General features: G+C 56.1%; 63 protein-coding genes and 4 pseudogenes (1 of these 67 running past the window's edge). 6 read left to right on the top strand and 61 right to left on the bottom strand.

Features of this window, described 5'->3' with window-relative positions; all coding sequences use genetic code 11:
- Positions 1 to 39: 39 nt before the first annotated feature.
- The 5 genes from C6A40_RS21910 to tap form a co-directional block, all read right to left on the bottom strand.
- The gene (locus C6A40_RS21910) at positions 40 to 1,131 is read right to left on the bottom strand and encodes a DUF262 domain-containing protein (protein ID WP_239006528.1); all 1,092 of its coding nucleotides are present in this window, start codon (positions 1,129 to 1,131) and stop codon (positions 40 to 42) included.
- A gap of 14 nt (positions 1,132 to 1,145) precedes the next feature.
- Positions 1,146 to 2,054, bottom strand: a complete 909-nt coding sequence (locus tag C6A40_RS21915) for a transcriptional regulator (protein WP_032676764.1) — start codon at positions 2,052 to 2,054, stop codon at positions 1,146 to 1,148.
- Between the two features lie 163 nt (positions 2,055 to 2,217).
- A complete protein-coding gene (locus C6A40_RS21920) occupies positions 2,218 to 2,541 on the bottom strand; it encodes a Tn7-like element transposition protein TnsE (protein ID WP_157843664.1) in 324 nt (107 codons plus the stop codon).
- Positions 2,542 to 3,738: 1,197 nt separating this feature from the next.
- Positions 3,739 to 4,614: an incFII family plasmid replication initiator RepA gene (gene repA / locus C6A40_RS21935; RefSeq protein WP_085952537.1), complete on the bottom strand. Its 876-nt coding sequence runs from the start codon at positions 4,612 to 4,614 to the stop codon at positions 3,739 to 3,741.
- Positions 4,595 to 4,672: a RepA leader peptide Tap gene (gene tap / locus C6A40_RS25640; RefSeq protein WP_011201829.1), complete on the bottom strand. Its 78-nt coding sequence runs from the start codon at positions 4,670 to 4,672 to the stop codon at positions 4,595 to 4,597. The genes repA and tap overlap by 20 nt, the downstream gene beginning before the upstream one ends.
- A gap of 79 nt (positions 4,673 to 4,751) precedes the next feature.
- Between tap and C6A40_RS25645 the strand changes: the two are divergent.
- Positions 4,752 to 4,855 (top strand): annotated as a pseudogene (locus C6A40_RS25645) (replication protein RepA).
- 35 nt (positions 4,856 to 4,890) lie between these two features.
- Here the strand turns inward: C6A40_RS25645 and C6A40_RS21950 are convergent.
- From C6A40_RS21950 to traM, 35 genes are all read right to left on the bottom strand, one after another.
- Positions 4,891 to 5,169, bottom strand: a complete 279-nt coding sequence (locus C6A40_RS21950) for a replication regulatory protein RepA (RefSeq protein WP_008324932.1) — start codon at positions 5,167 to 5,169, stop codon at positions 4,891 to 4,893.
- A gap of 151 nt (positions 5,170 to 5,320) precedes the next feature.
- Positions 5,321 to 5,866, bottom strand: a complete 546-nt coding sequence (locus C6A40_RS21955; RefSeq protein WP_008324931.1) for a phospholipase D family nuclease — start codon at positions 5,864 to 5,866, stop codon at positions 5,321 to 5,323.
- Between the two features lie 147 nt (positions 5,867 to 6,013).
- Entirely contained in the window at positions 6,014 to 6,805 is a 792-nt protein-coding gene (locus C6A40_RS21960; RefSeq protein WP_008324924.1) for a DsbA family protein, read from the bottom strand.
- The gene (finO, locus tag C6A40_RS21965; RefSeq protein ID WP_008324922.1) at positions 6,798 to 7,517 is read right to left on the bottom strand and encodes a fertility inhibition protein FinO; all 720 of its coding nucleotides are present in this window, start codon (positions 7,515 to 7,517) and stop codon (positions 6,798 to 6,800) included. The genes C6A40_RS21960 and finO overlap by 8 nt, the downstream gene beginning before the upstream one ends.
- 66 nt (positions 7,518 to 7,583) lie before the next feature.
- Complete coding sequence (gene traX / locus C6A40_RS21970; RefSeq protein WP_008324912.1) at positions 7,584 to 8,321, bottom strand: type-F conjugative transfer system pilin acetylase TraX; 738 nt, start codon at positions 8,319 to 8,321, stop codon at positions 7,584 to 7,586.
- Position 8,322: 1 nt separating this feature from the next.
- A complete protein-coding gene (gene traI / locus C6A40_RS21975; protein WP_023307204.1) occupies positions 8,323 to 13,563 on the bottom strand; it encodes a conjugative transfer relaxase/helicase TraI in 5,241 nt (1,746 codons plus the stop codon).
- Entirely contained in the window at positions 13,563 to 15,755 is a 2,193-nt protein-coding gene (gene traD / locus C6A40_RS21980; protein ID WP_008324910.1) for a type IV conjugative transfer system coupling protein TraD, read from the bottom strand. The genes traI and traD overlap by 1 nt, the downstream gene beginning before the upstream one ends.
- Positions 15,756 to 15,888: 133 nt before the next feature.
- On the bottom strand, positions 15,889 to 16,563 hold the full coding sequence (locus C6A40_RS21985; protein WP_008324909.1) for a tetratricopeptide repeat protein: 675 nt from the start codon (positions 16,561 to 16,563) through the stop codon (positions 15,889 to 15,891).
- Between the two features lie 74 nt (positions 16,564 to 16,637).
- Positions 16,638 to 17,069 (bottom strand): entry exclusion protein, encoded by a 432-nt coding sequence (locus C6A40_RS21990; RefSeq protein ID WP_114191414.1) that lies wholly within the window; start codon positions 17,067 to 17,069, stop codon positions 16,638 to 16,640.
- 21 nt (positions 17,070 to 17,090) lie between these two features.
- The gene (traG, locus tag C6A40_RS21995) at positions 17,091 to 19,913 is read right to left on the bottom strand and encodes a conjugal transfer mating-pair stabilization protein TraG (protein ID WP_008324119.1); all 2,823 of its coding nucleotides are present in this window, start codon (positions 19,911 to 19,913) and stop codon (positions 17,091 to 17,093) included.
- Positions 19,913 to 21,283 (bottom strand): conjugal transfer pilus assembly protein TraH, encoded by a 1,371-nt coding sequence (traH, locus tag C6A40_RS22000; protein ID WP_016247527.1) that lies wholly within the window; start codon positions 21,281 to 21,283, stop codon positions 19,913 to 19,915. Before traH ends, traG begins: the two co-directional genes overlap by 1 nt.
- Positions 21,270 to 21,698: a hypothetical protein gene (locus tag C6A40_RS22005; RefSeq protein WP_008324122.1), complete on the bottom strand. Its 429-nt coding sequence runs from the start codon at positions 21,696 to 21,698 to the stop codon at positions 21,270 to 21,272. Before C6A40_RS22005 ends, traH begins: the two co-directional genes overlap by 14 nt.
- Complete coding sequence (gene trbB, locus C6A40_RS22010; protein ID WP_008324125.1) at positions 21,691 to 22,245, bottom strand: type-F conjugative transfer system pilin assembly thiol-disulfide isomerase TrbB; 555 nt, start codon at positions 22,243 to 22,245, stop codon at positions 21,691 to 21,693. Before trbB ends, C6A40_RS22005 begins: the two co-directional genes overlap by 8 nt.
- Complete coding sequence (gene traQ / locus C6A40_RS22015) at positions 22,235 to 22,483, bottom strand: type-F conjugative transfer system pilin chaperone TraQ (protein WP_008324126.1); 249 nt, start codon at positions 22,481 to 22,483, stop codon at positions 22,235 to 22,237. Before traQ ends, trbB begins: the two co-directional genes overlap by 11 nt.
- A 16-nt stretch (positions 22,484 to 22,499) precedes the next feature.
- Positions 22,500 to 23,249 (bottom strand): type-F conjugative transfer system pilin assembly protein TraF, encoded by a 750-nt coding sequence (traF, locus tag C6A40_RS22020; protein WP_008324127.1) that lies wholly within the window; start codon positions 23,247 to 23,249, stop codon positions 22,500 to 22,502.
- A 30-nt stretch (positions 23,250 to 23,279) separates the two neighbouring features.
- A complete protein-coding gene (trbE, locus tag C6A40_RS22025; RefSeq protein WP_008324128.1) occupies positions 23,280 to 23,468 on the bottom strand; it encodes a conjugal transfer protein TrbE in 189 nt (62 codons plus the stop codon).
- Between the two features lie 31 nt (positions 23,469 to 23,499).
- A complete protein-coding gene (gene traN, locus C6A40_RS22030; protein WP_022652255.1) occupies positions 23,500 to 25,353 on the bottom strand; it encodes a type-F conjugative transfer system mating-pair stabilization protein TraN in 1,854 nt (617 codons plus the stop codon).
- Positions 25,350 to 25,979, bottom strand: a complete 630-nt coding sequence (gene trbC / locus C6A40_RS22035; protein ID WP_008324130.1) for a type-F conjugative transfer system pilin assembly protein TrbC — start codon at positions 25,977 to 25,979, stop codon at positions 25,350 to 25,352. The genes traN and trbC overlap by 4 nt, the downstream gene beginning before the upstream one ends.
- Before the next feature lie 16 nt (positions 25,980 to 25,995).
- Positions 25,996 to 26,982: a conjugal transfer pilus assembly protein TraU gene (traU, locus tag C6A40_RS22040; RefSeq protein WP_032160671.1), complete on the bottom strand. Its 987-nt coding sequence runs from the start codon at positions 26,980 to 26,982 to the stop codon at positions 25,996 to 25,998.
- 2 nt (positions 26,983 to 26,984) lie between these two features.
- Positions 26,985 to 27,632: a type-F conjugative transfer system protein TraW gene (gene traW, locus C6A40_RS22045; RefSeq protein ID WP_008324132.1), complete on the bottom strand. Its 648-nt coding sequence runs from the start codon at positions 27,630 to 27,632 to the stop codon at positions 26,985 to 26,987.
- Complete coding sequence (gene trbI, locus C6A40_RS22050) at positions 27,632 to 27,979, bottom strand: type-F conjugative transfer system protein TrbI (RefSeq protein WP_008324133.1); 348 nt, start codon at positions 27,977 to 27,979, stop codon at positions 27,632 to 27,634. The genes traW and trbI overlap by 1 nt, the downstream gene beginning before the upstream one ends.
- Positions 27,976 to 30,606 carry a type IV secretion system protein TraC gene (gene traC, locus C6A40_RS22055; RefSeq protein ID WP_008324134.1) on the bottom strand — a complete coding sequence of 877 codons (2,631 nt, stop codon included), beginning with the start codon at positions 30,604 to 30,606 and terminating at the stop codon, positions 27,976 to 27,978. Before traC ends, trbI begins: the two co-directional genes overlap by 4 nt.
- Complete coding sequence (traP, locus tag C6A40_RS22060; protein ID WP_008324135.1) at positions 30,599 to 31,165, bottom strand: conjugal transfer pilus-stabilizing protein TraP; 567 nt, start codon at positions 31,163 to 31,165, stop codon at positions 30,599 to 30,601. The genes traC and traP overlap by 8 nt, the downstream gene beginning before the upstream one ends.
- A complete protein-coding gene (locus tag C6A40_RS22065) occupies positions 31,155 to 31,556 on the bottom strand; it encodes a hypothetical protein (RefSeq protein ID WP_008324137.1) in 402 nt (133 codons plus the stop codon). Before C6A40_RS22065 ends, traP begins: the two co-directional genes overlap by 11 nt.
- Complete coding sequence (locus C6A40_RS22070; RefSeq protein ID WP_008324139.1) at positions 31,540 to 31,725, bottom strand: hypothetical protein; 186 nt, start codon at positions 31,723 to 31,725, stop codon at positions 31,540 to 31,542. Before C6A40_RS22070 ends, C6A40_RS22065 begins: the two co-directional genes overlap by 17 nt.
- Positions 31,726 to 31,728: 3 nt before the next feature.
- Complete coding sequence (locus C6A40_RS22075; RefSeq protein WP_008324141.1) at positions 31,729 to 31,953, bottom strand: TraR/DksA C4-type zinc finger protein; 225 nt, start codon at positions 31,951 to 31,953, stop codon at positions 31,729 to 31,731.
- Between the two features lie 119 nt (positions 31,954 to 32,072).
- Positions 32,073 to 32,612: a type IV conjugative transfer system lipoprotein TraV gene (gene traV / locus C6A40_RS22080; protein ID WP_008324154.1), complete on the bottom strand. Its 540-nt coding sequence runs from the start codon at positions 32,610 to 32,612 to the stop codon at positions 32,073 to 32,075.
- Between the two features lie 21 nt (positions 32,613 to 32,633).
- Positions 32,634 to 34,028, bottom strand: coding sequence for an F-type conjugal transfer pilus assembly protein TraB (gene traB, locus C6A40_RS22085; protein ID WP_008324156.1), 1,395 nt, complete (start codon positions 34,026 to 34,028; stop codon positions 32,634 to 32,636).
- Entirely contained in the window at positions 34,015 to 34,758 is a 744-nt protein-coding gene (gene traK / locus C6A40_RS22090) for a type-F conjugative transfer system secretin TraK (RefSeq protein WP_008324157.1), read from the bottom strand. Before traK ends, traB begins: the two co-directional genes overlap by 14 nt.
- Positions 34,745 to 35,311, bottom strand: a complete 567-nt coding sequence (traE, locus tag C6A40_RS22095; protein ID WP_008324158.1) for a type IV conjugative transfer system protein TraE — start codon at positions 35,309 to 35,311, stop codon at positions 34,745 to 34,747. The genes traK and traE overlap by 14 nt, the downstream gene beginning before the upstream one ends.
- A gap of 14 nt (positions 35,312 to 35,325) precedes the next feature.
- Entirely contained in the window at positions 35,326 to 35,631 is a 306-nt protein-coding gene (gene traL, locus C6A40_RS22100) for a type IV conjugative transfer system protein TraL (protein ID WP_008324160.1), read from the bottom strand.
- 150 nt (positions 35,632 to 35,781) lie between these two features.
- Positions 35,782 to 36,132, bottom strand: coding sequence for a type IV conjugative transfer system pilin TraA (gene traA / locus C6A40_RS22105; RefSeq protein ID WP_008324162.1), 351 nt, complete (start codon positions 36,130 to 36,132; stop codon positions 35,782 to 35,784).
- A gap of 57 nt (positions 36,133 to 36,189) precedes the next feature.
- Positions 36,190 to 36,414 (bottom strand): TraY domain-containing protein, encoded by a 225-nt coding sequence (locus C6A40_RS22110; RefSeq protein WP_008324165.1) that lies wholly within the window; start codon positions 36,412 to 36,414, stop codon positions 36,190 to 36,192.
- Between the two features lie 86 nt (positions 36,415 to 36,500).
- Positions 36,501 to 37,190 (bottom strand): hypothetical protein, encoded by a 690-nt coding sequence (locus C6A40_RS22115; protein WP_008324166.1) that lies wholly within the window; start codon positions 37,188 to 37,190, stop codon positions 36,501 to 36,503.
- A gap of 188 nt (positions 37,191 to 37,378) precedes the next feature.
- Positions 37,379 to 37,771, bottom strand: coding sequence for a conjugal transfer relaxosome DNA-binding protein TraM (gene traM / locus C6A40_RS22120; RefSeq protein ID WP_008324167.1), 393 nt, complete (start codon positions 37,769 to 37,771; stop codon positions 37,379 to 37,381).
- 431 nt (positions 37,772 to 38,202) lie between these two features.
- Between traM and C6A40_RS22125 the strand changes: the two genes are divergently transcribed.
- Positions 38,203 to 38,679, top strand: coding sequence for a transglycosylase SLT domain-containing protein (locus tag C6A40_RS22125; protein WP_008324168.1), 477 nt, complete (start codon positions 38,203 to 38,205; stop codon positions 38,677 to 38,679).
- 46 nt (positions 38,680 to 38,725) lie between these two features.
- Here the strand turns inward: C6A40_RS22125 and C6A40_RS22130 are convergent, their stop codons facing one another.
- The 12 genes from C6A40_RS22130 to C6A40_RS22185 form a co-directional block, all read right to left on the bottom strand.
- The gene (locus C6A40_RS22130; RefSeq protein WP_008324170.1) at positions 38,726 to 39,256 is read right to left on the bottom strand and encodes an antirestriction protein; all 531 of its coding nucleotides are present in this window, start codon (positions 39,254 to 39,256) and stop codon (positions 38,726 to 38,728) included.
- A 626-nt stretch (positions 39,257 to 39,882) separates the two neighbouring features.
- On the bottom strand, positions 39,883 to 40,713 hold the full coding sequence (locus C6A40_RS22135) for an N-6 DNA methylase (protein WP_008324171.1): 831 nt from the start codon (positions 40,711 to 40,713) through the stop codon (positions 39,883 to 39,885).
- A gap of 42 nt (positions 40,714 to 40,755) precedes the next feature.
- A complete protein-coding gene (locus tag C6A40_RS22140) occupies positions 40,756 to 41,019 on the bottom strand; it encodes a hypothetical protein (protein ID WP_008324174.1) in 264 nt (87 codons plus the stop codon).
- A gap of 85 nt (positions 41,020 to 41,104) precedes the next feature.
- Positions 41,105 to 41,449 (bottom strand): hypothetical protein, encoded by a 345-nt coding sequence (locus C6A40_RS22145; RefSeq protein ID WP_008324177.1) that lies wholly within the window; start codon positions 41,447 to 41,449, stop codon positions 41,105 to 41,107.
- Between the two features lie 46 nt (positions 41,450 to 41,495).
- The gene (locus C6A40_RS22150) at positions 41,496 to 41,783 is read right to left on the bottom strand and encodes a hypothetical protein (RefSeq protein ID WP_008324178.1); all 288 of its coding nucleotides are present in this window, start codon (positions 41,781 to 41,783) and stop codon (positions 41,496 to 41,498) included.
- A 53-nt stretch (positions 41,784 to 41,836) separates the two neighbouring features.
- Positions 41,837 to 42,211: a hypothetical protein gene (locus tag C6A40_RS22155; RefSeq protein ID WP_008324180.1), complete on the bottom strand. Its 375-nt coding sequence runs from the start codon at positions 42,209 to 42,211 to the stop codon at positions 41,837 to 41,839.
- Between the two features lie 626 nt (positions 42,212 to 42,837).
- Positions 42,838 to 43,197 carry a hypothetical protein gene (locus C6A40_RS22160; RefSeq protein ID WP_008324181.1) on the bottom strand — a complete coding sequence of 120 codons (360 nt, stop codon included), beginning with the start codon at positions 43,195 to 43,197 and terminating at the stop codon, positions 42,838 to 42,840.
- A 61-nt stretch (positions 43,198 to 43,258) separates the two neighbouring features.
- On the bottom strand, positions 43,259 to 43,582 hold the full coding sequence (locus C6A40_RS22165; protein ID WP_008324183.1) for a hypothetical protein: 324 nt from the start codon (positions 43,580 to 43,582) through the stop codon (positions 43,259 to 43,261).
- Complete coding sequence (locus C6A40_RS22170; RefSeq protein WP_008324185.1) at positions 43,579 to 44,307, bottom strand: plasmid SOS inhibition protein A; 729 nt, start codon at positions 44,305 to 44,307, stop codon at positions 43,579 to 43,581. Before C6A40_RS22170 ends, C6A40_RS22165 begins: the two co-directional genes overlap by 4 nt.
- Complete coding sequence (gene psiB, locus C6A40_RS22175) at positions 44,304 to 44,735, bottom strand: conjugation system SOS inhibitor PsiB (protein ID WP_008324186.1); 432 nt, start codon at positions 44,733 to 44,735, stop codon at positions 44,304 to 44,306. The genes C6A40_RS22170 and psiB overlap by 4 nt, the downstream gene beginning before the upstream one ends.
- Before the next feature lie 42 nt (positions 44,736 to 44,777).
- The gene (locus C6A40_RS22180; RefSeq protein WP_008324188.1) at positions 44,778 to 46,787 is read right to left on the bottom strand and encodes a ParB/RepB/Spo0J family partition protein; all 2,010 of its coding nucleotides are present in this window, start codon (positions 46,785 to 46,787) and stop codon (positions 44,778 to 44,780) included.
- Positions 46,788 to 46,857: 70 nt separating this feature from the next.
- Positions 46,858 to 47,088: a DUF905 domain-containing protein gene (locus C6A40_RS22185; protein ID WP_008324190.1), complete on the bottom strand. Its 231-nt coding sequence runs from the start codon at positions 47,086 to 47,088 to the stop codon at positions 46,858 to 46,860.
- Between the two features lie 284 nt (positions 47,089 to 47,372).
- On the opposite strand from C6A40_RS22185, the pseudogene C6A40_RS25650 reads away from it, so the two are divergent.
- Positions 47,373 to 47,596, top strand: a pseudogene (locus tag C6A40_RS25650) (hypothetical protein); the annotation flags it as partial.
- 117 nt (positions 47,597 to 47,713) lie between these two features.
- On the opposite strand, the pseudogene C6A40_RS22195 reads toward C6A40_RS25650, so the two are convergent.
- The 8 genes and pseudogenes from C6A40_RS22195 to C6A40_RS22230 all read right to left on the bottom strand — a co-directional run bounded on the left by C6A40_RS22195 (position 47,714) and on the right by C6A40_RS22230 (position 51,812).
- Positions 47,714 to 48,030: pseudogene (locus C6A40_RS22195) on the bottom strand (hypothetical protein).
- Between the two features lie 34 nt (positions 48,031 to 48,064).
- A complete protein-coding gene (locus C6A40_RS22200) occupies positions 48,065 to 48,319 on the bottom strand; it encodes a DNA polymerase III subunit theta (protein ID WP_008324193.1) in 255 nt (84 codons plus the stop codon).
- A gap of 192 nt (positions 48,320 to 48,511) precedes the next feature.
- The gene (locus C6A40_RS22205; RefSeq protein ID WP_008324194.1) at positions 48,512 to 48,703 is read right to left on the bottom strand and encodes a hypothetical protein; all 192 of its coding nucleotides are present in this window, start codon (positions 48,701 to 48,703) and stop codon (positions 48,512 to 48,514) included.
- Between the two features lie 42 nt (positions 48,704 to 48,745).
- On the bottom strand, positions 48,746 to 49,252 hold the full coding sequence (locus C6A40_RS22210) for an antirestriction protein ArdA (RefSeq protein WP_114191415.1): 507 nt from the start codon (positions 49,250 to 49,252) through the stop codon (positions 48,746 to 48,748).
- Between the two features lie 398 nt (positions 49,253 to 49,650).
- Positions 49,651 to 50,430, bottom strand: coding sequence for a hypothetical protein (locus C6A40_RS22215; RefSeq protein WP_008324198.1), 780 nt, complete (start codon positions 50,428 to 50,430; stop codon positions 49,651 to 49,653).
- 53 nt (positions 50,431 to 50,483) lie between these two features.
- Positions 50,484 to 50,903: a DUF1380 family protein gene (locus C6A40_RS22220; RefSeq protein WP_008324200.1), complete on the bottom strand. Its 420-nt coding sequence runs from the start codon at positions 50,901 to 50,903 to the stop codon at positions 50,484 to 50,486.
- Positions 50,887 to 51,135, bottom strand: coding sequence for a hypothetical protein (locus C6A40_RS22225; RefSeq protein WP_008324202.1), 249 nt, complete (start codon positions 51,133 to 51,135; stop codon positions 50,887 to 50,889). The genes C6A40_RS22220 and C6A40_RS22225 overlap by 17 nt, the downstream gene beginning before the upstream one ends.
- Positions 51,135 to 51,812: a DNA methylase gene (locus C6A40_RS22230; RefSeq protein WP_008324204.1), complete on the bottom strand. Its 678-nt coding sequence runs from the start codon at positions 51,810 to 51,812 to the stop codon at positions 51,135 to 51,137. Before C6A40_RS22230 ends, C6A40_RS22225 begins: the two co-directional genes overlap by 1 nt.
- Positions 51,813 to 52,171: 359 nt before the next feature.
- Here C6A40_RS22230 and C6A40_RS22235 point away from each other — a divergent pair, with 359 nt between their 5' ends.
- The 3 genes and pseudogenes from C6A40_RS22235 to C6A40_RS22245 all read left to right on the top strand — a co-directional run.
- Positions 52,172 to 52,843 carry an SOS response-associated peptidase family protein gene (locus C6A40_RS22235; RefSeq protein WP_008324206.1) on the top strand — a complete coding sequence of 224 codons (672 nt, stop codon included), beginning with the start codon at positions 52,172 to 52,174 and terminating at the stop codon, positions 52,841 to 52,843.
- Positions 52,844 to 53,022: 179 nt separating this feature from the next.
- Complete coding sequence (gene umuD, locus C6A40_RS22240; protein ID WP_008324207.1) at positions 53,023 to 53,445, top strand: translesion error-prone DNA polymerase V autoproteolytic subunit; 423 nt, start codon at positions 53,023 to 53,025, stop codon at positions 53,443 to 53,445.
- A pseudogene (locus C6A40_RS22245) lies at positions 53,445 to 53,597 on the top strand (Y-family DNA polymerase); the annotation flags it as partial. The gene umuD and the pseudogene C6A40_RS22245, both read left to right, overlap by 1 nt.
- Before the next feature lie 20 nt (positions 53,598 to 53,617).
- Here C6A40_RS22245 and C6A40_RS22250 read toward each other — a convergent pair.
- Positions 53,618 to 54,401, bottom strand: the final stretch of a protein-coding gene (locus C6A40_RS22250) for a Mov34/MPN/PAD-1 family protein (protein WP_239006527.1). The gene runs 881 nt beyond the window's last position; 784 of the gene's 1,665 nt are visible here — the last part of the coding sequence; its start codon lies off the right edge, out of view; the stop codon is at positions 53,618 to 53,620.

The following is a 54,401-nucleotide window of genomic DNA, read 5'->3' on the forward strand; positions in this document are numbered from 1 at the left end:
AAGAATGAATAATATCAATTATAACAATTGGTTATTTCCTTAGCGTACGTTTTCGTTCCATTGGCCCTCAGACCCCAAATACACCAGTGCCGGGGGTACCCAGTCCTTAAAGTCCACGCGGTTGAGCCAGAACAGGTGCTCGTTGATCGTCTCGGCGTGCTCGGTCGCCTCAAAGTCAGCGTCGCGCACGAAGTCCCATACTTCTGCATAAGGTTTGATGACGGAGTCGATCAGGGCGATAGGGTTATTGTACTCGGTGACGTGCTCTTGGAATTCCTTGACCAAAATGTACTTCTGCTTCTTCTTCGCATAGATGCTACGGATGTGACCGAACAGATCACCAAAGGCGTCACGGCCCAGTGAGGTTTCGATGCGACTCCACTCCTTGGCATAGACCCGACTCTTAATGTCGCCTGCCGTGGTGCGGATTAGGCCCAGAACCTGCGCCTTGATGATGTCGATAGGCGCGAGGTCAAGCCCCCGATTATTGAGCACGGAAAAGATGCGGTAGGCAGCTTCAAGATCGGGCGTGGAGATAACAACCAGCGAGCAGTTGTTGGCCAGGAACTGCCACAGTGCGATCAGATCGGCGGGCGGTAGCGCCTTGGCTTTGGCAAGCAGCAGCATGGCGTTTTCGCGGTATCGAAGTCGGCTGTCTTCCAGCTTGTCGGTGCTAGTGACCAACTGTGCGATGCCGCCCGGCTCTTGAATGTTGGTGCGAAAGAAGTCGACATCCTCCTCGCGGGCGGTCAGGCGGTATTCATTTTTCTCGCCGAGGCTGACCTTGCCCTTCTTGTAGAGGAAATCGGTGATGTCGTCGGCTGCGTGCGGCATGGCCTCGCGCAGCACTGCAAACAGCATCGTCAGCGTCGACAGGCGCTGCTGGCCATCGACCACCGACGATTTGGGCTCTCGGTCGTTCTTGATCAGAACGATACTGCCGAGGAAGTATTGGCTGGTTGCACCGGAGACACGCGCATCCAGCATCGCCGAGTGCAGATCATCGAACAGCTCTGTGGCCTGCTCGGTTGTCCAGGCATAGGGACGCTGGTAGTCCGGAATCTCGAACTGGTAGCTGCCTTCGAAGATCTCGCGGATCAGTTTGTCGTGGGCTTCAAGTGTCTTGGCCATTGTTTTCCTCTTTCCTATGATCCCTTGGAACTGCTCAGGGCTTGGTATCCTGGAGCCAGCTTGGCGCTCTCGACTCCGTACAGCACCAGCGGATCGCTAAGCCATAGGCGATACTGTTCTTCTTTGAGGCGATGGTCAGGCGAGCAGTCCACGCTCCAGTGCAGCAGCATGTAGCCCGCAACAGCAGCCCGCACGCGCATCTTGATCGACCCGTTGGTCATCCCGTAGTCCATCTTGATGACCTCGGGACGCGCAAAGCGCGGATGAGGCACTAAGTCCAACTCCACGATCCGAGTCCACTGAATGTCGTTGTCCGAACGCTCGTTAGCCTTGGGTTCTTCATCAAGCAGGATAGGCGCTTCAATGCGGGTGACAACGAAGTCGCGGAACTCGCCACTCTTGCGATCAAAAGCTCGGACGTGCCAGCGCAGGCCGGTATCGACCAGCGCAAAGGGCACAATGATCCGCTCGGTCTCACCGCTGCTCATTGAGTGGTAGCGGATGGCTACTGGCCGCTTGGCGTGGATAGCCCGGCAGATTGGGGCCAGCACATCCATCCGTGGGCAGCTCAAAGCCACTGGAGACTCGCATGGCAGCAGCGGCCGCGAGTCGACGTTCACACCATCTCCAAACCCAAGCGCGAGTGTCGACAAAACACGTTGCGTCGAGTGCTCGAAAATTGGAACAAACGCCTTGCCTATGCGGTAGATCTTGTTGCTACCATCGAATTCAATGTTCTGCGGTGCGATTTCCCGGTAAAGAGCCAGATCGCGAGTTGCCCCTGCCGGCGCCACACCGAAGCGCTCAATCAGGTCTGGGCGCCCAATATCACCGAAGAAGTAGAGCTGGAAGTCGATGTAGGCCAGCCGCTCGCGCTGGGCAAGGCTCAAATCCTCGACCCGTTTAGAGGGAGAACTAATCATGTGCCGCAGCTATGAAATGAAAGGAGAATGTAGTGATGTGATCCATATAGCGCTATTGTTATCATCAAATTGATTACAATCATGCACCATCTTTACTATAACAACAAGATATAAAGCCTCAAACGTAGACATAGTTCGTCTTGTATTAAATCTCTTCAATACGTTAGATTGATGTCATCCAACTGTGAAATCTTGCCGCCCAGTGCTCTATCGACTCCTCATGCAACTTGCCCTTATCCACGGATTTGGTCTGCGGGTGAGGAATGCCGGAATAGCCATCCTTGCCGCAGAGCATTTTTAACCGCTGATTTGGCCAGTGCAGTGATTTCTGGGTTAACTCTTCTGCCAACAGCGTAAGCTGCTTGGGCCAATCCAGAGGCGACTTCAGCCGTAATAGCAAAGTTGATAGAGAACAAACACCGTCAGATGTATCGACTTCTAGGATATAGAAGGTGCGGCCCTGCAACTCCACCTCAACAACGGCCAGGCACCTTTAACCTGCTCCCCGTATTTTCACACAGACTGCTGTTAGTTACTTCCGCTTTTGGCACAAAGCAGACGTTAAGACTTACAGCATCGGGAAACTTCTGGATGCCGCGTCAGCGGCATGGAGGCGCCAGATGAGGTTACATGTGTCTGTGGAGTCAAATGGCGCCGAAAGCCCGGCGTAGCCGGTTGCCGGGCTATAAATTCTGCCACCCTACCCCCTGCCCTGATTAGCCTTAACCCGCTAACAGCAATGAAGAAGTCAAAGTAATCCCTTTTAACCCCGGTGAGCGGGCTTTACGGCGTTTACGACGTAAAGGGCGTGATTTCCGGGGCCTTAGCGGCGGCAGCTTGCTGCTGACGCTTAGGGGGATGTTCATCAACTATCTCAGCGACACCAGGGAACTTAACACGGTAGCTGCAAAGCTATACCCGCTAAAAACGTCTCAGATGCCTCTGTACGCGGTCGGAGTGGTCCCGGCAAGGCGTAAGCCGTAGCCGTGGCGTATCTCCGCGTTAGCGGGCCGTCAGGGCCGCTTACGAGCGTGTACTCAGAAACTCACCGCAGCTCCACCTAAAGCGATGAAGAAGGTTAGTTACAACACCCATCATTAAAAGCGACGTTGTTCCGGGCCTTCGGCCCGGGGCGGCCTCGCTTTTCAGTGGTGGGGAGGGGCTGTGAGGGTTCAGGCAGGCACTGTTCCTGCTTTTGAGTGAGTATTTTGAATGTTGTAACTATATGTGCCGTGCCGGGGCCCGTCGCGTAGCGATGGGAGCTACTTTAGGCAGTTGCCGAACCGGCGCGGACGTGAGTCCGCTGCAAGGGCGGGCATTTTCAGGAGCCTGTCCACAGGTCAGGCGACGAACAGGTTATATATTTATATGAATGAAATAAAAGATATTTAAAAGAAGTACAGAGCAGGTTTTTAAAGGAAACCACGCACTTTGAAATCAGGTCGGCTGGCGCTCTGTAAGCATAACGGTTGTAACCTTATGGAAAGGTCCCTTGCAGTTATTTGTGGGTAACTGAATCTGGCGACGAGATGTGGCCACTCTGATGCAATTTCTGGCCATTCTGATGGCGGAATGGGGTGAATGTCAGGAAGGACGGCCGTCATTTCGTGCAGAAAACCGTCAACGATGGACTGCAGACGTGCGAAACCCTCCGGCGCCAGCCGGATTTTTCACACAGGAAGGGTTATATGGGGACGGTGGCCAGCCGCGTGTAGTTGTTACCACGCGACATCAGCATGCGCTCTTTCACGCGCCGCTCCAGCTCACGCTGGAGAGCATCCCTGTCGCCGACGAAACGCCCTTTGGCGTAGTCACGCGTCAGCTGCTGTTTCACCAGCGTCACAATGTCCTTACGGGCTCTGTCCGCGTCACGTCGGGCGCGGGCGCGCTTCAGGCCATGCTGTTTACGTTCGGACTGGTAGCTGCGGAACCGTTCGCGCACAAACCGCCAGGCCTTCGCTATCAGCTCGTCCATCTCCAGCGGCTTCAGGTTCTGCTTCTTACGCTGCTGATTCTCCCATTCCACACGGCTGCGCCTCGCGGCCACAACGGCCACGTCAGAGACGTCGAGCGCGGAGAACAGTGCCGGCGTGAAGGTGGTATCGGTCGGGATATTGCAGCCAATCTGCGGGTCATACTCGGTCTGATAGGTAATCAGCCCCAGCTCCGCCATAAACGTCAGCGCCCGCGTGGCGCGGGTGATGGACAGATTACCGCTTTTCGACTCGGTGGCGAGACCGCACTCGATGGCCAGATTGGTGATGGAGCGCTGAACGCGGTTGGCCAGCGGGTCATAGTGGAAACACAGCCCCTGGAGCAGGGCATCGATGGCCCGGCGGCGCAACAGTGGCGGCATCCGGTGACGTTTACCCAGCGAGCGTAAGAACGCCACATGGATGGAAAAGTCAAAACGGGACGTGAAGCCTTCGGCTTTCGCCATCAGCTTACGACAGAACGGCAGTGTCTTTTTGCCTTCACGCGGCGTGAATGCCGGGTTCGGGTTTTTGACCTGACGGTAATGGGAGAACAGGGTCTGGGCGTCAGTCACACCTTCCCGCACTTATGTTGCACGGAAGGAGTAAATGGCACAGAAACGGGTATTGCAGTTTTCTGAGCATAAAACTATACTCCCTGCATAGAGCAACAGCTTCTATACAGTTTAAGTAGGCCCCGTTAATCTTCTCTTAGTCGCCAAACCTGGTGAAGATTATCGGGGTTTTTGCTTTTCTGGTCCCGGGTAGACACCTCATCAGAACCAGTTCCCTGCCACCTTATGGCGTGGCCAACCAAGAATTCACTAAAACGATCAGTAATCTAGCATCCAATGAGAAAACGTTCAAGAATGTGAAGTCTTTACATCGAGAACGCCGCGTTCAGAAAGTTCACGTTCGAGTAAGGTCTCAATAAACTGAGCTTGAGTGAGCCCTTCCTCTTCACAGATCGTAATCATCCAATCTTTAAGAGGATTTTTAACAAAAACCTTCACTTCTTTATGTGTTTCACGTTTACGCGCAATCGCGGCAAGCTGTCTTTCACTCGCCGACATCGGCTTACCTTTTCGGTAAGAACGCTTTTCTTTCGATGAGGAAGTTACTGCATTTTCGATCTGCGACATCTCTGCCTCCTCAAGGATCAAACTTGGATCGTTTGCAGAGAATACTACAGATATCTGAAATCAGCGACTTAACTTTACGCGAAGGTGTGAGCCATGTTGGCGCATGGTTCACCAGGATAGATGTAGATTGCGGATCAAATGACGATGCGACTTAGTATGAAGAATGCCAGTCCGTTCCTCCGTCCCAGCGCGACTGCCAGTGCTGAAGGTAGGTTTGTGCCACTTCCGGCACCTCATTAATAACCAGCACATTCTCGCTATTCCGCGATGCAGCAGAGCGAGTGTAGTTAAAGCTACCAGCCTCAACTGTATGATTATCAACAATAATGACTTTGTCATGCATGATGGCGTAGCGACCGTTGGTGCGCAGCGGAATTCCCGCGTTCACCACGATGTTCATCGCCGCCTGGCTGGCTTTGCTCCGGTTGCCCTTTTCATCAAGCACTATCTTCACATCCACACCACGACGTTTTGCCCTGACAAGCGCACTAACCACCTCCGGAGACGTAAATGAGTAGCCCATCAGCCGAATTTCCTGCTGTGCTGACTCAATCGTCTTAAGGACCAGCTGCAACGCGCTGCCTTCAGGTGAAAAGCCGACCTGAACGGAGGATGCCGCTGCTGCGGGCTGAATACAGCTCAGCGAAAGACATACCAGACCGGACACGGCCAGCTGGCGAAAGGTGAACTTACGCATTAAATAACCTCAGAAATACTGTTCGGATGTGTTAACCAGAAACGCCGGAGACGGGGAAAACTTGCTTTTACCCTTCTCCGGGGTTGGACAACTGAGCACGGCGAAGGCGTCAGTCTCTTTTAGCGGTATCAGTTGGCGGACGCCTGATTATTTTTTGGTATCACCGGCAGCATGACTGATGGCCTGCTGCAGGGCCTCCGCGCTGGTGTATCCCGGAATAACCGTCACGTTATCAGCACTGGCGCCGGCTGACGGGAGAACCACCAGGGCCGGGGTACCGCTGAAGCCCAGCTGCTGCGCAAGTGTGTTTATGCCATCCAGGGTCCCCTGAACATCTGGGGCTGTTTTCGCATCGAACTTCACGGCTTTTGCGGCCGCGCTGATATCAGCATCGGTCAGCTTACCCTCGTTGTGGGCGGTAGCGTAAATCGCGTTGTGATAGTTAAGGTAAGCATCGGCCCCCTTCTGCTTCCAGATCTGAAGCCCGGTTTTCGCCGCACTGAGCGACGCCGGCCAGCGCTGGCCAAATATCGGGAATTCCTTGAACACAAAGCGCACGTCCGGGTTAGCTTTTATTACCTTCTCCAGTTCCGGCGCCAGGCGGGCACAGTAGATGCACTGGTAATCAAAGAATTCAACGACCGTCACTTTCGCATCAGCAGGACCATATGATGGTGTGCCTTTATCGTTCAGCAGCGCTGCCTGATTCTGAACCACGGCGGCCGTCATCGCCTGCTGCTGCTTCTCCTGCTGTTGGGCCTGCAGCTTCTGGCTGACCTCAACCAGCACTTCCGGATGAGCCAGCAGGTAGTCTTTCGCGATTTCACCAATGCGGGCTTCCTGTTCCGGGGTAAAGGCAACGGCAGGTTTCTCTGCTGCCCCCGCCACGCCGGAGACCAGAAGGCCTGCGGCAAGCATGACTGAAAGGGTTTTATTCATGTTCATCCTGTGTTTTTCTCTTCTCGGTTGTTATCAGTTCGTTCCGTGCACGGGTGGCGACGCTTCTAACCGCCCTGCGCTGTCGTTTAGCGTGCTCCTGAGCCCTGCGCTCCACGGCATACGCCGCCTCCTCCGCACTCACCGCTGCGACCGGTTCACCGGCAAGGTTTTTACGCCACGCGCCCACCGTCATGGCGCCCAGATACGCATCCGAGCGGGTGACGGCGGCAAGGCAGCGTTTCAGCGTCTTCACGGAAATCTCCAGCCCGCGCCGGCGAATGTCATTGACCATTGCCTCCCGGATGTTGACCGCCAGGAGCTGCGGCTGGCCGTCCGTCACCAGGGCTGGCCAGCAACGCTTCAGGAGCGCGAGCGCGTCCGCAAGCGGCATGACCTTCCGGTACACCGGTTCCGGGGCAGGTTTGCGCCTGGCCGCCCGCATGGCCTCCCTCTCCTGGGCCTGTCGCTCAGCCCACTGCCGGGCTTTCTCTGCTTTTCTGGCGGCCTTCTCGTCCGCCTGCGCCTTTTTCGCGCTCTCATCCACCGCCTGCTTCCTGACCTTCCAGGCAGGCGTCGTGTTCACCACCACGGTCTTTTTACGCGTGACCCGGCCCGGACCCGCACCGTCCGGTTCACTGTTGCTTACGGCACGCTGACCTTCTGGCTCCGCTTTGCGGCGCAGCGTCAGCGTGGGGCGCCCCTGCTCTGTCATCCTGCCTCCGGATAAATCTGTTTCACGTATACTCCCCTGACTGACCCTATTCTGACACGGCAGATATCACATCACCATCAGTCCGATGACGGCAAGGTGCACCGCGTAGAACAGCGGGAAAAATTCGCGCGGCCAGAACCTCGGCACGCGGCAACAGGTCCGGCTCAGCACCGTCAGGGTAACGCCGGGTATTACCAGACCCGCGATGGCAAAGGCGGGGCTGTCCGCGGCATTCAGCGCGAGTATCGCCAGTGCCAGACACAGCGCCAGCCCCGTGCGCGTGGTGCGCCGGCCCGTCATACATACGCCGCAGGCCAGCATCAGCATCACTACCCCCGCCAGCCCGTAGCTTCCCGCCGAAAACGGCAGCCAGGCCAGAACCAGCATCAGGGAGAGCGGCCACGTGCGCGGCCCGTGCCGCTGCATCATCGCCAGTGCCTGTCCGCTGACCGCAAAGGCAAACAGAATATTGCCCAGGTCCGGGCGCAGCCCGGCCAGTATCCAGCCGCCCTGCGCCACCCCGGCCCATATCCAGAGCCGGTTCAGGGCGCGCTGCTGAATCTGCGGATGGCGGGCGAGGTTCATGGCCCAGACCAGGCCAAAGAGCGGAAACGCTCCCCGACCGGCAAGACGCAGCCAGTCATTATCCAGTCCGCACAGCATGCTGATGTGGTCGGCCACCATCAGCAGCAGCGCCACGGTTTTGATAAGGTCGGTCTGGCCCGGCGTCCACACAAGCAGACGCTGCAGCCAGCAGTCGGCCACCACCACAAGGGGGAAGAGCGGATGGTTTTCAGCGCGCATATCAGTCGCCTCCCAGGGTCTTTTCACGCTCAAGGTCTCGCACCGTTTCGCGCTCCATCTGCTGCAGGCGGTCCCGCTGCACGCTCTCGCGCACCACCTGAGACACCGCCTCATCCCGGCGGCGTTCTTCCGGCGCATCCGGCAGCGTGAGGGGAGATGCCGGCGTTTCTTTTATCCGATCCATATCCCGCACCACATCCCGGACGGCGACGTCAGCCCCTCCGGCCGGCCTGTCGCCGCTGCGGGCCATCTCGCGGACCGCCTCTTCGGCACGCTTATCCAGCTCCCGCTGCACCTCAGCCTCCCGGGCCTGCTGTGCCAGCACCTCCGGCGGCACCGTTTCTGCGGGCTGCGTACCAGTGGCATCGGGCAGGCCGTCGGCCCAGACCCGACCGCCGGTAATGGCGCCGGGGTTCCACGGTCGCGCCTCGCCTTCGAGCCGCACCACCACGCCGCTCTGCGGATTCTCCCTCGCGAGCCGCACGCCCTCTTCCATATCCCGCGCCAGCAGCGACTCGCCGTTACGGCTGGCCTGCAGACCCGCAAACGCCGCGTCCCCGCTGCCCATCACCCGGCCTTCACCAGCGAGCCCCTTAAGCTGCCCGTCTCCGGACGTCAGGGCGCTCAGCCAGACGCCCGCCTTCCTGCCGTTGCGGTCGAAGGCCGGGAGCGCCACGTGCGGCTGCGGGTATTTACGCCCCGGCGAGATATATTTCGCCATCGAGCCCTCGGGCTGCAGCCCGGCCTGGCGCAGCGCGGCGCGACCGGCAGGCACCTCACCCAGCGCTTTTGCCGTCGCCGTCAGGCGGGCGGCATTCGCGACGGCGCGGTCGCCGCGCGGCTCCAGAATGTCATGCGCCGTACTTTTCGCCTGCGATTTTTCCATCGCGGCCACCCACTTATCCCGGTTGTCGGTATAGACCTGCGCGTGCTGCTTCATGCGGCTCAGCGCCACGTAGGCTGACTCGAAGCTCACCATCCGCTTACGTCCGCCGTCCGTACCCTGCAGGGAGATGGAGAAGGGCTCGCTCGCACCCTGTGAGCCTTCAACGGTGACGGCATAGGCCAGGTCGATGTGCTGCTCTGCCTGCTCGGCTGACGGCGTGAGCGTACGGGTCTGTTTCCCGTCCGACAGCGTGACGCTGTCACCTTTTATCTCACTGACCGACCAGACGCTGTTGGCCACGAAGCCCCGCTCGTTGTCGCTTTTCGAAAAGCGCATCCGGTCGCCTTCCGACACGGTAATGGTGTCCTGACGGTAGAGCGTGACGCCCTCTGTCGCCGCCTGCGCGGGCGACAGGCTGCGGGTGTTGCCCTGCGCATCCTTCAGCATCACCAGGTGCGCCTCCCCGTCCAGCGCCTCAATGCTGTAATAGGTGCTGTCCAGCAGAACCAGGCTGTCGCGGGATGCCTCCCACGTTGCCATGCGCCGCAGCTCCCCGTCGCGGATATTGGCAGGCGTGAGAACCGGCAGCGTGACCTCTTTTTCGCCCACCTCGCCGGCACCCTGACGGGCGTCATGAATCATGGCGTTCACCTGGCGGCGGTCGGCGTTCAGGGCGGTGATAACGATGGTCTGCGCCTGCGCCTCTGACGTGCGCCCCGTGTAGTCCTTCACGATGGCCTCCAGCAGCGTCGCGGGCTGCCCGCCGGGCATCAGGTCGCCGGCCGCCACGGCTTTCGCAATGGCCTCCTCCCGTTCGCGGCTGAACTCCATGACGGAGCTGTCCGGCTGCCAGGCATCCGCCCTGCGCGGCACCTGTGCCGGCGCCACGCTCTCAATGGTCGTCAGGGCGCTGCCGATATCGCGGCTAATCAGGCTGTAGACGGCAGGTTTTAGTTCCGGCGTCTGGCGGACGATCTCCTGCATCACCGCCACGTCAATGGCGCTGCGCTTCTGCAGCAGGCGGAAGGGCTGGCCCGGGGCAATGGACTGCAGCTGGTCGGTATCCCCGCTGGAGACCGCGCGCCCCCCGCCCCCGGCAATCAGGCTGTACGCCTTCGCCATGTCGGCGTTACCGACCATTGAGCTTTCATCCACGAGAAACAGCACGTTGCTGAAGTCCGTTCGTTCGCCGCCGCGCAGCTGCTGCTGCGTGTCGTGAATAAAGGCCGCCAGCGTCTGCGTTTCAGGCACGCCCGCATCGCGCATCTCGCTCACCGCCCGGTGGGTGGGGGCCACGCCGATAACGCGCGGCTGCTCCCGTTCCGGCAGCGTGCCGATGGCCGACATGACTGCCCGGAACTGGGTGGTTTTACCCACCCCGGCGTAGCCCTGCACCAGGGTAAAGCGGTCGGGGGATTCAAGTATCATGCGCGTGGCGTTCCGCTGCCCGTCGGTCAGGCCCGCCAGCTGCGCGTCCGGAACCTTATCCATCAGCGGGGTGACGGCCTCCTTTCCCTCAAGGACGTGGCGGATAATGCTTTTTTCAGCGTTGTACGACTGGCGTGAGACCAGCAGCTGCAGGCCGTTTCCCGGCGATACCGGCACCGACAGCAGGTCGCCGCTGCGCACCTGACGGTCCGCTTCCTTTTCGATGGCCTGCAGGCTGAGGCTGTCCTGCTCAAATTCTTTCGCGGCGGCCATCAGTTGCGGCTTCGTGAACGCCAGGCCGTTCCCCTCCAGCACCGGAATGGCCAGATGGATAGCCTGCTGCTCCGGCGTGTGCAGACCGGCCTTCTGGTGCGCCAGGGCATCATCGAGCCTGTCATGCCCCGCCGCATCCTTAATCTGTTCGGACACGACGCTCCAGGCAGACTGACGCGACAGCTTCTCCGTCGTTTTCTGCGCCGTCTGCGCGGAATAGAGCCGCACCGCCCGGCCGCTGAGCGCCAGTTTGTTCAGCGTGGTGTTATCCAGCTCGCGCTGCGACAGCGAGGCAAAAACCGTGGCGCTGTCGCTCACCGAGCGGCCCGGCGACTCCACCCAGCCTTGAACCACCTTCGCGGCGGTAAACGGGCTGTCGCCGGCGGGCAGGACCACGTCCGCCTTACGCCCCGGCAGGCTGACGACGAGCCCCGCCTCCCCGAGCGCCTTAACGGTCACCGTATCGCCTCCCCTGAGCCGCGTCCCCTGCGCCTGACCCAGCACTGCCAGACGGTCGCCTTCGGCCACCTGCAGCGTGCCGGTGCGGTACAGCGACCAGCTGCTGTTGAGTTCAGACAGGCGGGTCACCCGCGTCTCACCCTGGGCGTTGCGCAGCGTCAGGCTGTTGTTGCGGCCCGTCACGCGGTCAATGACAAAGCGTTCCCGGCTGCGCTCTTCGGCATTCCAGCGCTCCATGACCATCCCCTCCCGGTAGTGGTCGCGCACCTGCTGATGGCGGCTGTCGAGCCAGACCGGCTCCAGCGTGGTGATACTGACCTCCCGCTCGCCCAGCACCTTTTCCGCCTTAAGCGCCTCGCGGACTACGCCTGCGAGCACCGCCTGCTCGCGCGGACCGGTGACCTGCGCCACGCTGTGTTCACCTGCGCGGACGCTTCGGGCAAAGTCAGCGGCCAGGCGGTCATACCGCTGCCGCCGGTCAGGCTCGCTGATAACCGAGACCTGCGTCTTCTCACCGCCCTGCCACGCGAGCGTGCTCACTCCCGCTTCCTTCATGACGGTGAGGGCGCTGCCGGTCCCGGTGCGCTGGCCGCTGTCGGCAATCAGCAGCTGGACGTTATGGCGCAGCGCACCGTCGAGCAGCGTGAGCGTTTCTTTCAGGGTCAGCTTCTCCCCCTGGTCCACAATCAGCGTGCTGCCGGGCGTAAAGGCCATGCCCTCCGTCAGCCCCCGCCTGTCGGTGATATGCTCGCCGCTGAGGCGCTCATCCTGCATAAGGGCGCTGCGCGAACGCCTGTCGGCGGCGATAATCTGCACGTCACGCCCCTGTTCGCGCGCCATCATCGTCAGCTCCGCCACGCGCTCACGCTGGCCGGCCGCCCCGCCCTGACCCGAAATGATCGCCACCGGCGGACGGTCCTGGGCCAGGACACTCACGGCATCGCTGTATGACCGGCTGCGGGGCACGCTTTTATCCGGAAAAATGTCGGCCTGCCCCGTCCGCTGTAAATCGCGGGTCATCGCCGACACCGACAGCTCATCCAGCACGTGGATGTTCGAGGTAAACAGCCCCTTCTCTTTATCCAGCGGGATGAGCTGCTCATTTTTTATCGCCGCATCGATGCCGTCACGCGCCATCTCCACCATGCCCGACCGCGCGGGCAGCTGCCCGAGGGTGGTGGCCAGCAGTTCGGAATACGTGAACCGCGCCCGCCGGTCGCTCAGCATCGCGATGGCCTGCCCGACGCTGCTGTTAATATCAATGGCTTCAGGCGTCGTTGCGGGAATATTCCCCTGCACAACCCGCAGGTCTGCCGCCTCACGGTAGGCTTTAATGTCAAACCCCGTCTCTTTCAGGGTATGCATCCACTCGGCCATGCGCTGTTCGGGGTCAACCTTCTGCTTCGACTGGCGGGTATCGAGCGCCGCCACGTCGCGGGACTTCAGGGACGCGTCATCCCCGACCGCCTCGCTGATGGTCCTGCTGCGGCTGGAATACGGCTCCGTCGGTACGCCCTTCAGCTCCCACATGCCGTGTTTGCCGACCGTCTCAGTCTCATAGCCCATCGCCGCGACGTCATCCTTCAGCGCGGCACGATACAGGCGGCCAAAGGCAATCTGGTTGGCGTAGATATTCTCAATAAACCCGGTTTTACCCACTTTGTCGCTGCTGAGCGTTCGCCACTCATCGCCATGCTGAGTGGCATTGGCCACCACCGCGTGGGTGTGCAGCTGCGGCTCCTGGTCGCGGCTGGTATCGTGGTTAAACAGCGCCATCACCAGGTTGCCGGTCAGCTGCGTCTCGCTCCTGCCCTCCGTCATAACCCGCGTGGAGGCCATTGCCTCTATCTGCTTAATGGCGGTCTCCACCGCGCGGTTGTGTGCCTCAATAAGACGCTTGTCGCCTCCCAGCATGGCCATCACGGAGACACTTTTGGGCGCAGAGAAGGTGAAGTCGTAGCCCGGACGGTGTTTGTTCGCCCCGTCCTGAGTCCGGCTGAGGTCGCTGCCGTCCGGCAGGCGTCCCTCCAGAACCTTCGTAAAGACCTTCTGGTCCACCCCGCCGCTGAGCCCCAGCGCTTCAGCCCCTTTTCCGGCCCAGCGCTCGCCCATACTACCGATAACGTAGTAGTTGTCCTTGTCGGTGTAATAATTGCCCGCGCTGCCGGCGGATTTTACCGATCCGATGCTCATCATCAGATGTATCCTCCCGGCTCAAGATCCTTTTCAGGCGCCCGGTGAACGTTGATGTTCACTTCTTCACGACGCTGCCTCTCCTGAGGAGACAGTTCGTCCTGCTCCGCCTGCCACGCCTCCCATGCCGCCATATCCACTACTTCACCGCTTTCACTGATGCCGGGCGGCAGCTGCTCTGCCTCTTCCGCCTTTGTCTTCAGCTCAGGCTCCACACCGCCGGCGCCTGCCGCACCTGCTACGGATGCCGCGTCTGCAGCGCGGGGCGCGGGCGTCAGTTGCTGTGGCTGCTGTGGCTGCTGTGGCTGCTGTGGCTGCTGTGGCTGCTGTGGCTGACCAACATTCTCCGCACCGCCCTCTGGCGCGACAACATCGGCATCCGGTTCAAAGAGCATGGCGATGCTGCGGGATTCATGTTCACGTGCAGCCAGCGCGGCATTCAGGCGTTCCTCCGCTTTCCCGTCGATGGTGCGCGGAATGAATTCCGGTGCCACCTTTGGACGCTGCTGATACTTCAGCGCCATTTTCACGGCAGGATAAGGTCCGGGAAGCGTGACGTAGCAGGAGAGATCCGGCAACGTCTGGACGTCGGAGTAACTCACCAGGGTGACGCGCTCCATGTCCTTGCCGACCGAGGTACCGTCGCGTACCGGGTCCACACCGTAGGAATACTGCTCGGACGCCTTGAGGATTTCTTTTTCACCGATTTCGCCAGCGGCGAACTCGGCGATATTGCGCGACGGCGAGCGGAAGAAGGCACGGGTGTTCAGCACGTCGAACAGCGTTTCCGCCGGCTTCTGCCCGTAAATATCTTCCAGCTGGGCGTAGGACTGAATGCCAATGACGTAGCAGCCGCCAAACTTACGCGCCTCCGGCAGGATCTCAACCAGGTCCGGCAGCTTGTGCAGGGTAGGCAGCTCGTCGGCGAAGATCCACACGCGGCGGTTACGGTTTTCCCCCATCGCCAGCAGCCCGCGAATGGCGATGGACAACCACATGGAGATAACCGGCTTGAGGGAAGCGTGGGTGTCAGCATTGGAGGAGATAAACAGCCAGCCGTTTTTACCATCCTCACGAACGCCGCGCATCCAGTCGCGTATGGTGAATGACTCGCCGTTATTTTCGATGCCCTGCAGGTAGCGGATAGCCTTGACGTAGTTGGTCAGCACGGCGCGGATGGAGATGGCCGTTTTCTCGATTTTCTCTTCCACCAGGTTCGCCGCCGGGGAGTTTTTCAGGTACGAGCGCAGCTTCTCAATCTTGATGGAAAGCAGCGTGTCGACCAGCTTGCTGTAGCTGCGGTCCTTGTCGTTGCGCATCAGATATGCGGCTTCGGCAAAGATGGTACGTCCCGACCCCTGCCAGAAGGGGTCTTCCTTCGTGCCCATAGGAATAAGCGTGTTGGAAACGTTGTCGAAGTCAGGCTGCGTCAGGCACTCCCGCCACAGGTCCCATGCAGCGCAGCGCGCATCCAGCGGGTTAAGGATTTTATCTGTGGCCGGATCATAGTAGCTTTTGACGAACTCACAGGAGCGGTCATACACGATGACCATATCGCCACGCTGGCGGGCGTAGTTCATCAGACGGCGGATAACTTCTGATTTACCGGCCCCGACGGTACCGTGCAGACAGAAGTTCTGGATCTCCGAGTCCTTAATAAGCGGCAGCTCACCGATTTTGATGTCGGATGCGAGACCGTCGCGCCTGAGCATTTTCGCCACCGCTTTCGGGTCGTCAGTCAGCTGGCGCCCTCCCGTTATCTCGTCCTCACTCTGCTGCTTACCCTGATGGCCCAGAATCCAGGTGGTGACAAAGAAGGTAATAACGCACACCACGGCCGCGATGATGGCAGCAAGAATAAAGGCCGTCCAGACCTGGTCGGCGCACCACTGGATATATTTGTCCTGCAGTATTTGCTGCGCGTTGTACTTCAGCTCATGGCCGTAATAACGGATGGTATAGACAGGCTGGGATTTAAAAATATCGCGCATGGGGGCCAGCGTCTGACACCAGTAATAAACCATGCCGTTCACGAACGTCTGCCAGGTCAGTTTAACCGACAGCGTAATCGCGACAATGATGCCGAAGAGAATGACGAGACAGTACACGATGATATTGGCAATTTGACTGAACATACGGATACGCATGCTCGCGATCTGACCGCCCTGGGTCATATCCTTAGCATTAAAACTCATATTAGCCTCATAGAGGTTGGTCTATATGTATAGCGACCATGATTTCAGAAAGCAATTGATTTAATGTCATCCGTTACAAAACACTAGGATGACATCATTTAACTAAAGGCGGGGAGATTATTAATAATGAATGTTATTTTTTAAGTAAATCACACGCTCCTGCATATCCATGTGAGCATGATTTTTTCAAATAGATATCTGCCATTCCAGAACCTGGAAATACACCATCACCTCTCATATAAGCCCCTGCCAAATTAAACTCAGCCTGTCCGTTATTTTTAATGGATGCTTTCTCCCACCAGATCACCGCCTCGTGCATATCCCTATTAACACACTCACCTGTAGAATACAGGTTTCCAATATTCAAATATGCCAACTCAAAATCTTTTTGAGCTGAGGAGTTAAGCAAATCCATTATTTTATCACAACGGGCATCTTTCAATAATCCATTTTTATAAAGCATTGCCAAGTCATTCTGAGCAGATGCATTCCCTGCATCTGCTGCCTTCCCCCACCAATAGCCTGCTTTTTTTATATTTTTATCAACACCTTGCCCATAATAATAGAGCAGACCTAGGTTATTTTGGGCATCTGAATTACCCTGAATCGCCGACTTATTAGTCCAATAAAAAGCTTTTTTATAATCACCAGATACGACCAAATACATTGCACCTAGCTTATATTGAGCTAATGCGTTTCCAGAATTCGCATCTTTTTTTAAGTTAGTGTAGTAGTCGTCGCTAGCCCTTACACTCAAGGTACACGACAGGAAAACAAAAACTCCCAACATCCCATAGAACACTCGCATTGTTTACCTCCATAAAACTAAATATTATATCCATACACAACCATGAAACTGACTATGAAATCCTACAACTCAATCTAACGCTTCCAACCCATTGGATAATTACTTTCCGGATTATAATTAACATTATCAAAGTCCACGGATTCAAAGTCATTATTTATAGAGTGGGCGCCATCTACCTTGTTTTTTTCAAGCCACTCTTTGATGCTTATACACCCGCTAACCTTATATAAATCCATCAATGTACCCACAATGAATACAAAAAAAGTAACAAGAGGAGGAGCCAGTGAACATATAGGCATTATCACATAGCAAACTACCCTGTTGTATGTGTAGGGTTCAACACTGCCTTTATTCTTAGATATTTTATAAAACAAATAGATGAACAATCCTTGCCATAAGAGCACAGTTGCACCAATGAATACCACCTCCGTAACTAACCATCCAGCCAGATAACAAGCAATAGACTGAAACAACACTACCATGAATATCTGAAGCAGATTTCTCATCGCACCCTCTCTGGCATCCTGTTACTGCTTATGTTTATCTTGATATTTTTTTGCCTTCTTCATCAGTTCTTCAGGACTGTCAGCCCCCGGCACTCGTTCTTGAGACTCCTTTTCCTTATTATACGTATTCATTTGCGAAGATTGCTCTGAATTATGATGTTTTTGCAGATCAGAATACTGTTTATTTATGCTGCCTTCTTCATCGCGTATTCCTCCTTTAGTATCGGCTATATTCTCTCTCGATGTTGTGAGCATATTATCAACTTGGTCTTTTACATTATTCTGAATTCCGCTGTCCTGTGTACGTTGTTCGATAGTAGCCTGATGAGACTGGTGATCGGCACTAACATCGCTATTTCCACCGCCACCAGAAATGGCCCCCATACCATGGCCAACATTTCCTTTAGCTGCTGAATATGATGCATCAACGCTCGGTTGTACCTGCTCCTGAACAAATCCCCAAGCCAGTTCCCGACGTTTTCCTGCGATTTCTGCTGAGCTGGTATTAGTAAGCAATGTATCTGCATCTTGAGGTGCATGTTTACGGACATACTGGGCAAACTGCTGATTTAGATCCTCGCTCATTTGACCACTCATACTTTCTGTACGAGACGCCATTTCAGCATATTCATGGCTACGAGCCTGACTTGTGGTGTACTGATCATAGCTCTGTTTTGCTGAGTTCAACGATGCCGAAAGTTGATCTGCTCGGGAAGCCGCATTATTGTCCGTATGGCTCCCAGATTCACTGACTTTACGGCTAGTAAAGTAATCACTCGCCTCCTTAAAGTCCTGGGTTGCTTTAGCATCCATATCATGTCGAGCATCATGGCTAGCTCGAGAGCTATTTGTTGCTTGGTGCATATCGTCATCGGAAAAATCAACTCCCGCCTTAACTCCTGCCTGAAACCCTACCCCTCCTCCGGTACCCAGCACATTCAGCCCCATACTTCCTTTAGCATGTGCATCACCATACAATCCGAGTGACGCTCTGGTGCTCCTTGACGCTAACTCTTGAGTGGCCTGTTCATTACTAATATTATGCCCTTTCGCATAGCTTTCTACTGCGCTGCGCATCCTGCTGGCCATCATAGAATCCTGAGCACTCATAGTGCTGTCTGCGCCACTGGTCATTGAATTACTGCTACCACGGTTTGAGCCAAACTGACTAAGCGTATTCCATGCGCTACTCAAACTACTGTTATATCCATGCAATGCACTCTCTGACTGGGTTTGTGCCTCGCGGGCCATTGCCTGCTGTGCGGTTGCAATCTGACGAGTCATGTTGATACTCATAGGAATACGTGACGTAGCACCACTGGAATCTGTCACTACACTACCATCACGCATTTGCGTCGAACTGGCTCCGTTAGCCAACTGTTGGCTCATTTGTCCAAATACTGTTGAGCTATTGGTATTCCAGTTAAAACCACTCACATTTTCTGTCTGCATGTTAGCGTAAGAGTAGTTACCATCAACAGCACCAGAGGCAGCAGTGGCTGCAGGGCTGATAGCGGAAGAGGCCAGATGGCTGTAGAGATTTGAGAACCCCGCCCCCAGTCCCTTCAGCATTCCCCATGCCAGTGGCGGGATAAGCATCGACAGATAGCCTGCCGTGGTAGCGAGGTCTGAGTATTTTATCTGCACCTGTGACAACTCCGAGAGAACCACTGGTGAACCGTTGGCCTTCGCATAGAAGGTCATGCAGCTGTTGAGGATGGCGTAAAGCAGTGGCCAGCTCTGCACCCACATGATAGCCAGCACGTACCCCTTCAGCACATTAAGGGTGACGGCGTTAAACATCCCGCCCAGCACCATCAGGGGGAATATTCCGATGGTCAGACCGACAATCAACGTCTGAGACATAGGTAGTGAGCGTAATGCCACCTGACCGACCGTCGCATGCGCCAGCCGCTGCTTCTCCATCGATGACGTAGTGGCGATATTCAGCAGGCTTGAGGTGTCACCGTTGCGGGCTGCATAGCTCATGATGCCATTTCGCAAAGCGTTCATCGTCACATTCTGACGGACAATCGACGCGGCGCTCTGACCAGCACCATAGAAATAGTTATAGCTGTCCCCGATCATCTGGCTGAACAAAATGTCAGGATTCGGACGTCCGCCAAAAAGCTGACGCACGTAGTAACTCCATGTTTTTCCTCCGGTCTGAGTATCCAGGGCAAGCTTTGGCTTAATTACCGCAGCGGCTTCTTCACAGGTTAAAAACTGATTATTGTTGTTGAATACCCCCCTCAGCGGACTCGGCTTTGAGAAAATCAGCGTATACGGGTCTGCACTGTTCATTAGATCTTCCATGGTATATTTTCCGTTCAGGAAAATATCGCCCATCACGCAGTTCTGCACATAGTCCGTGAATATCGTAGTTATCTCTGGGTTCTGTGATAAAAAGTCCGTACTGCGTGAAACCAGATTCGCCCCAAATATCATGCCGGTTTTGCTGTAGGTGATGCTGTCGGGCTGTGAAAAGACCATTTCATACCCCTGAACAAGGGCATATCCGATTTTGGTGGTCAGCGATGCAGGCAGTGCCAGCCCGACGGGCACGTTATCGACTTTATAGACCTTTGTCTGATTACTGATATCGATTATTTGTACGGAGGTGCGAACACTGACCAGCAGCGACATCAGCACAATGACGCCTGCCCAGCCCAGCATATCCATGATGTTGTGCCGTCGTATCCACGAAATGGCTACAACCAGCACAGAGAAAGCCGTCGCAATACGCCGAATAACAACCCAGTTCTCCGTCGACATGAACGTGACGATGGCATTCAGCGTCTGCGTCAGCCAGTCGCCGCCCGCGATGACATAGATTTCCTGCATCAGCGCGCCCCCCCGAAGTGATAGTTGTTCTGGTAGCGCTGCAGCATGCGTGCCGAGACCTGCTGGCGCATGTAGCTCATCTGGCGGTCAACAACCAAAAGCGCATCCTGCTGTACCTGCACCTGTGCCTGGAAGGAGGCTATCTGCCGCGTGGCTTCGTTGAGGTTATTATTGATGCTGTCGATAACCGCCTGGTCATAGTTTCCCGTTGCCACCATTGCACGGGCCTGCTGGACCAGCTCCTGGATGTACTGGAGAAGAATGTCGTAGCCGATGTAATCGGTTAGCTGATAAACGAGGCTGTTAGAAACCCCCAGCATCTGTGGATCAACCAGGTACTTGAAGACCGGGATGGTAGTACTTGTGATAAATCCCTTCTCTTTCTCGGTTAACTTTAGATCGGCAACGGCTTTATTCTGAATGCTGGAAAGGATGTCTTTTATCTGATTTTTCAGTGCATTTTTCTGGCTGATCGTGACATTAGCATCGGCAACCACCTTCAGACATTTATCGCTGTCATTACAGTGATACACCCGTGCAGTCCCCCCCTCCATCATGGCCCGAATAAGGTCGCGATCGGTCGTTCTTGCCGGAAGCGGGGTTATATTACCCTTCTCATCAAAGACCATTGTTCCGGTCAGGGTCATGATGAACTCCTTAAGCTCTTTATTCCCGTCAAACATGCGGTTCTTTCCGAGCGCATTCCAGATGACATTGATATTCTTCGTTATGCGCTCTTTATCCTTATCACTGGCCTTATCACGGACCTTATCCATGCTTCCCCCCACCGTGCAGCCCTGGCGGGATGCCGCCCAGTCGGCAAACATGTTGCTCTCACCGGCAATGTCCTGGCAGACCTTCTGCTGGGAGACCTGAGTGCGCGGAAACAGACCGCCGACAATCCCCTGCGCCGCCTGGCAGGAGCTGAGGTTCATGCTGTTAATGTCGCTGGCCATCTTCTGCAGGAAGTCTTTAGCGGTCTTGATTTCCGGTACCGTGGTCTGCAGCGCCAGATCGAAGAAGTATCCGGCCGCATTGGACATAATCTGCTTGGCGAAACGCTGCAACTGATCGCTGTTAATAAAGCTGAAGGAGCCCAGATAGGCATCGATGCCGCCGCAGCCGGCGTTGATGTCGGGCAGCGTCATGGAGATAAGCTGGACGGTTTTCACCTGCGTGCGCGCGTAGAGTGAGCCGCCCGTGGCGTAGCCCGCGGCCTGGCCCTGCCAGACCTGTGGCTGGCTGGTGTTGGACGCAAAGCCCAGCTTATTAAAGAAGGTGTTCATGTCACTGTTCACGTCGGCACTCACGCTCGCTGAACACGCAAGAAGGAGGCCACACAGTATGGAGAGAGGTTTACGGACGAACATCGGCACCCTCCCGACTCGCCTGCAGGGCGAGTTTTCCCATTTTTCGTTTTAGTATGAACATTTGCCCTTTCGTATAAAGCGAGTTCAGGATTGCATAAACGCCACCTGCAACGGCAAGCCCGCCGCTCAGCGCGATAAATATCAGTGGAATGGCGTACATCAACACGTTCCACAAATCTTTCAGCTGCAGGTGACCGTCCCTGAGCCAGTCGCCGACGCAGGCATTGAAAACGTATGTCATAAAGACGCGCGACAGCACGCCGGCAATGAGCAAAATGCCCGCCCACTCAGCATAAACGCCGAACCGTGCGTCCTCTTTCCGTGCCCTGAGCGCGATTAACTCTGGCGTCGTAGCTCTCTGAAGCATTCCGGAGGTCATCATGTCGTGTTCCTCTGCATTGTTCTGATCAGCCATTGTTACCCACTCCACGCATCTGAAGGACCGTATCCATGCGGGCCATAAAGCCCTGTTCGTCGGTCGCGCCCTGCAGCAGGGGCAGGGCTTCAAGGGTGTTTACGTTGACGAGAAAGGTGGTTGGCGTGGCCACGGGCAGGTTAGGGAAAAAGGTTTTCATCACCTCCGGCGGCGCGGGCAACGCATCGGGAAAGGACGCATCCCCCTGACCGTCGATGGTGTAGGCCATCACCCCAAACCCCACCCGTGCCGACAGCGACTTCAGGACCGGATCAAACTGGTGGCAGTACGGGCAGTGTCCCTGCATAAACAGCACGACCTTCCAGTCGGCCAGATTGATCTGGCGGCCGTTGCTGAGGCGGTACCAGACCGGCGGCTTCGCCGGAAGTGGCTTAACTTCAGGGTCTTCCGGGGATGTTGGCAGAGATCCCGACGTTCGCGCCCCCTGTGGATGCCATAACGATTTGATCTCGTCCATTGTGGAAGCCTGTGTGGCCAGGCAGAGGGACATGAGCGCCACGGTAAACACGGTATGTCTAAGGTTCATGTCGGCATCCTCCGGCATCACGGGCCTTTTCGGCCTCACGGGCGGCATCAATCCAGCGGTTGATGATGCGGTAGCCCCCCCAGAGCGCCATCGATACGCCGATTATCTGCGCCAGAAGAATGGCCATCTCCGGCTCGCGCCGGACCAGGCGGGAAACAATGTGAAACCATATCCCGAGGCTCAGCACCCATAATCCGGGCACGTCGAACTCAGGCAGGCGAAAACGGAATTTGCGCATGCGAACTCTTCCTGTATTAAAAGTTGGGGGCAAAATCTGTGGAAACGTTGAGGAACTGCTTCGCCAGGTCATCCTGGCTGATAAAGCCATACGAGACGGGTTTGACCGCCCCGCTTTTAGGGTCGGCCAGCATCAGCGCCGGGAAGTAACGAATACCCAGCCGGCTGGCCTGTCCACCGTCCATTCGGGTATCCGGCAGGAGTGGATTCACGATACCGTCCACGGAAACCGGAATGACGCTGAGGTGATACGTTTCGCGGAAGTTTTTAATGACCTGAACCAGCTGGCCGTCGATCGGGTCCTGTCCGCGGTAGAAGAACATCACGCCATAGTGCTGAGCCAGCGTTTCAATGGCGCGGCGCTGGTCGGCAAAGTCCGCCGCCAGCTGGTTGCGCACGGTACCGTTGTAGTGGCTGTGCTGCAGGTTGTAGTCCAGTTCGGGGTGCTCGAGCATGGCTTTTTTGGCGCTCATCGAGAACAGCCCGGCCTGCTGCGTCCAGTAGTTCTGCAGGCGGAAGTAGCGGGTAAAGTTCTCCACGCCCGGATACAGAATGGCCTCGTACATGGCGCGCTTCGTGGCCTGCTGAAGCGTGGCAAGCTTCTCCATGATGTCCGGCGAGGCCTGCTGAGGCTGTGTTGAAGAGGATTTGTCGTCCTCCGGCGTTCTGCGCGTTTCGTTGTACCACTGCCAGCCGGCATCTTTTCCTGTGGCGGTAAAAACGCTGCCAAGAAGCAGCAGCGCTAACGCTGTCTTTCTCTTTTTCACTGGAACCTTCCTTATCCCGAAGCAGGTCGGTTATCGTTTGAAAAGCGGGTTTAACAGCCACGCCAGCAGAACTCCCGCCACGAAAAGCACAACCATCAGCGCCATAAAAAACACATCGATGCGGGTTGTTTCATCAACGATATTCCCGCGCCAGTAAAGCACCGGTGAGGCGACAATCAGGCTGATGATAAGGCGTCCAGTAAATCCTTTAATTTTCATGATGGAGAGTCCTGAGTGAGTGATGAGTGGCTTACTGTTTGTTCTTCAGTTGCGCGGCGATTTCCTCGCGGACGCGCTTCGTCAGGGTGTCGTTATCCGGGATTTTCTTGTTCTTTTGCAGATCGTCGAAAAAGTTTGAGAAGTCGAGTTTGTCGAACTTGATTTGTTGCAACTCAGTCTGGGTGATGCCGCGACAGTCCGGGCTGCTGGCCTTGCCAAAGCCGATGTGAAGCTGACCGTTACGTCCCTGCTGCTGCACAATCTGGGCAAGCTTTGAGTCAAACTGACAGTAGCTGCGCTTCTTCTCGAGACAGACGCCGAGCACTTTTTTTGAACAGAACTCACCGATACTGACCGTGAGCTTATTCTCTTTGGCCTTGCCCAGCGCTTTCTCCTCGCTGCTGCACCTGGCAAGCCCGACGTCCTGGCCCCAGCCGCCGTCCTTACAGCAGCTGCTGAAGCCTGCCGCAAACTTCTTGCAGAACTTCGCGCTGCCGGTAAAGGCGCGTACGTTAACGCTGTTAATGGCTGCCACGTCCTTGCCCGCAGCGGCCAGCGCGGCGAGTGCCGAAACGACAGGTGCAAAATCGTTGTTTTTACCGTTCTGCGCCCGCTCACAGTCACCATCGAGACAGAAGGTGTCGCCGCCACATATCATCACCTGGCCGGAAGTACGTGTTTCACAGGAGTACGTCGCGTATTCATGCAGGCAGCCGCTGCCGTCTTCTGCCGTGAAGGCGCAGGTGCGTGAGGCAAGCGTACAGGCCGGATTGTTCATGTAGGTTTTGCAGGTGCCATTGTCAGCAGCCTGGGTCATATACGTGTCTTTGTACTTCCAGCAAGCCTGCGTGACCGGGTATGACACGCCGTCAACCACCACCGTTTTTGTGCTCCCCGGCTCAATACATTCCGTCTTTTTGAGCGTACCTTCGCTCTTGCTGAACGGGCAGGATTCGTTCCAGACCACGTCTGGTACCCATTTTTTGGCGGGAATTTCAATCTGGAGCGTAACGGTGAAGCTGTAGCGCATATTGCTGTGCTTCCAGATTGAATCTGTAGTGGGATTGTTTCTCCTGGTACGAATGGAAAACACCATCCCTGCGCCTTTCTTCAGCTGCATGCCGCTACTCAGCGCCAGGCTACCGGTATCGTTATCCATGGAAATCAACCCGAAAGGCGTGGTTACTCGCATAAACCAGTTAGGATTACTGAACGCCAGACGTTTATTCCAGGAATAGGTGGCTGTTGCAGCAACAACCTTCCCTGTCACCGGCGCAGTCCATGTTCCTGTGTATCCCGCTTCGGAGGAAGCAAACGAAATATTCTGAGACTGGATAACAATCTGTTTTGTTTCAGATGTATCTTCATAGTGGCCGGTAATGCTGGCCGTGCGCGTACAGGCCTGCTCAACCAGCAGGTCGCGCTCACAGGTATAGTTGGTGAACTCACTGCGGCTGATATTCTGCGCTTCGCACTGCGTCTGCCCCGTTTTGCCGATGATGGTATCAGCGCGGGACTGGACATCCTGGCTGGCCTTAATAAACGGCGCGTCGGGCGAAATGGGCTCCTTCGGGTTGTTAACAAACGAGTCGGTGACGGCTTTTGTAGCCTCATTAGTAGTCCAGCCCGTGGTACCGTCCGCTTTCAGCGCACCATCACCGGTCGCCGTCACACCGCCATAGTACTTTTTCTCACCGGGTGAGGCGGTATAGTTGGGGATAGACGCTGAGGGGTTAAAGTTTTTCAGGCTGCTCTCACCCTGCCCCTGTACCTGACGGGCAAAATCAGCCCCCGCCCTGTACTGCGCGTCAGCATCGGCAAATGCATTCACGCTTGCCATCGTGGTGGCAATGGCCAGCACCGACATCAGTATTGCTCTTTTCATCGGGCATCTCCTTTATTAAGCAGCTGTTGCGCCTCATCCCTGCACTCGCCCTTCCCCACCACCTTTTCCAGCGCCTGCTTCAGATGAAGATTGCCGCGAATCACGTCGTGGCCCGCCTCGCAGTACACCACCAGGGACGGCACGCTGGTGATCCCGTACTCACGAAAGCGGGTCGGGTCGATGGCGACGCCGCTGGCTGAGCCGTCCTGAACAAGCGCCATCACGGCGGTTGCCGTCGTTTTCATGTCGTTGTTGACCATACCCCGCAGGGTGGCGGGAATATCGTAGCGGCGGGCCTCGGTCAGCATGCGCTTAAGCCCCGCCTGCGGGATGGCAAAGGAGACGAAATACAGGGCACCGTGCGTGGGTTTATCCTGCTGGTCCTCGCGCTGGCGCTGTTTCAGCTCCCCGATAAAGCGGGCGTCGTCTGCTGAAAGAGGGTTCTGGCGCACCTGCTGCTCCAGCATCTGGCGCAGCGGCGCGTTGTCCTGCCCCCTCAGCTGCTGGCTGAAAGACTCCTGCTGACGAATAAACTCGCGGTTCGCCTCATCAGCCCCTGACGCCAGCGCAGTGCAACAGTATGCTGACAGCAGCAGCGCCGCCGTCAGACCGGACAGAGTTTTCATGGAAGTTTCCTTTTTCTCAGAGGAAGACGCAGTTGCGCTTGCGCCAGAGAAGATAGCCGTAGTTTTTCTTCGTGTTCGGCGGGTTACGCCCCGTTTCCCAGCGCATGACCGTTCGGCCGAAGGGATGGCACTGCGCCACGTCCGGATACATATTCACCATCTGATAGCGCCAGCGCGTTTTGGGAATAATGGGTGACGGATACTCGAAGCAGACCTTTTTATCCTCCCCGACGCTCTCCATTATCTGACCCTGACGGTGCAGCTTGAACGCCATGCGCTCGCTGACCAGAACGGAAGACTGCAGGGGGCTGGACTCATTGCTCACCCAGCCGTTAAAGGGATACATTGACCCCTGCGATCCGGCACACCAGAACAGCGCGTCAACCGACGTTTTTGCTGCACTGGCCACCGCGTCGGCCGCACATGCGCCCTGCGCGATGGGGTTGGCAAAAATGACCGCCTCCGGATTCAGAATGGAGGTCAGGGCGCTGTCCCCCCATGTCGGGTCGATTTCAGACAGGTATCCGATATCCAGATCGCCGCCCTGCAGACACCCGAGGGAGGTGATGATATTGAGCCAGTACGTCAGCGGATATTTGTACCAGTGCACGTGGTAGAACGCGCCATTGACCTGTTTGTCATCTTTTTTGGCGGCGCCCATCCCCATTTTCCCGAGATTAACGGTGAATCCGCCGAGGTTCACCATGCAGCCCGGAGAACGTGCCACATCGGTCATGGCCATCGGCTCCCAGTACCCTATTGCCAGGCCAACGCGCTGAAATACCGGCGGTGGCATGGGACAAAACTGTATCGGGCTACCGGGATTGGACGTGTCCGGTAAATCCCCGCCCGTGACTTTTGTGCTGCCGAGCGACAGGGGGAACATGCAGCGCCAGCAGATATCAGTGATCGGATTGACGAAGCGCCCTTCGCAGGCGGCGTCCGCCGCTGCCATGTGGCTGTTACCCCACAGAAGCAGCCCGAACAGAGAGACGGTCAGCATTTTCACCGGACACCTCCTGCATCATGCTGCGCCATATCGGGCGGAATGATTTCCACCTGCAGGCGCTTTCCGCTGGGTGCCGCCGTTACCCGCGCCGGCACCTGGCTTATGCCGAACCGGGCGGTCAGCACCCCGTTCTGGTCGAAGAAAATGCGGCTGTCGAGCTTCTCCGACGTCTGCGGAATGTTGCCCTGAACCAGAATGATGCGGGTGATCAGGGTGTCAGGCTTCTGTCGCTGTACCCACGCGAGCTGCTCCGCATCGTCGCCGTTGATAAACAGCAGGGTTTCGTTAAACGGCACCACATCAAGCGGATTAAAGACCTGCCCCGCCTGAGCAAACACGTTGCCCCTGTCGTCGGCAAGCGCCTTGTCCACCCGCACGCTCGGGTCAAACCAGCGCCGCTCGTAGCGCACCGCGCGGGTTATTCCCTCAACGGCAGGCGGGCGCTGGCTGTTGCGCACCACGCGCGCCTTAAACTCCGCCATCTTTTTGTCCATCTCGCCGGACTGCGCCAGCGTCTGCAGCCGGCTTTCGATAACGGTCAGCATATCCGGCTCCGCCACCGGCCAGAGATCGCCCCACGTCCCGAGGTCAGCGGCCGTCACGCTGCCGGTCAGCAGCGTCAGGCCCAGGGCAAGGGCGCGCATCACCCCCCCTCCTTCATCCGGCGGGCCACGTCAGTCTGGATTTCACGCGTGATATCCGGCGCCCCCTGCACCACGGCAGGTGCGACAAGGATGAGGGCACGATGGCGGACCTGCCAGTCCCTGAGGCTGGCCTCCAGTGACGCGTTAAAGCGGTCTGAAAGTGCTTTTGTCTGCGCCTCGTCCAGTGAACGGCGACCGGCGCTGTCAAAGAAGGCATCCACCGTGGATTTCATGTTGAAGGCCACAACCACAGGACGGTTAAGCTGGCAGACCAGCCAGCTGATGCCTGCGCCCGCAGCCAGCGTGCCGGCAATCAGCGCGGCGTTAATGAGTACGTGTTTTTTCATGAGATGGTCTTCCCTTCATGCTCGTGAAGCCAGCGCTCCAGCGCGGCCATTTCCGGCCCGGATTTTTTCCACGCCAGCTCCCAGACGGCTTCGTGAATACTCAGCCCTTCCCGGCGTCGCTGCTGCAGAAACTCAAAGTCCGGACCGTCCGAGGAGTACATTGCCCGGCTGAGCGGATCGACGAACAGGCGGTGCCAGGACGTCAGGTGCTCAACCGACAGCATAAAGCTGCTGAACCAGTTGTCCTTCGCGCTGCCAAAACCTTTAATCATGTCGCGCTGCAGCTGCGAATACTGGTCCGGGTACAGCTGGTTGTACTTGGCGAACTCTTTGGCGGACTGCTTGAGGATAATTTTGTAGGACGAGTTACCCCATGCCGCGCGGGCGGCGCTGGAGGCCGTTTCCGAGTCAAAATCGACGATGTTCTGCGTAATGGTGATGTACGAACCTGTATGGCGGCGGGCGGTACGGTAGCCCTTCTCGATAAACGCCCCGACCTTGTTGTTCTTGAAGTCCAGCAGGCGCCAGCCTTCGTCTATCACGTTGAGCTTCTTCAGGCTGCGCGGCGTGCGGTACATGCGGTTCTCAATGTAGAGAATGAGCGAGAACATCACCGCCACCAGGAGGGACGGCCTGTCCTCCAGTCCGCCGAGCTCAAGCACCACCATCCGGGCTTCGTCCTTCAGGGACGGTTCGTCGGAGTTGAAGTAGCTGCCGTACACCCCGTCGCGGGTGTACTGGGTCAGCAGTACCACCATCTCATCGAGGCGGCTGCGGATGGTTGGCGATCCGCTGTACTCCTCGCTGTCGCGGGCCATCATCAGGTAGTCCACCACGTCGTCAATGCGCGCCTGGTTTTTCTTCGTAAGCCAGGTGGCCTTCACCGCCTTGAGCAGCAGACCTTCGTGCACCTCGTCCAGGTTGCCGTTGGGGCTGGCCATCACGGACAGCTGGTCCCGCAGGCGTTCGGCCATCTCATCGATGGTATCGTCGGTGACGTTAGCGAACGGATTAAACTTCAGCGTCTCGCCGTCGAGGTAGACCCCGCCCATGTTCTCGCACAGGGACTTGTAGCCGTCGCCCATGTCGAACACCACGGCGAAGCCGCCGGAGTCGATAACGCTGCGTATCAGGGGCTGGATAAGCCCGGTTTTCCCCGCGCCGGAGGTGCCACACACCGCCATATTGAAGTTGGTGTTACCCATGCCGCGGCTGAACAGGTCGATAAACGCCAGCTGGTTGCGGTAGGTCGGTGCCAGCAGGCCGGAAGTGGCCAGCGGGCTGTCCGCCACCACCGGCATCAGATTGGCGACATTAAAGCTTTCGGCGCGCTGCAGCACGCCGGACTCACGCAGCTGCTTAAAGAGGCCGCCGCCCGCCATAAACGGCAGATTCACGAGAAAATTGCGCATATGGTTAAAGCGCGGGGAAATCAGCTCGAAGCCATTTTTACGGAAGCTGTTCAGTACGTCCTGCTCGACCTTCAGCGCAGTTTCCTGGTCATCGCGGCAGAAGAGGGTCACGTTCAGAAAATAGCTCACCAGCGAGGACTGCCCGGACGACAGGCGCTGGCGCAGATCGCCCCACTCTTTTGCCTCCTGCGCCACGCCCGGGAAGAACTTGGCGTAGCTGGTCTTGGACTTCTTCTCAAGATCCATGAACTTCAGGTTGGCCTCGTTCTGCGCCTTTACCTGGTCTTCCACGCTAAGGACCAGCGTCAGGATAAACGGGCACGAAACGGACAGTTCCGGGTTGAGAAGGTTGCTGTAGTTGTCGGCCATATTCCAGAGGAAGGCCAGCTCCGGATTTTTGGTCAGCTGGAAGTTCATGATGCGCGCGGTGCTGTTGCGACCGTTACCGCGCAGCCCCAGCGTCATGTAGTCGGCCTTCACCTTCAGGTCAAAGGTATCGTCCACGCACTGGTAGTTCAGATCCTTGAGCGGGTCCAGTTCCCGTTCGGTGGGATACAGCGCATCCGGGTTGTGGTTAATCATTTCGCCCGCAATGCGGATAAAGGCATCCGCATCCACGCTGCGGGTGGCTATCTGCGCCCCCTGCAGCGAGGCGCGGATGATTTTGACCTGGTTTTCCATCTCCATCACGCTGGCCTTACTTCCGCGCTTACGGGGGACGCAGCAGGAGATGTACACCCGGTAGTTACGCAGGGTCAGCGGCAGGTTGAGGTGATCGGGCAGCGGGAACCCTTCTTCTGCGGCCCTGAGATAGTAGGCGCGGGTGATGGCGTTGAACGTATCAGCCTTTTCCCCCGTCCATGAGAGCTCGCGCAGGCCATACTCGATATCCTGACCCACCAGATGGCTGGACACCAGGTGAACGGCCACCGGCACCTCGCGGGGCAGCTTGGTGCGCATCAGGTTTTCCAGCGACGAAACGATAGTTTCGTTGGCGCCGTTGATGGGCTGCGCCTCGAGCATAAAGCCCATCGTCTTTTCGTTCATGAAGAGGCCGGTTTCCGCATCGTAGTCGCGGTACGGCAGCACGCGGCTAAACTGCGGGAAGCGCATCTGCCCGAGGACATCGTTCGCCTCAGAGGACGCATCGGGCATCTTCAGGGCCGTCAGCAGCGAGTTGACCGTGCGGGTGACGGAGTCCAGCGGATTACTCATGATCCCCCTCCTTTTTATTGTCGGCCGTTTTGACCGCTTCCGTCGCAGGGGCCGGGCGGCTGGCGGGGATACCGTAGCGAAAACGCACTGAGCGCATCTGACCGTACAGGCAGAAATACGGACGGCATCCCATAAGCAGCGCCGCCCCTGAAAACACAATGGCCATCACAATCCACAGCAACTTAAACGCACTCAGCGCCCCGTCAACATGACCGGCATATCCTTTAGCATCGGTGACGACGCTGCCCCGGTCATGGCAGACGGCAGAGGGAGCGTCATGCAGCGTGAGGCCGGAGGACTTGTTCTGCGGAGCAGGCGGTATAAAGGGTTGTAAAGGTTCATCACGGCAGACCGCAATACGAAACTCGCCACTGCTGACGTTATGCGTGACGGCCATAATTTCCTGCGCCATCGCCTCTCCGGGCGTGGTGTTATCCATCCACAAAAGCATGGCAACCAGCAGCATCAGCGTGGCGGCAGGCCAGATAATCAGATAGTGAAAAGCCCAGGCAAGCCATCTAAGGCAATACAGCAGGACGGACAGAAGCTTAAGCATCATTCCCTTTACCTCCGGGATTCAGCGGAAACCAGACGCTGCAGTTGTGTCTGATAGCCTCCGCCAGCCTCTCCCCGTCCTCTCCGCTGTACAGCGCTTTAATCCGGCTGACGTCAGACTTCGCCAGGAAAACCCTCATCTGCTGTTTTGTTACGCTCATACCTGAGCCTGCTTTACCCAGGAACAGACAGTGCCCACGCTGCCGTTGCATTATGTGTTGAGAAATCCCAGCCTTCCCGTCAAGGGCGGGAGCGCTCTGCTGAGACGCTGAAAGCCAGAAGTCGCGCTCTGCGGCATTAACACAGATGACACGCATCCCCATCGCCTCGCAGCAGGCCGCTATATCGTTAAGGTGGCGGGTCTTACCCGGACCGCTGTTACTGTTGGTTGTCATGATGTTCGTCTCCTGGTTTTTTGCCATCGTTCTGAATGTCTTTGCGCAATTCACGCCAGTCGCGGAGTTGTCGTTCTGATAAAAAGGTCCGCATAACCTCAACGCTGATGGCTGTCTTACCGCTACCGGTTTTCCCCACGACCATCACATTGGTTTTTCTTCTTCCCATCGGTCACCTCAGATACTGTTTTTCTCGTATTTCCAGAACCCGCTGGCATTCCGTACAGGTACGTACGCCCGGGATGGCCTGCTGCCGCCTGAGGGGGATGCGATTGCCACAGCATTCGCACCGGTTGCGGCTTTTGCCCTGCAGGCAGGATCGCTGCCTCGCGGCCTGTATATGAAGCTGGTTCAGCAATTCGTCCTGCTCCTGCAGGAGATCGAGTTCGTCTGCCATCAACGCTCCCTGCTCACACTGTCCGGACACGCTACCGCCCATCCCTTTTTACGTTTCAGGGCACGCGTGATAACGACAGATTGTTAAAATGGGTGCCACACGCGGTGGCGGTTCAGGTTTCAGTTAACGCGTGGGGTTCCCCACGCTGAGGGTTTCACAACAAAAAACACCCGCGTCGGCTGGTGATAAACGTCCTGCGTATCGATATAGGGCGCGATCCACAGCCCGGCCGCCTTTTCACCGACGCGAAGCGGCCTCGGGTCCACGATGGACTCGCGCCCTGGCGGCGACACAGTAACCGGCGTGACCGTGGAGAGCGGCGCCCGTGAGGCTGAGTGCGGCTGCGGGCGGGGGAGAGTCGGTATACCCGTCAGAGGTGCATTCCTGGATGCGATGGCATGCACCGGTTCAGCCGGCAGCGTCAGGGGCTGCACGGACCGGGTCCGGAAATTACCCTCAGCCAGGCGCGGCAGCGATGTCGCACCCGGCTTTACCGCGCTGGCCTCCTCCAGTCGTTTGGCTTTCTCATTGGCCTGCTCGATGGTCATGCAGGTATCGGATGTCGTCGCGTTACACTCAAAATCGCTCGTTGTACCGGCACATCCCGACAGCGTCAGGAGACTGGCCAGTGTGAGCGCAACAGGCACTGTCTTGTTCATTTGCGGTTCCTTTACGTGGGGTTATTGTGAGTCGGCCTTCGGCATAAACTGGCTCTGGTTAAGCCTGCCCAGCTGGTTGAGCATCTGGTCGGTACTGAACCCGTTCATGCCGCCCTGCGGGACTGACGGCGGCGGAACCGGGCTGCGGTCGTCGCCCTCCGCTTTGCTTCTGTCATTCTCGTGCGCCAGCTCTTCAATGGTTTTCAGCTGAAAACCGTCCTGAAAGACAACGGTCACTTCGTTACCCGCCCCAATAGGAATGACGGGGTGGTACTGCTCTGCGCGTTTGATGTAGTAGTCGCTGAGGGTCTGGGCGGCTTTGGAGGCGCCTCCGCCAATCCCCATCTTCATCACGTCACCCGCGCCGAGTGATGCCGTGGCGCCGAGGCCGACCGAAGGCTGGGACGCGGTCTGCACGCCCTGACCGATGCCGTCAACAAATCCCGCGCCCCATGCCCAGCCGAGGATTTTGCCGTTTCGCATCACCACCTCGCCCTTGATGCCGTTTTTTCCCCGGAAGCTCACGTGCCCGGCAATGGGCTGGTCGATGGTGACGCCGTGCTTCAGGCAGCTGATGTTGCGGGTGCGTACGATGGCGCGTTCGCTGGACACGTCGCCCCAGGCTTCAAGCCCGATGAAGCAGCCGGTCAGGTCGTAGCTTTTGCTGTTGGGCATTTCCACCCTGCCCGTAATGCGCAGCTGCATCGGCACCGTGGACTCGTTACCGGTTACGGAGGCGTTGGCGTCAGCCCCCTCAATCAGCATCGATTTGGCGAAGCTGCCCGACGGGATGTACGGCAGGGACGGACCTTTACTCTCGTCGCTGTGGGCAAAAGACTGCCGGCGCAGCTGGTTGGGTACGGGGATGGGCTGGTACTGCACCTGCGCCGGCGGCGTGACGCCGTTACCAGGATAGAACGCGGTCGGCGGCGGGACGGCCCCCGTCTGCGGCGGGAAACCGGTCGGCTGCGGCTCACCTTCAGGCCCCGGCGCAGGCACTGGCGGCTGCGGGGCCGGCTCACCCGATGCGGTGACGGGTTTCGCCCCCAGCGCGCTGACCTGAGCGGAAAGCGCCGCATTATCCTGACTGAGTTTGTCAATCTGGTGCTGATAGCCTGCCTGCCCCTTGCTGAGCAGCTCAAGCTCGCGGCGCATTTCGGCATACTGCTTCTGCATCTCGGAGGCCGTAGCCTGCATCTCGGTCGTGGCATGCTGCTGCACCTTCTGGTCAAAGGTGCTGTCCACCACGCCGGTCATATCGGGCGCAGGCTCGCCGGCGGCTGCCGCATCGCTGCTGCCCTCGTAGCGTGCATCCGCCAGATACCAGCCGCCGCCGCCCACCACGCCCACGGTCGCCAGCACGATACCCAGCCAGATAAACTGCTTGCGCTTCACCACTGAATTAATGCTGGCCATCAGCCGCACCTCCGCTGCTGATAATGAAGACCTGCAGGGCGCCGCCCGCCATCAGCTGACGCGAGGCTTCACCAAACAGCACGCCGCGAATGCCGCTCTGCCAGAAGTCGCTTTCCGCGATGTTGCGGGCCATCCCGGTATTGTTGGTGACGCGATAGCGCACCACCTTAAGGTGATTACCCACCCAGACGCGCTCGGGGACTGCAGAAAGTCCGGCGGGAGCGTTGAGGGCTTCATGCGTAACGGGGATAGCCTGCCAGCCGGACGGAAGCTGCCCGCCCAGCAGATGCTGGCTCAGGGAAACCAGCGTGGCCTCGTAGGGGGAAGACTCTTCCCAGGTGCGCGCCGCTTCACCCGTACCGGACAGCTCGCTGACCAGCCGGATGGTTCGCCCCGCGCCCGCACGTGGCACGGCCTGTACCGAGAAGTTGAGGCCGCGTTCGGTTTCCAGAATGAACGTGAAAGGCTTTTTGTTGAGGGTGCTGACAATCACACCACCGCTTGCCGTCTGTTCCTGACGCGTCAGCTCACCGTCGAGGCTGGTCAGGGCCGTCACGCGGTCACCTGCGACTGTAAAAAGGTTCGGGTCGGTATTGCTGACCGCGATGCTGGCCTGTCCGCCGTTCGTCAACGGGACAATCGTGGCAGAAAGCGCAGCGGGTGCGGCGACCGTCTGACCGGAAGCGAGCATCAGCAACGCCAGCAGCGCACGGCGACTATTTTTGTTCATCGATGATTTCTCCGAAGTGACTGAGCCAGCTGATGCCGTCCTCGCGCTCGAACTTGAGAACGTACTGTTTCAGCTCGGGATACGGTTTCGAGTCGCCTATCCAGGTCTTCAACTGGCCGCGTACGTCCACGCGGCTGCTTGCCGGGTAAACCTTCACGCTGGTCATATAGAAAGACGAGTTAACGTTGTTGTCCTTAATGCGCTTCGCATCCTCAGCAAGCCGGATTTTCAGCTCGTTCTGCGCTGCGGGTTTGACATAGGACAGCAGCTGCTCATGAGAGGCATCAACGGTTTCCGGGGTAACATTGAGGCGAAGGGCGATAAGCGACAGGGCCATCTGTTGCAGGTAGGAGGCATCTGCCTGGTTCTGCGACACGGCAAACGGCGCGTTGAAAAGCATTGGCGTGACGATAGACTTCTGCTCATTCTGAAGGCGGTAGTTGTTGACGGCCTGAATAACATTGGTGGTGATGCTTCCCAGAATAACCACCCCCATGGCAATAAAGCCGATGGCAATAACCCGCTGTGTACTTAATCGTGCTCCGTGTTCCATCTGATTATTCCTGTCTATTTAATCCACTGGCGGTAGCATGAGTCGGGTACATCATGAAAAATCCCCCTCAGCAGTGAGGTCGGCATATACCAGTAGACCAGGTCCCGTAGCCATGAACTGCCCCGCCCTTTTTTGAGCTTTTTAATTCCGAGATAGGCCAGTACGGCAGCGATAATTCCGGGGATATAATGCTGGGTCCAGAATCCCCACCCCAGGCAGACAATCGCCGGAATAAGCTCATCCACAGGAAGGCCAAACCAGCGGCTCTGATTCGTCAGGGTTTCGGGAAAGCGATATTTTTTGAGAGATTCATCTGCCATATATGTTCCGTCTCCGGTACAGCTGGCAGTATGGAAATACCTGCCAGCCGGATTACAGGCAAAGCCCTCCCGTGAATGCTCGTGAAGGGCATTCAGAATTAAACCGGAATTTAATAGTCGGAAGTGGCTCTGAACGGCTGTCGCTGGATATCAGTATCCTGCGACAGACATACCTACCGTGACGAATACGGACAGGATCGCAAAGCCCGCCAGGAACTTGAGGTTCTTGGTCGTCATATACATCACGGCGCCCACCAGAACTTCGGCAAGAATAACCCACTTAACCACGCTGGAGTCTTTACCAAATGTTCCTTTAACGGTTGCATCGCCGCTGGACATCAGATCTTTACCCGCAGTCGAGGCAAGAACCGTATCAGGGAAAAACGCAGCAAGGGCTGCGACAGGCAGGGCAAACTTCAGCGCTTTGAGTAACGGGACTTTGCTGAATTTTTTCTTTGCAGGGGTCGCGGGTACAGCGTTAATAACAGACACATCAGTCATATTCATTAATCCTTTAATTACACCGGATAGATTTGTTGAAATAAAAATCCTAAGAAACTAATTTTGTGACTTGGGTTCAAGATTGTTTGGGATCACCTCCGCCATTTCAGAGTTATAGAAATCAGGGAATTTTTCCAGGTGGTCACGTAACCGAATCAGCGCTTCAGCTGATTTAGAACGACCACTTCTGTCCTTCGCCTTCAAAATAAGAAGATCGGTTTGTGGGTCAAGGTAGATCGACATAGTTACCGTTGGGCCACGAAGCCTGTGACGTCTAATCATGTTTTCCCTCTCAACATATTCCTGCGTCAGGATAGTGACACATTGAATACAATTTATTCAATACGCGAAAAATTCCACTATATTTTTTACATAAATTTAACATTCAAAACCTTAAGAACAACCATTCTCACCTTTCTGTATACGTCCATTCTCATGCAGTAGAATCTGAAGTCATCGTAATCAATAAAATATTTCGCAAGCTCACTCTTCACACTAGAAAGTCTGCTTGAAATTGCTTTTTCAGAGACACCTAAATATTGCGCCATCGTATGAAGTTGAAAACCAAGAATTGAAAAACATAACGTAATCATCTTTTTATTCGTCAACCCTGATATAAAAATATCAAAATCAAACTCATCATTTTTTATCCTATTCGAGGTATTGAATAAAGCTTGATAATCCGGGAAGTAATTAATAAACCATAAAGCATATAATTCTTTATTTACCATACGAATTTCAACACGTAACTGATAAAACTCACCATTCAAATTAAAAGTTCTACAAATAGCTGTATCAGGCCCCATAACAAAGGCCTCCAACTCAATTGTCGACAAATCAAGCTCAACTTCATCAGGATCAAAACTGACACCTGAAAAACACTTTGATAATGGGTGAAAGAAATCTAAATATGCATCATTTTTATATATGGGGTTTCTGGATTGATTCCGAATGCAAAAAGGCAAAGGTGAGTACTTATAGAGCGCATCAAAACGCTTCACAATATCATCTAATGATTGACTTGATTGGGAGAGATCTCTAGGATCGCGCGGGTGCATTGAAGCCTCCTCTGAAGGTTTCTGTGTATAGTCGGTACACCCGGGGGTCTAGCCCGGTGTACCGGCGACCCGCCAAACTGAATGGCGAGCATCAAATTTTACTTATGTCTGCATAAAATATATCAATTACTGACGCCAAAGTCACTCAAAAACAGCAGATCTAAATCCTATTTATCAAACATTTTCAGCTAATTATCTTGAGACTCTTCCTCCTGGGGGAAGAATTTTTCAACAATCTGTTGCACATCTTCACGTATACACGTAACCATATCCCTGAAATCAAATTTTTCATTTCCTGCGAGATGCGGACTCAGCGACTCCATCGCCAGGAGCTTGCTGACTATAAATTGAGTTTTCATTACATTTTCAAGAATAGTTTTATTATAGAGCGCCTGATTAAAGGAAGACTCTTTTCTTTCCATTTGCGCTTCATAGACCCGAAGACCAAGTTCGACCAGCATTGATGCAATGCTCGAAAAACTTACATCTTTATCTCTCGCTCCTTCAGCGCGACGTTTTTCAGCGATTACTCTTATTTTCTCTGACACTTCATCGCTTACATAGACCTGAACTCTGGCCATAATTTTCTCCTTATTTATAGTTCCAAAACTTCTGTACCTCAGAATATTTTGAAAAGCTAAAAATGCACGACTCGGCACAAACTCCCTGCCAGAAAACAGACGACTTGCATGCCGACACACACTGTAAAAATTCACGACTCGAATATAGACTCGCCGTAGTCATAACTCAATGGATTTATTAAAAATAGTCACAAATGACTCTGAGTAGAGTTTTTACCGAGTCGAATAGAACTCGCTACCGAGTCGTTTACACACATTAAAATAAATTATTTCACATTACTTTTTCACTAACTGCATGATTTGAATACCCAATCAGCAAAACTTTAATTTTGCGTGGGGTGTGGAGCTTTTGGTGGTGAGGAGTGCATATTAGTTGAGTCTGGGCATGGGATGGGTTAACGTATTTCCGGCATGGTGCCCGGAGGGAAGAAATGAAACGGATTGCTCTTACGTTTTTAATGTTGGCTTTTTCTGGAATGTTGAACGCTGCTGATTGTTTTGATCTGGCAGGAAGGGATTATCATATAGATCCGGATCTGCTTCGGGCAATCTCCTGGAATGAATCGAACTTCCGCACATACGTAAAAGGCTACAATCCTGTTTCGGGTTTTGGCTCCGGACTTATGCAGGTGGACTCCCAGCACTTTAACGAACTGGCTCGTTATGGAATAAAACCGGAGCATCTTCTTTCCGATCCGTGTATGAATATCTACACCGGGGCTTACTATCTTGCAATTGCATTCAAAAAGTGGGGAGTCAGCTGGCAGGCCGTGGGCGCTTATAATGCAGGTTTCAGGAAAACAGAAGAACAGGCGCAGAGAAGATATGTCTATGCCAGAAAAATTGAGGCAACATATCGGGCTATAAAGAATAATAAAAATGCAGCGCAGACTCTTGCAAAACAGTAAAAAGACCTCAACAGGAGGTCTTTTTATTCATCCAGTATTTATGTCGTCAATCAATAGCCCGATAAATTAAATCTGCTTCAGGGTGTTTTATGATACTGATGTAGTCTTTCAGTGCATCCTGACGAGCGACGAGGTGTTTACAGACTTTCGAATATTCAGGCCCCATATCTGCAACCTGCCAGGACAACCAGTTCATGATCATCAGGGTCGCAATAATTCCGGCAGCATCGGCACTGACCTCTGCTTCAAAGTAATTACCGGGAATAACCATGTTATAGCGCTGTTCACCTTCCGGTGCGATATATCCGGTTTGCGTCGTGGTGAATCTGACACAGTTCGGAGCAATGTTTCCTCCGGTGCCCTGCGGAATAATCCAGTAATTCCAGAAACCGCCATCATAATCTGAATGCTGACGTAACCAGCTGGCAATCATGTTATCAGCAGAAGGCGTAAAAAAGAGCGCAGGAATAAAATCCAGACGTTCATCACCATCTGTAACAGAGTAGCGCTGGCGTTCATCGATCTTAAATTGTTCGGCTGATTCACGAGTGGCGGTTTTGACGTTTAATGTGTGCATTCTGGTTTTCTCCTCATTGGGTTATTACATCGTTCGACTTCATCACTGAGCGGCGAAGGGCAATGAGCAGCTGACAGTAAGGAAATAAAGGGGCGCGCAGCGTTTATATACCCCTTTATTTCCTTACTGGCTGATGCTAAAAGCAGCCCTCCGCGAACTGATGAAATCGGGCGATAGTCACACCAGGAGAATGCACACATCCCGTAACGGAAAATCGGCGTAAGACGAATTACCGTTACGGGCTTCAGAGTGGGGGTAATTTATTACCGCCACGGTGAAAGCGGCGCATCCATTCGGGATGCAGCAAGCGTGAATTTGAATTTACGTCAGGATGGACGCCCGAAGGGCGGAGACGGTTTACCGGCTCCGTTCACGACAGCCGTGTCCCTTCAGGGACGACGCCCGGAAAAGAAAGGATAATATCCATATCCGCGGCAGAATAATAAAGACCATCGCCAGCAGGAGAATGAGGAATATTAACCACCTGACCAAAAGACAGGAACTTCAGACTACCACGCGCCGGAATAATGCAGGCAGCGCGTCAGCGCAGCCTGCTTATTCTGCGCCGCAGGCGCGCGGCCTTTGATGCCACGAAAGGCAGGACACTCCCCTGCCCTTCTGGATAGCTATGCAGCGTCATTTATACAGCGCAAAAATTCGCGCATGGCACTGATACGGCGCTGATCGTCCAGCCGCTTACCAAAGTTGTTGATGTAGTACACAGGCGTATACCGCACCCTGTTTAACTTCATCGTCAGCGTATTGCCCGTGACCACCTCGGCAGGAATACCCAGCAGGGAAAGCTGAATAAACGCCATATCGGCCGCAACAGAATCAATATCGATGCAGCTTCCGAACATATGTTCAGACGGGTTATAGCCCGCCTCCAGCAGATATTCCGCATACGCCACAATCATTCCCGCCGCACCGCTTGCCGGATCGCTGACGGTAACGAATCCCTCACGGCGTATCGTTTCGTCGACGTCCGGCATCAGCAGCCTCGCCAGCAGTGACTGGACGTGATACGGCGTGAAATACTGTCCGTTGCGGTCGTCGCCAAGCTCAAGCTCCATGAAGATCGCGCCGAGGAAGTCGTGGAATTTGGCCTCCAGTGCGCAGACCATCAGGCAGAAAAGCGTATGCAGGTTGCTGATATCACTCTCGCTGTACTTCGCGCAGATTTTGCGGCTCTGCTCAATATTCTCTGGCGTTCTTATCCGCGCCATATCCAGCTCGCTGGCGGCCAGCGTGATAAAGTCGCTGAACACCTCCCAGCGGCGCAGGCTGCGGGCGGTATCCCTGAACACGCTGATAAACTGGCGGCGGGCCTGGTCGATTGTCATCATCCGGTGCAGTATCGGCTGCGCATTCACGGTGGGCAATACGGGTTTAGCGGGTGTTAAGGGTGCGGCTTCTCTCGCCTGATCAAAGAAGCTGGCAAAACTGAGTTGAGACATATTTCCTCCTTAAATGCCGCCCCGTAAGGAGCGGCTCAGTTATCAGTTAAATGCCCGCTTCAGTTCGAGCGTGCGTAACACCTGCCCCCACTCACTCCCGCGCATGGCAGGAATACGAACGGCGCGCCCCTTCTTCCGGCAGTGCGCTATGTGACGGCCCAGCGCCCGCATTTCGGCGCTGATGTCGTCACGGTCGATATCACTGCGTTTAATACGCACCTGTTTTTTTACGGGTGCGTTTTCCGCCTCAAGCATCTGGACATACAGGGCGGTCGGTGTAACAATCGAAACTTCACTGAATTGCATTGGTTTGTTCCTTTTGGTGAAGGCCGGATTAATCGTTGCAAGCGGGTAAATCCGGCGGGATATGGCAGACGAAAGTCTGCCTTTTTCATTTCTGGCGCTGCACTCCCTCCTTAACGCGTGCCAGAATCTCCGCGTGGTCAAGGTTGCTGTAGTCGCGCATCCGGTAATAACGGATACCGATCCGCGCGTAGATTTCGGTCACATTGCCGCAGACCATTTCCGCCAGCATGAAGGTTTCACACTCGCCGTTCTGACTGCTGCGCCAGTTCATCGGGTACATCAGCCCCAGCGCATCATGGAAGGCGTGTACGTCGATTTCGACGGACGCGGTCAGATATGACTTTTCGCGGCTCAGCCAGTACGCGCGTTCGGCCTCACTGGTCGCATAAATACCCGCTTCAGCGCAGGATTCGGTCAGATTTAAGTGCATGGTTTATCTCCTTCTGGTTAATGGCGTTGATATTTCGCCGTGGTGGTTATTCGTCGAACGTGATGCCGGAAAAATGCGCCATCAGGTGCAGCATGTCGGCAATCTCGTCGACTTTCTGCTGAATGGCTGGCGTGGCTTTCAGGATGCGCGTGACAGCGGTTCTGAGTTCGCCCATATAGCGGTTTGCAGACTCGCCCAGCGCCGTTTTGTCCGTATTGCTCTGGTACTTCATCAGGGCTTTACTGACGTGGTTTTGCAGGGTATCAAGTTCGCTGAGCGCGCTTTTCTCCCATGCGTCAAAGCTGAACGTACTGTTCGTGTTGCTGTTGCTCATAATGTTTCTCCGGTGTGACTGGCGGCATCCCCTGCCGCCAGCCGGTTAAGTAATCAGTAATCCGCCGCCAGCTCGATCATCAGGTCAGCACATTCACCATCGGCACGTTCTTCTTCCGCAGTCGTCAGCATGTAACCCCGTTTCGCTGCCGCCCCCATAAACGCCGGACGGTCTTTCAGTGGCAGTTCTGCCAGGTAATGCATAGCCATACCCAGCAGACGGGACTCATAAATCTCGTAGTGCAGGCCACATCCCCGGTTAGCCTGTATTTCCATACGGGCCAGCACCACGTCCGCGCGAATAACATCGAACGGGTTACGGGAATGGATATTGCGCACAAAGCCATCAGTACGCAGGGACGAGGTTTTCACCCATCTTTCGGAAGATTCTTTGGTGGCGGTTTTGACGTTGACGTTCTGTGTGTTCATCCTGCTTTTCCTCCTGTCTGGTGGTTTATCCATCTCTCGGTGAGTTCCCTGGCGGCAAAGGGCAAAGGAGCAACGGCGGGGCGGCAGGAGAAGGGCGGAGACTAAAGTTTTTGCGGTCCCTCGCAAAAAGTTTTGGCGGAGTGCATTTCACCCTTCGGATGACGACACGACGGTGCTACGACAAGCCCTCCGCCCGGGGACTTAACGGGAGAGGGCTCGCCAGAGGTACGGGGAGAGGATGAACACACCCGACACGGCGGAACGACGTGGCGTCACCTGAGTGCCGGCGGCTTTATCGCCGGCATGGTGAAAGCGGCGTGACCGGAACGGTCACTGCGAGCCGGTGTTGACGTTGCGACAGTGGGATGGAAGCCCGTCAGGGCGGAGACGGTTTACCGGCTCCGTTTACGACAGCCCCGGTTCCCGTCAGGGAGGTCGCCCGCAGTCATGGCCAGTGACCCCGTCAGACAGCAGGCAAATTTGAAAAGATGATACAGACAACTGCCACCATAATTCGCAGCGTTCGTTCTTCAGAGGTGATTCACAGCAGGAAATTACAAAGCGTGAGGACCATATAAAAGAGCAGTTATACCGCAGGCATAACCGCTCTTTTTACTTTCCTGCCCTCACGCTGGCGTATAGTTTGTTACCTTCGCCTCCAGTACACCCAGCCACTGACCAGAAGCAGAACACCGCTCAGCACCGCCAATTTCATCGGGGTTATGATCTCCCCAGAATTCCAGCTTGTATCCGATACCCCAGATAAAAAACGCCAGACCTGAAGCCACAATTCCCCACTTAAGGAGAAACAAGAGCACGTTGTCCAGCATACCTGGCGGATCGCGCCAGGTGATAACCAGCGCAATCAGGGCACAGATTGCCACCCCGGCATAGTACGCCGTGCTTCCGAACATCTCCGGCGCCGCGTAATGTATGACCAGCGTAAACAGGCCATTTAACAGCGCGACCAGTATCCAGTATCTCATCTCTAAATTATCCCTTTTAAGCACCCTGCCGACCGTATTCTGGCAGGATATGATATCAGACTCAGTGAGGCGACTTTCCCCGAAAATAATCCGGTCGCACCGTCAGTTCCCGCTCAATGAGTTCATCTGCAAACAGGGGCGCGATCCTGTTAACACGACGCGCCAGATTCCGTCGCCGCGTGGCCGCCTTTCGCTCATCGCTCCAGCGCCTGATCGGCCGTTCATACAGAAAATCAACGCAGACAGCATATCCGGCTCCTGCCACCCACAGTGACATCACGGACTCAGGGGCTGGCTTCCCGGCCTCCACCACTTCTGACGCCAGTTCAGGTTCACCGGGACAGGGACCGGGACGCTTCCAGCGCAGCGAGTAACGCCACTTCATACCTGACTCCGCGCTGTCAGCTTGTTGGGTACCATCCAGCGCTCCAGCTGCCGGACAGATCCCGGACTTTCCCTTGCCAGCGCATTCGTTTCAGCCATCACCGTCCAGAAAGGCTGACTCTCCATCGTCCAGCGCTCCATTGGCTCCAGTGACGGGAAACGCTCGCTCCAGCGCCAGAACATCTCTTCCAGGTCGTACTGGCGCAGTTCAGTCCCCGACCAGCGTGCGCTCCAGCTGCTGACCGTTTCAGGCGTATGGAATGCCAGCTCAATCTCCGCCTGCCCCGCCAGCGCCTGGTACGCCTGCTCACGCTGGCACCGTTCTTTGTGACGCTGTCGGGTGTATTTTTCATCCCGCAGGGCGTCCTGACAGCGAACCCGCTCGGTCTGCTGAAAGGCCACCTCCGGAAAGAGGCGCTGACCCGCACCAACGGGAAGCGGCAGCCAGCAACGCGTCCCGCGACTTTCAATCAGCGCATCGATGGCACTGAGCCAGCTGTCCCTGCTGCCCCGCAGCTCCCGCGCCGTCAGCACCGGCGCAAAATGATGGATTTCCCTGATAGTGATGCGCGTGCTGCCCGTGAGCCGCCGGAAAAAGGCGCTGGCATACGGATACATCGTGGACACCGCGCCGCGCGACCGCCGGCGTTCAACCTCCGCGATGGCCTCCATCGCGGCGCGTCGCTCAGGGCTGAAGGGAACCAGTGACAGGTTTGCAGGTATCATGCCGCGCCCTCCGCTGCCAGAATACTGATGATGCTGGCCTGACTGTATCCGTCCGCATCGAGACGCGCCGTCAGGCTGACGGTGTGGCTGACAAGCTCCGGCTGGTAGCCGCTCAGGGTACGAATGACGGAGAACGGGCGACCGCTGGCGGGCACGAACACCACCATCCACGCCGGACTGATGGCACCAGGACTGCACACCGCAATATGGTAATTGCCGTGCGAGGGGGTAAAGCGTATCTGTACGGGGAAGAAGCCGCCGAACTCGCTGCGGTACTCGCCGTTCACATCCCAGTTTTCAGGGCAGGACAGGTCACGCATGACGGCGTGGGTCAGTTCGCGGCGGAAGTCTTCGCCGCTGTCCCGCCAGTCCTCAAACTCATCACAGGACATCGTTTTCAGTACATCGGGGGTCAGAATAGTGCGCATGGGTATCTCCTTATCGCCGCCCCGCAGGGCGGCGCTCCGTTATCAGGCGGCGTGTGCCGTGTTGGTGGTGTCGTTGTCAGGGCTGTCGGTATCTGAAGCCGCGTCGTCTGCACCGGATTCACCCGCTGACTCCGGTCCTTTGAGCCATGCCGGAACCCAGCGGGTGTGCTGCATAAAGTGCTCCGCATGCGCTGCAGCATCGCCCTTCTTCATCTTCTCCGCGTCACCCGCCGCGCCCGTCAGCCCCGCCTCTTTCAGGGAGGCGACAATCTGCGGATGTTTCAGGCTGCCGAAGTAGTTGTCCTTCGTCGGCTGCCACCAGTCGCGCAGGTGGAAGCCGATTGCCGCCTCGACCGCATCGAGGGTACTGCGCGAGGTGTGCCCCATATCGCGGGTCTGCACCCCGTCAACGGAACAGGCCGTGCAGAAGGCCATCAGCGACATCAACACCCCGCCGTCAAGGGCAAAGAAGGTGGTGAAGTCCTTCTCCCACCCTTCCGGCAGCAGGGCTTTCAGCCTTGCCCGTTCGGTCATCAGGATGTTAAACGCTGCGCCATCCTTACCGGACGGGGCGTTCTCCGTCAGGCTGCCGTGAGATACAGTGAGGCTGATACGGAACGGATGCGTCGTGGTCAGGCAGCCCGAGAAGACGCAGGTACACATGCGCCAGACCATCAGCGCCACCGCCTTTTCGGGCTGCTGCATCAGCGCCGCCTGGACTGCCAGCGTACGTTCGGAGGTCATTTTCGTGAGCAGCGGAACACTGATCCCCTCTGCGGCGTCGGGCTGGCGTGAGGTGAATGGCACCGTTACGCTGCTGGTTACGGTTTCTTCAGGCATATCCGCTTTCAGGCGCACACCGCGCTGCACGTACACCTGCCCTTCGTACAGGCTGACCATCACTCCCGCGCCTGACTTCATGTCGTCAGTCCACGCGCTGGCTTCTGCCGCCGCCTGAATGGCGAGGATGTCCGCTTCGATCGCATCTGACTCGTCGCAAACGCTGTCATATGTATCGTACTGCTCCCGCAGCGCACCAAGACGCTGCTGCTGCTCAGGGGTGTACACCGGATCGGGTTCAGCAGGCTGCACGAACTCCTTACCGTCTTCGCCGTGGTACCAGATGCGGGCTGCGCGTCCGCGACTCCATGCCCAGCCCTCCCGCTGCTGAATGTCCTGCGCGATACGCTCCAGCTTTTCCTGCACCAGACGCTCAACCAGCACGCTGTCAGCCGTACCGTCGCCCTCGTCCTGGCTGAACAGATCTTCACGGATGTAACCCCCTGCCGCCTCGTAGGCATCGCGCCCGATAAAACGAAATTTGGCGTTGTCGGTGCGCATCTCGGTTTCGGTAATAGCGCGTTTAATCAGGTGTGCGGGCGCGTTTGACCAGCTGGCCTTCACGTTTTCGAATACCTCGACCTGACGGGCAGGATCGTCCTCGAGACAGAGCGCCTGACACTGCTCAACGGTCAGTTCGTCCTGTGCAAGCTTCTCCATCAGGGAGGGGGCGAGGTTTGCCAGCTTCAGCATGCGCTGCACGTGACGGGAGCCGAAGCCGAGCGCGTCGCCAATCTGCGCGGGGGTTTTGCCCTGCCCTGCCAGCGTACGGAAACCTGCAATCTGCTCGGCGGGATGCATGGCGGCGCGCTGCTCGTTCTCGGCGACGGAGGCAAGGGCGGCAATGTCGTCGGAAACACGCTTCACCATAACGGTATGGTCAGCAGCGAGACGCCCTTCCTGCGCCAGCAGTTGCAGGGCAGTTAATCGGCGGCCACCTGCGGCCACGCCGGATTGTCCGTCCGCGAGGGTGTGAACAATAAGGTTCTGCAGCAGTCCGAGCGTCTCGATGGAGTCGGCCAGACCGCGAACGCTGTCCACGGAATAGGGGATGGAGCGCACGTTCAGCGGGGATTTAACGAGATCGGACAGCGGAACGTACTCGACCGCAGCGGCCTCAAGGGCGATCTTCAGGGCAGCCTCCTGTGCCTTCGTAATTTTTTTGCTGCTCGCTTTTTTGGGTGCTTTTGCTTTAACATCGGTTACTGACATAGTTGATACCTCACTGATTGATGATTGTCCGGCCCTGCGGAGTTACCGCTCCGGCAGGGCACCTTCTTATTTACTGCTGTTTACGAATACCGTAACGTTCGATGTAACGGTTGAGCCATTTCCCGGCATCCGCTTCAAAATTCCACGCGCGCCAGACCATTACGCCGTTCTGACGAACGACCAGACGAAAATGTGTACCCTGATCGTCCTCAATTGCCACGTTGGTGTACTGCGCCGCAACGACCTCAGCCTGTTCGCGGGTAAAGGTGTCGTCGGGTAAAACCGCCAGCGCCTCGCTCATGTTGCCCCTCCTTCTGAACCTGTTTTGCTTTTAAAAAACCATCACCCATTGAGTTGCCGGGGCCGCGGTTTTGACGTTTTGCGGGGACCTGCTGAACGCCCCCGCTGGTTGTTACCTTCACCCGTTTGAGAGCCGTTCGCCGCAGGGGCGTAAACCAGCGCGGGCGATGGCGGATGTCCGGGGCGCGGTTTACCGCGTGCCATTTACCCTGGACAGCTGACAGCGGCTGTGCTTGTCTCAGCCCCGGCGAAAGGACTCAAAAGGGTGAAAAAACCAGGCAAGGAATGAGCAGGAACCCGCCGCAACGACGGAAAGCGCGGGCGCGAAACGGCGTTGCCCCTTACAGCCCGGCGGCCGTTGATTTTCGCCGGGGTGCAGGGAGCGCAGGCCACGGCGCGACAGAGGCGGCGCATCCTGATAAGGATGCTGCAAGCCCTGGTGTTGCGTCATGGGATGGAAGCCCGAAGGGCGGAGACGGTTTACCGGCTCCGTTCACGACAGCCCGCCCGGACGCCCGCAATGAAAACGGGAACGGGCAGAAAACAGAAAACGGGAGGATAAGAATGGATTACATGCGGCTAAAATGATGGCTGACGATCATCCAGCTTGATGCCAGCCGGGAACATCAGGAGCGAAAATGCTTTTCTTTTCTGTACTGCACAACGCTATACCAGGCCGAAGCCAGGAAAGCAAAAACGGTGATCAGCATCTTAATTCGTCCCCCGGTTCCTTCCCCTTCAGCATCAAAATTATGATGATGCCGGCAACGATAATCCATGCAACGCCACTCCAGAGACGCAGTTTATCCGCCGCGACATTAATCAGGATAAAAGCAACGGCCAAGATTCCCCCCCATAGAGCCGGTACAGGCTGAAACGGAATAAACAACAGGTTAATACCGGTTAAAAGAGTCACGGCCGCAAACATCAGAGACATACGCATAAAATTTCCTCCCTGGACACACTGACTATAAGAATCACTTCTGCTGCTCATCTCCGGGTTTATTATATTCGGGCGCATTTGCGCGCGGCAGCTGCTGACTGTTCTGCCGATGAACGTCAAGCCGTTCACGAAAATACTGGCGAAGATGTTCAGGCTGTTCCCGTTCAACAAGCTCAGGCACAACAGGCTTGTTCATCCTTTCCTGCCAGGCAACGGCAGCGGCGGCTTTATCGACTGAGACCTTATCCTGATCATCTTTTGAGAAAGAGGCGATATTCCACTTCGACATATGCTTCACCGGTCTGCTTTACAGGAAGATATCCCTGATAATACGCGCTTTCCCGGGCAACAGCGACTGACAACGGAGAGGAGAGTGCGCGGCGCCGGAGGCGCGGCGAAGTTTCTCTCCGGCAGGCGCAGCCTGCCCGGTTTTTCGCGCGGGCTGACAGGCGCCCTCCGGCCCGGACGCCTGCCATCATACTTACTGGCCTTTTCCACCCTGTAAGATGAAATGACCGCCGATGTACACGGCACACTGACAGGTCATGTATTCGCAGATTTCATCCATCACCTGCGCGGTGGTCAGTTCCCGCTGACCGGCATCACGTCGGCGGGCATTAATCAGGGCTTTGTACTGTCGCAGGATCTCGCGGGTTTCCGATGCAAGTTTCATACGTTTTCTCCTTAACCGGCGGGTTTCCCCGCCGGACATTAATCAGTTGCTGAAGACATAGCCGTCATGGAACACATAACCGCTGCTGAACAGGTCACGCGCCCAGGCTTCAAAATCGAAATAGCTGCGCAACGGCTCCGGCACCTCATTTAACAGGCCGTTGTCCTCCACCATCTCCCGCGCATAGTCTTCCTCGCTTTCCGCCTCGCCGCGGTACGCATCATCAAACGCGTCATAGTCACATTCGCCGGTATACTCCGCCCAGGCGATAAAAGCGGCTTCCTTGCCCTCTTCTTCGGCGCGTTTGTAAGCGGCGATAAAATCCCAGTCAATGGAGCATTCAGAGACGAACTGCGACGGAATGCCCTCCCAGTCCTGGAACATAAACTCGGCATCCCATTCATCGGCATGCAGTGCCTGACAGGCCTCGTAAAAATCTTCCCTGCCGTTAAACTCCGTCAGATCAAACCATTTGCCGAAAATGCTGCCGCAGTTGTATTTGTGATACGTGCCCACGTAAACAGCCGGTGTGGTGGTTGTAGTGCGCATAAAAAATCCTCCATAGTCGATGTCGTCTGAGTTCCGGCTTACGCCGTGCCGACACGACAGCCGGGCGAAAAGCGGAGGATGCAAGGGCGTCACCGAAGCCGCAGCGCAGTAAAAAAGCAGGAGCTGGCTGGACGGTTTGACGGCGAAAATTGAGCCGGAAAACGACGGGAAGACGGCGGATAACGTATGAAATAAACTGCGACCGGGTGAAGGTGACGGCGTTTACGCTTCCCTTGCATCAGCCGCGGCCCGGCTATAGTAGAGGCACGGCGTTTGCCGCAGGCCGCACGGGACGTTACTCACCGCGAAGCCGGAACAACGTGAAGGAAGAGCCGTAAAAGTGGAGCCGGCGACATCCTTCGTGGTGGATTCAGGGGGCCGCCGCCCCCTGCTGTTCGCTACACTGGCCGGATTGCTGACAGGGCATTGCGGACAAGACTGATTTCTGCACGCGCTTCTGCCATGACCTCATGTAACAGGGTTAAATCCATCCACCGGCGCGGAGGCTCGCCCGGAATACGCAGCACATCGCACATCTGGCCACATGCCAGGATTTGATCAACATTGTCGCTGATAACAAAGAACTCGACGCTGCTGTAGCGTGCCCCTTTGTTCAGGATGGCATCGAGCACCACCGGCAAATTGTCATCATCGTCCAGCCAGCAGGGCATATCATTTTCCTTCACAACCAGACGGAAGTTTCGGGTCTGGCGATAAAACAGCGTTTCCCCGCGCGTGGTCAGCGCCGCCTTTATCCGGCGCGCATCCTCCCATACCTGCCGGGAGATATCCCGCACCGCGCGGGACAGGCAATCCGTTACAGCCTGAATCTCCGGCTCCGTCAGCCATTCCCCGGCCCAGGGGAACGCTATCTGTGTTCCGTCCTCCGGAAGCTGCGGCGCGTCGGCATAGCGGCTGCCGGATAAAATAATCTGCGCTGGCGTCCCGGCTATTTTTGTCATGGCACTTTGCAGCTCTGCGGGTACGTCACCGGTACAAAGCAAAGGCAGCAGATGAACAATATTTGCCGCATCCAGACGGACATAAATGCTTATCCATCCCGGTTTATTGACCGGATCACGCTGATCAACATCGGTATGGTCAGGCCATCCATAATCAGCAATCAAATCGCGCGCACGGCGCATAACAAGGGCGGTTAACGTGGTGATTTCCTGCATAATGGGTTCCTCTGAACGGGGTCAGTACACGCCGCCCGGGCGGCGTGTTGATTTCAGTTTTTCAGTAAGGCGCGAACTTTCGCCGCATCAGCCAGGCGGCGGGTAACGCTTTCCGGGACCGGATGATTGCTGTCACGGGCGGTCCATTCCCTGTGCCATAACGCCTGTTCGGCAGTGGTCAGCAGGGTTTCAAGCAGGTCAGCCGGCACACTCACCGCCGCTGCGGCCTGTTTCACCTGTTCAATCAGATCCATCACCGCACCGGCAGACACGCCCGATTCAAGCCGTTGTTCCTCCGGAATGGCGTCCATACGCGCCAGTACCACCCTTGTGTCCTGCTCCGAAACAGCATATTCCATTCCGTCGGCCAGCGCTTCGATATCCGCCGGGGACCAGACAATGAGGTTCAGCGGGGTTTCTGCGGGATACTGTTCACGCAACAACTGGCAGAGGGTTTCACAGGTTCCGTACATATTTTTCTCCTCTGTCCTTAAAGCAGGCATCCAACTCAAGAATTTCGTTGTATGCCGCCATAAACAGGGCATTGATGCGAAAAAGGGTCTGACGGGTCAGGCGTTCGGCCAGCACATCGGAGTCAAAGCGATAGCGGTGCTCCATCCCGTTCAGCGTCGCCCGCAGGTCACACATGCTGTTGGCGATTTCCGCCACTTCTGCGCGGAGTTTTTCGTGTCCGGCATAGTTCATTACGCGGCCTCCGGGAACTCGTCGTTAGCGGCCGGGTACTGCATGGCGCGCCGGACGGCGGCCAGACGTTGCTGTCCGGCCCGGTGATACTGCTCCAGCAGTTCAATACCGATGTAACGACGGCCAGCCTGGAGGGCGGCCACACAGGTGGAGCCACTTCCGGCAAAGGGGTCGAGCACAATTGCGCCGGGATGTGTGAAAGACTCAATCAGCGGTTGCAGGCTGGTTACGGGTTTTTCTGTCGGGTGGTGCCGGTTGCCTGAATATTTCCACGCAATCACGTCATTCAACGGGTTTTGCGGCAGGGACGGACGACCTTTTGCAAGGATGTAGGCGCATTCGTGGCGGTAGCCCACATATGCGGCCTTCGATGTGTAGGTTTTAGGGAAAACCAGATGACCAACAACGCTGAACCCGGCCTGTTTCCACGCAGCCATAAAGCGATCGACGCGGTTCCAGCCGTAGAAGCTCACCATCAGCGCGTCTTTTTTCAGCACGCGATACATCTCATGGCTGGCGGGTTGCAGCCATTCATCGGTTTTATCGCCGGCGATGGTACGCCCCTGACGGTCACGAAAACCGACGAGATATGGCGGGTCGGTCAGAATGAAATCGACAGCATTATCCGGAAAGCCGGACACGATATGGACGCAATTACCCTGGATAAATCGGGACATGGTAGTTCTCCTTTCTCAAATGCGGCGCCAGTTACGCCGTGCCGATACGACAGCCGGGCGAAAAGCGGAGAATGCAGGGGCGGTGCCGCAAGCCGCAGCGCAGTGAAAAAGCAGACGCTGGCTGGACGGTTTGACGGCGAAAATTGAGACGGAAAACGACGGGAAGACGGCGGATAATGCCTTTGAAATAAACTGCGACCGGGTGAGGACACCGGCAGAGCGAACCCTTGCATTCGAAGCGGCCCGGCTACAGTAGCGGCACGGCGGCCACACGATGGCAGGAACCTGAAAAACGGCCTATGTTCTGAACTGAAGAAAACACAGATTTCGCATGCGAAATCTACACCGGAGAAACGATAATGTGCGGTCGGTTTACGCAGTACAACTCCCGCGAGGAGTACCTGGCCTTTCTCGGAGAAGAAGCAGAACGGGACATCCCGTATGATCCGGAGCCCGTCGGCCGCTACAACGTTGCGCCCGGAACCCGGGTATTACTGCTGAGTGAACGCCGCTCGCAGCTGCATCTTGATCCTGTTCACTGGGGTTATGCGCCGGAGTGGTGGAACAAGCCCGCTCTAATCAACGCCAGAAGTGAAACTGCGGCTGGCAGCCGGATGTTCAGGCCACTCTGGGAGCACGGACGGGCCATTATTTTTGCTGACGGCTGGTTTGAGTGGAAACAGCAAAACGGCGTGAAACAGCCGTTTTTCATTTACCGCAAGGACGGAAATCCACTCCTGCTCGCTGCCATCGGGAAACCACCTTTTGAGAATGGTAATGACCTGGAAGGATTCCTGATCGTCACGGCAGCTGCGGATGAGGGACTGCTGGATATTCACGATCGGCGACCGTTCGTGTACTCACCGGATGCCGCACGTAAATGGCTCAGTGAAAACACAACCGGTAAAGAGGCGGAAGACATTGCCCGTGAGGGCAGTCTTTCCGCCGAAGATTTCACATGGCACCCCGTCAGCCGGGCTGTTGGCAATCCCGGGAACCAGGGCAGGGAACTTATAGAGCCACTGGCTTAGCAGACGGTGAGATACCCGGCATCCACTCACAGGGTTATGCACCGTTTCTGTGGATAACCCAGAGCCTGTTTTATCCGGCAGAACAATAACCTGGCAGGAGCCGGTAAAATTCTCCTTGCAGGACGGGAAATATCTTAAATAATACTGTATATAAAAACAGGCATTTTAAGAGGTATGCCATGATCCTTTTTGTCACTCCCGCATCTGAACCAGCACTGTCCACCGCACCACTTTTCACAGAGCGCTGTCCGGCAGGTTTTCCGTCACCGGCCGCGGACTATACCGAAGACGAACTGGATCTGAATGCCTATTGTATCCGTCGCCCCAGCGCGACCTACTTTGTCCGGGCCATTGGCGACTCGATGAAAGATATGGGCCTGCACTCCGGCGATTTAATGGTTGTCGACAAAGCCGAAAAACCCATACAGGGGGATATTGTCATCGCAGAAACAGATGGCGAGTTCACCGTTAAACGCCTGCAGCTTAAACCCCGAATCGCCCTGCTGCCGATGAATCCCGCCTACCCCACCCTCTACCCGGAGGAACTGCAGATATTCGGCGTGGTGATGGCATTCATACATAAGACGCGGGGTACTAACTGATGTTTGCGCTCGCTGATGTGAATTCGTTCTATGCGAGCTGCGAGAAAGTTTTTCGTCCCGACCTGCGGAACAAACCTGTTGTTGTTCTTAGCAACAACGACGGCTGTGTAATAGCGCGAAGTGCCGATTATGTGGAATTGCAAGTAACACTGTGATGCAGATGAAGCGAACTTCATCTGACTATAATATTGATATCGTTTTCCGCAACAATCAGCATCACAGCAGGTAAACCTTCCACACTCATTTTTTGATGTAACTTTTTGATTAAATTATCATCTTCATTACTGGCTTTCGCTGAAAATCCTTGAGGATGGGAGTGCCATTCACCAACATAATCGACAACACGAGCGGTCAGCTGCTGAACCCGTTCTAATGCTTCCTTTTGTCCCTCTTCTCCTCGGACAAAGAAGGCTGGTGAGGATTTACTGTCGATAGGTTCTGGGAGCACATCAACCAGAATAATAGTCTTGTTCTTAAAATCAGTTATGCCCACAATAGCGCCCCCGGTTTCATTCGGTAGGGCCTGTAAACGGGTGTGTCTCAGTTTTTGTTCTAAGCCTTGATCGTATCTAACAATCCATTCGCCAGCAATTACAGATACCACAGGGTAAAGCTCAATTTCATGAGCGCTCACTGCACCTGAATTTTCATCAGACACCCAGATACATAATCGAGCATCATCCTTAAGGACGGTCTGCCGTAGTTGGCGCGACAGGATACCAGCATGAACGTGAATACATTCGTTAGACATACGTACAGAAATATCCCGACATCCACCACCGACCCAACGATCACCATAATTGTGCTGTAGGTGAGTGTTTCCCCACTCGCTGCTCAAAATTGCCCGGTAGTATTGCCCCTCAATTGCATCAATTCGGCACTGTCTGTCTGTATCCTCTATTAACATCACGCTGGCCTTGCCTGATGGTGTCAGAAACAGACTAACTGTTCTGGGT

This window comes from Enterobacter sp. GER_MD16_1505_Eko_090, from assembly GCF_003331015.1.
Classification (GTDB): domain Bacteria; phylum Pseudomonadota; class Gammaproteobacteria; order Enterobacterales; family Enterobacteriaceae; genus Enterobacter; species Enterobacter roggenkampii.

What these genes read in the sequence shown, in the direction of transcription:
- C6A40_RS21910 (WP_239006528.1), bottom strand. Translation starts at nt 1,131, where the DNA reads ATGGCCAAGACACTTGAAGCCCACGACAAACTGATCCGCGAGATCTTC.
- C6A40_RS21915 (WP_032676764.1), bottom strand. Translation starts at nt 2,054, where the DNA reads ATGATTAGTTCTCCCTCTAAACGGGTCGAGGATTTGAGCCTTGCCCAG.
- tap (WP_011201829.1), bottom strand. Translation starts at nt 4,672, where the DNA reads ATGCTCAGAAAACTGCAATACCCGTTTCTGTGCCATTTACTCCTTCCG.
- C6A40_RS21950 (WP_008324932.1), bottom strand. Translation starts at nt 5,169, where the DNA reads ATGTCGCAGATCGAAAATGCAGTAACTTCCTCATCGAAAGAAAAGCGT.
- C6A40_RS21955 (WP_008324931.1), bottom strand. Translation starts at nt 5,866, where the DNA reads ATGCGTAAGTTCACCTTTCGCCAGCTGGCCGTGTCCGGTCTGGTATGT.
- C6A40_RS21960 (WP_008324924.1), bottom strand. Translation starts at nt 6,805, where the DNA reads ATGAATAAAACCCTTTCAGTCATGCTTGCCGCAGGCCTTCTGGTCTCC.
- finO (WP_008324922.1), bottom strand. Translation starts at nt 7,517, where the DNA reads ATGACAGAGCAGGGGCGCCCCACGCTGACGCTGCGCCGCAAAGCGGAG.
- traX (WP_008324912.1), bottom strand. Translation starts at nt 8,321, where the DNA reads ATGCGCGCTGAAAACCATCCGCTCTTCCCCCTTGTGGTGGTGGCCGAC.
- traI (WP_023307204.1), bottom strand. Translation starts at nt 13,563, where the DNA reads ATGATGAGCATCGGATCGGTAAAATCCGCCGGCAGCGCGGGCAATTAT.
- traD (WP_008324910.1), bottom strand. Translation starts at nt 15,755, where the DNA reads ATGAGTTTTAATGCTAAGGATATGACCCAGGGCGGTCAGATCGCGAGC.
- C6A40_RS21985 (WP_008324909.1), bottom strand. Translation starts at nt 16,563, where the DNA reads ATGCGAGTGTTCTATGGGATGTTGGGAGTTTTTGTTTTCCTGTCGTGT.
- C6A40_RS21990 (WP_114191414.1), bottom strand. Translation starts at nt 17,069, where the DNA reads ATGAGAAATCTGCTTCAGATATTCATGGTAGTGTTGTTTCAGTCTATT.
- traG (WP_008324119.1), bottom strand. Translation starts at nt 19,913, where the DNA reads ATGCAGGAAATCTATGTCATCGCGGGCGGCGACTGGCTGACGCAGACG.
- traH (WP_016247527.1), bottom strand. Translation starts at nt 21,283, where the DNA reads ATGTTCGTCCGTAAACCTCTCTCCATACTGTGTGGCCTCCTTCTTGCG.
- C6A40_RS22005 (WP_008324122.1), bottom strand. Translation starts at nt 21,698, where the DNA reads ATGGCTGATCAGAACAATGCAGAGGAACACGACATGATGACCTCCGGA.
- trbB (WP_008324125.1), bottom strand. Translation starts at nt 22,245, where the DNA reads ATGAACCTTAGACATACCGTGTTTACCGTGGCGCTCATGTCCCTCTGC.
- traQ (WP_008324126.1), bottom strand. Translation starts at nt 22,483, where the DNA reads ATGCGCAAATTCCGTTTTCGCCTGCCTGAGTTCGACGTGCCCGGATTA.
- trbE (WP_008324128.1), bottom strand. Translation starts at nt 23,468, where the DNA reads ATGAAAATTAAAGGATTTACTGGACGCCTTATCATCAGCCTGATTGTC.
- traN (WP_022652255.1), bottom strand. Translation starts at nt 25,353, where the DNA reads ATGAAAAGAGCAATACTGATGTCGGTGCTGGCCATTGCCACCACGATG.
- trbC (WP_008324130.1), bottom strand. Translation starts at nt 25,979, where the DNA reads ATGAAAACTCTGTCCGGTCTGACGGCGGCGCTGCTGCTGTCAGCATAC.
- traU (WP_032160671.1), bottom strand. Translation starts at nt 26,982, where the DNA reads ATGCTGACCGTCTCTCTGTTCGGGCTGCTTCTGTGGGGTAACAGCCAC.
- traW (WP_008324132.1), bottom strand. Translation starts at nt 27,632, where the DNA reads ATGCGCGCCCTTGCCCTGGGCCTGACGCTGCTGACCGGCAGCGTGACG.
- trbI (WP_008324133.1), bottom strand. Translation starts at nt 27,979, where the DNA reads ATGAAAAAACACGTACTCATTAACGCCGCGCTGATTGCCGGCACGCTG.
- traC (WP_008324134.1), bottom strand. Translation starts at nt 30,606, where the DNA reads ATGAGTAATCCGCTGGACTCCGTCACCCGCACGGTCAACTCGCTGCTG.
- traP (WP_008324135.1), bottom strand. Translation starts at nt 31,165, where the DNA reads ATGATGCTTAAGCTTCTGTCCGTCCTGCTGTATTGCCTTAGATGGCTT.
- C6A40_RS22065 (WP_008324137.1), bottom strand. Translation starts at nt 31,556, where the DNA reads ATGACAACCAACAGTAACAGCGGTCCGGGTAAGACCCGCCACCTTAAC.
- C6A40_RS22070 (WP_008324139.1), bottom strand. Translation starts at nt 31,725, where the DNA reads ATGGGAAGAAGAAAAACCAATGTGATGGTCGTGGGGAAAACCGGTAGC.
- C6A40_RS22075 (WP_008324141.1), bottom strand. Translation starts at nt 31,953, where the DNA reads ATGGCAGACGAACTCGATCTCCTGCAGGAGCAGGACGAATTGCTGAAC.
- traV (WP_008324154.1), bottom strand. Translation starts at nt 32,612, where the DNA reads ATGAACAAGACAGTGCCTGTTGCGCTCACACTGGCCAGTCTCCTGACG.
- traB (WP_008324156.1), bottom strand. Translation starts at nt 34,028, where the DNA reads ATGGCCAGCATTAATTCAGTGGTGAAGCGCAAGCAGTTTATCTGGCTG.
- traK (WP_008324157.1), bottom strand. Translation starts at nt 34,758, where the DNA reads ATGAACAAAAATAGTCGCCGTGCGCTGCTGGCGTTGCTGATGCTCGCT.
- traE (WP_008324158.1), bottom strand. Translation starts at nt 35,311, where the DNA reads ATGGAACACGGAGCACGATTAAGTACACAGCGGGTTATTGCCATCGGC.
- traL (WP_008324160.1), bottom strand. Translation starts at nt 35,631, where the DNA reads ATGGCAGATGAATCTCTCAAAAAATATCGCTTTCCCGAAACCCTGACG.
- traA (WP_008324162.1), bottom strand. Translation starts at nt 36,132, where the DNA reads ATGACTGATGTGTCTGTTATTAACGCTGTACCCGCGACCCCTGCAAAG.
- C6A40_RS22110 (WP_008324165.1), bottom strand. Translation starts at nt 36,414, where the DNA reads ATGATTAGACGTCACAGGCTTCGTGGCCCAACGGTAACTATGTCGATC.
- C6A40_RS22115 (WP_008324166.1), bottom strand. Translation starts at nt 37,190, where the DNA reads ATGCACCCGCGCGATCCTAGAGATCTCTCCCAATCAAGTCAATCATTA.
- traM (WP_008324167.1), bottom strand. Translation starts at nt 37,771, where the DNA reads ATGGCCAGAGTTCAGGTCTATGTAAGCGATGAAGTGTCAGAGAAAATA.
- C6A40_RS22125 (WP_008324168.1), top strand. Translation starts at nt 38,203, where the DNA reads ATGAAACGGATTGCTCTTACGTTTTTAATGTTGGCTTTTTCTGGAATG.
- C6A40_RS22130 (WP_008324170.1), bottom strand. Translation starts at nt 39,256, where the DNA reads ATGCACACATTAAACGTCAAAACCGCCACTCGTGAATCAGCCGAACAA.
- C6A40_RS22135 (WP_008324171.1), bottom strand. Translation starts at nt 40,713, where the DNA reads ATGTCTCAACTCAGTTTTGCCAGCTTCTTTGATCAGGCGAGAGAAGCC.
- C6A40_RS22140 (WP_008324174.1), bottom strand. Translation starts at nt 41,019, where the DNA reads ATGCAATTCAGTGAAGTTTCGATTGTTACACCGACCGCCCTGTATGTC.
- C6A40_RS22145 (WP_008324177.1), bottom strand. Translation starts at nt 41,449, where the DNA reads ATGCACTTAAATCTGACCGAATCCTGCGCTGAAGCGGGTATTTATGCG.
- C6A40_RS22150 (WP_008324178.1), bottom strand. Translation starts at nt 41,783, where the DNA reads ATGAGCAACAGCAACACGAACAGTACGTTCAGCTTTGACGCATGGGAG.
- C6A40_RS22155 (WP_008324180.1), bottom strand. Translation starts at nt 42,211, where the DNA reads ATGAACACACAGAACGTCAACGTCAAAACCGCCACCAAAGAATCTTCC.
- C6A40_RS22160 (WP_008324181.1), bottom strand. Translation starts at nt 43,197, where the DNA reads ATGAGATACTGGATACTGGTCGCGCTGTTAAATGGCCTGTTTACGCTG.
- C6A40_RS22165 (WP_008324183.1), bottom strand. Translation starts at nt 43,582, where the DNA reads ATGAAGTGGCGTTACTCGCTGCGCTGGAAGCGTCCCGGTCCCTGTCCC.
- C6A40_RS22170 (WP_008324185.1), bottom strand. Translation starts at nt 44,307, where the DNA reads ATGATACCTGCAAACCTGTCACTGGTTCCCTTCAGCCCTGAGCGACGC.
- psiB (WP_008324186.1), bottom strand. Translation starts at nt 44,735, where the DNA reads ATGCGCACTATTCTGACCCCCGATGTACTGAAAACGATGTCCTGTGAT.
- C6A40_RS22180 (WP_008324188.1), bottom strand. Translation starts at nt 46,787, where the DNA reads ATGTCAGTAACCGATGTTAAAGCAAAAGCACCCAAAAAAGCGAGCAGC.
- C6A40_RS22185 (WP_008324190.1), bottom strand. Translation starts at nt 47,088, where the DNA reads ATGAGCGAGGCGCTGGCGGTTTTACCCGACGACACCTTTACCCGCGAA.
- C6A40_RS22200 (WP_008324193.1), bottom strand. Translation starts at nt 48,319, where the DNA reads ATGTCGAAGTGGAATATCGCCTCTTTCTCAAAAGATGATCAGGATAAG.
- C6A40_RS22205 (WP_008324194.1), bottom strand. Translation starts at nt 48,703, where the DNA reads ATGAAACTTGCATCGGAAACCCGCGAGATCCTGCGACAGTACAAAGCC.
- C6A40_RS22210 (WP_114191415.1), bottom strand. Translation starts at nt 49,252, where the DNA reads ATGCGCACTACAACCACCACACCGGCTGTTTACGTGGGCACGTATCAC.
- C6A40_RS22215 (WP_008324198.1), bottom strand. Translation starts at nt 50,430, where the DNA reads ATGCAGGAAATCACCACGTTAACCGCCCTTGTTATGCGCCGTGCGCGC.
- C6A40_RS22220 (WP_008324200.1), bottom strand. Translation starts at nt 50,903, where the DNA reads ATGTACGGAACCTGTGAAACCCTCTGCCAGTTGTTGCGTGAACAGTAT.
- C6A40_RS22225 (WP_008324202.1), bottom strand. Translation starts at nt 51,135, where the DNA reads ATGAACTATGCCGGACACGAAAAACTCCGCGCAGAAGTGGCGGAAATC.
- C6A40_RS22230 (WP_008324204.1), bottom strand. Translation starts at nt 51,812, where the DNA reads ATGTCCCGATTTATCCAGGGTAATTGCGTCCATATCGTGTCCGGCTTT.
- C6A40_RS22235 (WP_008324206.1), top strand. Translation starts at nt 52,172, where the DNA reads ATGTGCGGTCGGTTTACGCAGTACAACTCCCGCGAGGAGTACCTGGCC.
- umuD (WP_008324207.1), top strand. Translation starts at nt 53,023, where the DNA reads ATGATCCTTTTTGTCACTCCCGCATCTGAACCAGCACTGTCCACCGCA.